Origin of the sequence: Actinomadura sp. 3N407, from assembly GCF_052245875.1 — a bacterium.
Classification (GTDB): Bacteria; Actinomycetota; Actinomycetes; order Streptosporangiales; family Streptosporangiaceae; genus Spirillospora.
Map to the genome: position 1 here is coordinate 112,833 of NZ_JBQQBP010000013.1, position 55,251 is coordinate 168,083.

At 69.3% G+C, this 55,251-nt stretch carries 55 protein-coding genes, 1 tRNA gene and 2 pseudogenes (2 of these 58 running past the window's edge); 36 read left to right on the plus strand and 22 right to left on the minus strand.

What is annotated here, in order from left to right:
• Both ACTWPP_RS29625 and ACTWPP_RS29630 read left to right on the plus strand, forming a co-directional pair.
• Positions 1-35, plus strand: partial view of an OsmC family protein gene (locus tag ACTWPP_RS29625; protein ID WP_443107655.1) — the 3' end only. The gene continues 337 nt to the left of window position 1, outside the view; 35 of the gene's 372 nt are visible here — the last part of the coding sequence; its start codon lies beyond the left edge, outside the window; its stop codon occupies positions 33-35.
• A 126-nt stretch (positions 36-161) separates the two neighbouring features.
• Positions 162-542 carry an EamA family transporter gene (locus tag ACTWPP_RS29630; RefSeq protein ID WP_443107656.1) on the plus strand — a complete coding sequence of 127 codons (381 nt, stop codon included), beginning with the start codon at positions 162-164 and terminating at the stop codon, positions 540-542.
• A gap of 200 nt (positions 543-742) precedes the next feature.
• Here the strand turns inward: ACTWPP_RS29630 and ACTWPP_RS29635 are convergent, their stop codons facing one another.
• Positions 743-1,312, minus strand: coding sequence for a CGNR zinc finger domain-containing protein (locus ACTWPP_RS29635; protein ID WP_443107657.1), 570 nt, complete (start codon positions 1,310-1,312; stop codon positions 743-745).
• A 110-nt stretch (positions 1,313-1,422) separates the two neighbouring features.
• Between ACTWPP_RS29635 and ACTWPP_RS29640 the strand changes: the two genes are divergently transcribed.
• From ACTWPP_RS29640 to ACTWPP_RS29650, 3 genes are all read left to right on the plus strand, one after another.
• Positions 1,423-2,463, plus strand: a complete 1,041-nt coding sequence (locus tag ACTWPP_RS29640; protein ID WP_443107658.1) for an alpha/beta hydrolase — start codon at positions 1,423-1,425, stop codon at positions 2,461-2,463.
• On the plus strand, positions 2,460-3,380 hold the full coding sequence (locus tag ACTWPP_RS29645; protein WP_443107659.1) for an arginase family protein: 921 nt from the start codon (positions 2,460-2,462) through the stop codon (positions 3,378-3,380). Before ACTWPP_RS29640 ends, ACTWPP_RS29645 begins: the two co-directional genes overlap by 4 nt.
• 63 nt (positions 3,381-3,443) lie before the next feature.
• Positions 3,444-3,593 carry a hypothetical protein gene (locus ACTWPP_RS29650; protein ID WP_443107660.1) on the plus strand — a complete coding sequence of 50 codons (150 nt, stop codon included), beginning with the start codon at positions 3,444-3,446 and terminating at the stop codon, positions 3,591-3,593.
• Between the two features lie 180 nt (positions 3,594-3,773).
• Here the strand turns inward: ACTWPP_RS29650 and ACTWPP_RS29655 are convergent, their stop codons facing one another.
• Positions 3,774-4,382, minus strand: a complete 609-nt coding sequence (locus tag ACTWPP_RS29655; RefSeq protein ID WP_443107661.1) for a PH domain-containing protein — start codon at positions 4,380-4,382, stop codon at positions 3,774-3,776.
• Between the two features lie 373 nt (positions 4,383-4,755).
• On the opposite strand from ACTWPP_RS29655, the gene ACTWPP_RS29660 reads away from it, so the two are divergent.
• Complete coding sequence (locus ACTWPP_RS29660; protein ID WP_443107662.1) at positions 4,756-5,340, plus strand: dihydrofolate reductase family protein; 585 nt, start codon at positions 4,756-4,758, stop codon at positions 5,338-5,340.
• Positions 5,341-5,665: 325 nt separating this feature from the next.
• Here the strand turns inward: ACTWPP_RS29660 and ACTWPP_RS29665 are convergent, their stop codons facing one another.
• Positions 5,666-6,673, minus strand: a complete 1,008-nt coding sequence (locus tag ACTWPP_RS29665; protein WP_443107663.1) for an RNA polymerase subunit sigma-70 — start codon at positions 6,671-6,673, stop codon at positions 5,666-5,668.
• 361 nt (positions 6,674-7,034) lie between these two features.
• Here ACTWPP_RS29665 and ACTWPP_RS29670 point away from each other — a divergent pair, with 361 nt between their 5' ends.
• On the plus strand, positions 7,035-7,265 hold the full coding sequence (locus ACTWPP_RS29670) for a hypothetical protein (RefSeq protein ID WP_443107664.1): 231 nt from the start codon (positions 7,035-7,037) through the stop codon (positions 7,263-7,265).
• A 184-nt stretch (positions 7,266-7,449) separates the two neighbouring features.
• Positions 7,450-8,529, plus strand: a pseudogene (locus tag ACTWPP_RS29675) (IS110 family transposase).
• Positions 8,530-8,591: 62 nt separating this feature from the next.
• On the opposite strand, the gene ACTWPP_RS29680 reads toward ACTWPP_RS29675, so the two are convergent.
• Positions 8,592-9,302, minus strand: coding sequence for a hypothetical protein (locus ACTWPP_RS29680; RefSeq protein ID WP_443107665.1), 711 nt, complete (start codon positions 9,300-9,302; stop codon positions 8,592-8,594).
• Between the two features lie 284 nt (positions 9,303-9,586).
• Between ACTWPP_RS29680 and ACTWPP_RS29685 the strand changes: the two genes are divergently transcribed.
• The 3 genes from ACTWPP_RS29685 (at position 9,587) to ACTWPP_RS29695 (ending at position 11,763) form a co-directional block, all read left to right on the plus strand.
• Positions 9,587-10,579: a tyrosine-type recombinase/integrase gene (locus ACTWPP_RS29685; protein ID WP_443107666.1), complete on the plus strand. Its 993-nt coding sequence runs from the start codon at positions 9,587-9,589 to the stop codon at positions 10,577-10,579.
• Positions 10,580-10,581: 2 nt separating this feature from the next.
• Entirely contained in the window at positions 10,582-10,809 is a 228-nt protein-coding gene (locus ACTWPP_RS29690; RefSeq protein ID WP_443107667.1) for a hypothetical protein, read from the plus strand.
• A gap of 363 nt (positions 10,810-11,172) precedes the next feature.
• Positions 11,173-11,763 (plus strand): HD domain-containing protein, encoded by a 591-nt coding sequence (locus ACTWPP_RS29695; protein WP_443107668.1) that lies wholly within the window; start codon positions 11,173-11,175, stop codon positions 11,761-11,763.
• A gap of 218 nt (positions 11,764-11,981) precedes the next feature.
• Here ACTWPP_RS29695 and ACTWPP_RS29700 read toward each other — a convergent pair whose 3' ends face one another.
• Positions 11,982-12,629 (minus strand): hypothetical protein, encoded by a 648-nt coding sequence (locus ACTWPP_RS29700; protein ID WP_443107669.1) that lies wholly within the window; start codon positions 12,627-12,629, stop codon positions 11,982-11,984.
• Positions 12,630-13,088: 459 nt separating this feature from the next.
• Between ACTWPP_RS29700 and ACTWPP_RS29705 the strand changes: the two genes are divergently transcribed.
• The 3 genes from ACTWPP_RS29705 (at position 13,089) to ACTWPP_RS29715 (ending at position 14,496) form a co-directional block, all read left to right on the plus strand.
• Entirely contained in the window at positions 13,089-13,406 is a 318-nt protein-coding gene (locus tag ACTWPP_RS29705; protein ID WP_443107670.1) for a lipopolysaccharide assembly protein LapA domain-containing protein, read from the plus strand.
• 47 nt (positions 13,407-13,453) lie between these two features.
• The gene (locus tag ACTWPP_RS29710; protein ID WP_443107671.1) at positions 13,454-14,026 is read left to right on the plus strand and encodes a DUF5994 family protein; all 573 of its coding nucleotides are present in this window, start codon (positions 13,454-13,456) and stop codon (positions 14,024-14,026) included.
• Positions 14,027-14,103: 77 nt separating this feature from the next.
• Positions 14,104-14,496, plus strand: a complete 393-nt coding sequence (locus ACTWPP_RS29715) for an STAS domain-containing protein (RefSeq protein WP_443107672.1) — start codon at positions 14,104-14,106, stop codon at positions 14,494-14,496.
• A 252-nt stretch (positions 14,497-14,748) separates the two neighbouring features.
• Here the strand turns inward: ACTWPP_RS29715 and ACTWPP_RS29720 are convergent, their stop codons facing one another.
• A complete protein-coding gene (locus tag ACTWPP_RS29720) occupies positions 14,749-15,987 on the minus strand; it encodes a PP2C family protein-serine/threonine phosphatase (RefSeq protein WP_443107674.1) in 1,239 nt (412 codons plus the stop codon).
• A gap of 110 nt (positions 15,988-16,097) precedes the next feature.
• The gene (locus ACTWPP_RS29725) at positions 16,098-16,415 is read right to left on the minus strand and encodes a UBP-type zinc finger domain-containing protein (protein WP_443107675.1); all 318 of its coding nucleotides are present in this window, start codon (positions 16,413-16,415) and stop codon (positions 16,098-16,100) included.
• A 472-nt stretch (positions 16,416-16,887) separates the two neighbouring features.
• On the opposite strand from ACTWPP_RS29725, the gene ACTWPP_RS29730 reads away from it, so the two are divergent.
• Positions 16,888-17,184, plus strand: a complete 297-nt coding sequence (locus ACTWPP_RS29730; RefSeq protein ID WP_443107676.1) for a hypothetical protein — start codon at positions 16,888-16,890, stop codon at positions 17,182-17,184.
• 62 nt (positions 17,185-17,246) lie between these two features.
• Positions 17,247-18,161, plus strand: coding sequence for a LysR family transcriptional regulator (locus ACTWPP_RS29735; protein WP_443107677.1), 915 nt, complete (start codon positions 17,247-17,249; stop codon positions 18,159-18,161).
• A gap of 222 nt (positions 18,162-18,383) precedes the next feature.
• On the opposite strand, the gene ACTWPP_RS29740 is transcribed toward ACTWPP_RS29735, so the two are convergent.
• Complete coding sequence (locus tag ACTWPP_RS29740; RefSeq protein ID WP_443107678.1) at positions 18,384-19,100, minus strand: serine/threonine-protein kinase; 717 nt, start codon at positions 19,098-19,100, stop codon at positions 18,384-18,386.
• 540 nt (positions 19,101-19,640) lie between these two features.
• On the opposite strand from ACTWPP_RS29740, the gene ACTWPP_RS29745 reads away from it, so the two are divergent.
• Positions 19,641-19,820 carry a hypothetical protein gene (locus tag ACTWPP_RS29745; protein ID WP_443107679.1) on the plus strand — a complete coding sequence of 60 codons (180 nt, stop codon included), beginning with the start codon at positions 19,641-19,643 and terminating at the stop codon, positions 19,818-19,820.
• Positions 19,821-19,977: 157 nt separating this feature from the next.
• Here ACTWPP_RS29745 and ACTWPP_RS29750 read toward each other — a convergent pair whose 3' ends face one another.
• Positions 19,978-20,661, minus strand: coding sequence for a LysR family transcriptional regulator substrate-binding protein (locus ACTWPP_RS29750; protein WP_443107680.1), 684 nt, complete (start codon positions 20,659-20,661; stop codon positions 19,978-19,980).
• A gap of 55 nt (positions 20,662-20,716) precedes the next feature.
• On the opposite strand from ACTWPP_RS29750, the gene ACTWPP_RS29755 reads away from it, so the two are divergent.
• Positions 20,717-21,100 (plus strand): DUF5997 family protein, encoded by a 384-nt coding sequence (locus tag ACTWPP_RS29755; protein WP_443107681.1) that lies wholly within the window; start codon positions 20,717-20,719, stop codon positions 21,098-21,100.
• A gap of 323 nt (positions 21,101-21,423) precedes the next feature.
• Here ACTWPP_RS29755 and ACTWPP_RS29760 read toward each other — a convergent pair whose 3' ends face one another.
• Positions 21,424-21,915: a nuclear transport factor 2 family protein gene (locus ACTWPP_RS29760; protein ID WP_443107682.1), complete on the minus strand. Its 492-nt coding sequence runs from the start codon at positions 21,913-21,915 to the stop codon at positions 21,424-21,426.
• Positions 21,916-23,019: 1,104 nt separating this feature from the next.
• On the opposite strand from ACTWPP_RS29760, the gene ACTWPP_RS29765 reads away from it, so the two are divergent.
• Together ACTWPP_RS29765 and ACTWPP_RS29770 are read left to right on the plus strand one after the other, a co-directional pair.
• A complete protein-coding gene (locus tag ACTWPP_RS29765) occupies positions 23,020-23,703 on the plus strand; it encodes a response regulator transcription factor (protein ID WP_443107683.1) in 684 nt (227 codons plus the stop codon).
• Complete coding sequence (locus ACTWPP_RS29770) at positions 23,700-25,127, plus strand: HAMP domain-containing sensor histidine kinase (RefSeq protein WP_443107684.1); 1,428 nt, start codon at positions 23,700-23,702, stop codon at positions 25,125-25,127. The genes ACTWPP_RS29765 and ACTWPP_RS29770 overlap by 4 nt, the downstream gene beginning before the upstream one ends.
• A 220-nt stretch (positions 25,128-25,347) precedes the next feature.
• Here the strand turns inward: ACTWPP_RS29770 and ACTWPP_RS29775 are convergent, their stop codons facing one another.
• Complete coding sequence (locus tag ACTWPP_RS29775) at positions 25,348-27,438, minus strand: MMPL family transporter (protein ID WP_443107685.1); 2,091 nt, start codon at positions 27,436-27,438, stop codon at positions 25,348-25,350.
• Between the two features lie 358 nt (positions 27,439-27,796).
• Between ACTWPP_RS29775 and ACTWPP_RS29780 the strand changes: the two genes are divergently transcribed.
• Positions 27,797-27,997 (plus strand): hypothetical protein, encoded by a 201-nt coding sequence (locus tag ACTWPP_RS29780; RefSeq protein ID WP_443107686.1) that lies wholly within the window; start codon positions 27,797-27,799, stop codon positions 27,995-27,997.
• A gap of 139 nt (positions 27,998-28,136) precedes the next feature.
• On the opposite strand, the gene ACTWPP_RS29785 is transcribed toward ACTWPP_RS29780, so the two are convergent.
• On the minus strand, positions 28,137-28,562 hold the full coding sequence (locus ACTWPP_RS29785; RefSeq protein WP_443107687.1) for a transposase: 426 nt from the start codon (positions 28,560-28,562) through the stop codon (positions 28,137-28,139).
• 153 nt (positions 28,563-28,715) lie between these two features.
• Here ACTWPP_RS29785 and ACTWPP_RS29790 point away from each other — a divergent pair, with 153 nt between their 5' ends.
• Entirely contained in the window at positions 28,716-29,819 is a 1,104-nt protein-coding gene (locus ACTWPP_RS29790) for a site-specific integrase (RefSeq protein ID WP_443107688.1), read from the plus strand.
• Positions 29,820-30,290: 471 nt separating this feature from the next.
• Here the strand turns inward: ACTWPP_RS29790 and ACTWPP_RS29795 are convergent, their stop codons facing one another.
• Both ACTWPP_RS29795 and ACTWPP_RS29800 read right to left on the minus strand, forming a co-directional pair.
• Positions 30,291-30,530 (minus strand): hypothetical protein, encoded by a 240-nt coding sequence (locus tag ACTWPP_RS29795; RefSeq protein ID WP_443107689.1) that lies wholly within the window; start codon positions 30,528-30,530, stop codon positions 30,291-30,293.
• Positions 30,527-32,575 carry an N-6 DNA methylase gene (locus ACTWPP_RS29800; RefSeq protein WP_443107690.1) on the minus strand — a complete coding sequence of 683 codons (2,049 nt, stop codon included), beginning with the start codon at positions 32,573-32,575 and terminating at the stop codon, positions 30,527-30,529. The genes ACTWPP_RS29795 and ACTWPP_RS29800 overlap by 4 nt, the downstream gene beginning before the upstream one ends.
• Positions 32,576-32,726: 151 nt before the next feature.
• Here ACTWPP_RS29800 and ACTWPP_RS29805 point away from each other — a divergent pair, with 151 nt between their 5' ends.
• The gene (locus ACTWPP_RS29805) at positions 32,727-35,108 is read left to right on the plus strand and encodes a helicase C-terminal domain-containing protein (RefSeq protein ID WP_443107691.1); all 2,382 of its coding nucleotides are present in this window, start codon (positions 32,727-32,729) and stop codon (positions 35,106-35,108) included.
• A gap of 202 nt (positions 35,109-35,310) precedes the next feature.
• On the opposite strand, the gene ACTWPP_RS29810 is transcribed toward ACTWPP_RS29805, so the two are convergent.
• Positions 35,311-36,915 carry a restriction endonuclease gene (locus ACTWPP_RS29810; protein ID WP_443107692.1) on the minus strand — a complete coding sequence of 535 codons (1,605 nt, stop codon included), beginning with the start codon at positions 36,913-36,915 and terminating at the stop codon, positions 35,311-35,313.
• Positions 36,916-37,486: 571 nt separating this feature from the next.
• On the opposite strand from ACTWPP_RS29810, the gene ACTWPP_RS29815 reads away from it, so the two are divergent.
• The 3 genes and pseudogenes from ACTWPP_RS29815 to ACTWPP_RS29825 all read left to right on the plus strand — a co-directional run bounded on the left by ACTWPP_RS29815 (position 37,487) and on the right by ACTWPP_RS29825 (position 38,919).
• Positions 37,487-37,792, plus strand: coding sequence for a hypothetical protein (locus ACTWPP_RS29815; RefSeq protein ID WP_443107693.1), 306 nt, complete (start codon positions 37,487-37,489; stop codon positions 37,790-37,792).
• 553 nt (positions 37,793-38,345) lie between these two features.
• Positions 38,346-38,711, plus strand: a pseudogene (locus tag ACTWPP_RS29820) (tyrosine-type recombinase/integrase); the annotation flags it as partial.
• A gap of 19 nt (positions 38,712-38,730) precedes the next feature.
• A complete protein-coding gene (locus tag ACTWPP_RS29825) occupies positions 38,731-38,919 on the plus strand; it encodes a hypothetical protein (RefSeq protein WP_443107694.1) in 189 nt (62 codons plus the stop codon).
• A gap of 56 nt (positions 38,920-38,975) precedes the next feature.
• On the opposite strand, the gene ACTWPP_RS29830 is transcribed toward ACTWPP_RS29825, so the two are convergent.
• Positions 38,976-39,048, minus strand: a tRNA-Lys gene (locus tag ACTWPP_RS29830).
• 43 nt (positions 39,049-39,091) lie between these two features.
• Positions 39,092-40,378 (minus strand): cytochrome P450, encoded by a 1,287-nt coding sequence (locus tag ACTWPP_RS29835; RefSeq protein ID WP_443107695.1) that lies wholly within the window; start codon positions 40,376-40,378, stop codon positions 39,092-39,094.
• Between the two features lie 25 nt (positions 40,379-40,403).
• Between ACTWPP_RS29835 and ACTWPP_RS29840 the strand changes: the two genes are divergently transcribed.
• Together ACTWPP_RS29840 and ACTWPP_RS29845 are read left to right on the plus strand one after the other, a co-directional pair.
• Positions 40,404-40,802 (plus strand): PaaI family thioesterase, encoded by a 399-nt coding sequence (locus ACTWPP_RS29840; protein ID WP_443107696.1) that lies wholly within the window; start codon positions 40,404-40,406, stop codon positions 40,800-40,802.
• A gap of 1 nt (position 40,803) precedes the next feature.
• Complete coding sequence (locus tag ACTWPP_RS29845; RefSeq protein ID WP_443107697.1) at positions 40,804-41,493, plus strand: dienelactone hydrolase family protein; 690 nt, start codon at positions 40,804-40,806, stop codon at positions 41,491-41,493.
• Here ACTWPP_RS29845 and ACTWPP_RS29850 read toward each other — a convergent pair.
• Together ACTWPP_RS29850 and ACTWPP_RS29855 are read right to left on the minus strand one after the other, a co-directional pair.
• Positions 41,488-42,333 carry an ADP-ribosylglycohydrolase family protein gene (locus tag ACTWPP_RS29850; RefSeq protein WP_443107698.1) on the minus strand — a complete coding sequence of 282 codons (846 nt, stop codon included), beginning with the start codon at positions 42,331-42,333 and terminating at the stop codon, positions 41,488-41,490. The genes ACTWPP_RS29845 and ACTWPP_RS29850 overlap by 6 nt on opposite strands.
• Complete coding sequence (locus tag ACTWPP_RS29855; protein WP_443107699.1) at positions 42,330-45,146, minus strand: helix-turn-helix transcriptional regulator; 2,817 nt, start codon at positions 45,144-45,146, stop codon at positions 42,330-42,332. The genes ACTWPP_RS29850 and ACTWPP_RS29855 overlap by 4 nt, the downstream gene beginning before the upstream one ends.
• Positions 45,147-45,246: 100 nt before the next feature.
• On the opposite strand from ACTWPP_RS29855, the gene ACTWPP_RS29860 reads away from it, so the two are divergent.
• Positions 45,247-46,320, plus strand: coding sequence for an alkene reductase (locus tag ACTWPP_RS29860; RefSeq protein WP_443107700.1), 1,074 nt, complete (start codon positions 45,247-45,249; stop codon positions 46,318-46,320).
• Between the two features lie 387 nt (positions 46,321-46,707).
• Here the strand turns inward: ACTWPP_RS29860 and ACTWPP_RS29865 are convergent, their stop codons facing one another.
• Complete coding sequence (locus tag ACTWPP_RS29865; RefSeq protein WP_443107701.1) at positions 46,708-47,052, minus strand: C40 family peptidase; 345 nt, start codon at positions 47,050-47,052, stop codon at positions 46,708-46,710.
• 1,028 nt (positions 47,053-48,080) lie between these two features.
• Between ACTWPP_RS29865 and ACTWPP_RS29870 the strand changes: the two genes are divergently transcribed.
• From ACTWPP_RS29870 to ACTWPP_RS29890, 5 genes are all read left to right on the plus strand, one after another.
• Positions 48,081-49,409 carry a glycoside hydrolase family 1 protein gene (locus ACTWPP_RS29870; protein ID WP_443107702.1) on the plus strand — a complete coding sequence of 443 codons (1,329 nt, stop codon included), beginning with the start codon at positions 48,081-48,083 and terminating at the stop codon, positions 49,407-49,409.
• Between the two features lie 66 nt (positions 49,410-49,475).
• A complete protein-coding gene (locus tag ACTWPP_RS29875) occupies positions 49,476-50,105 on the plus strand; it encodes a nucleotidyltransferase (RefSeq protein ID WP_443107703.1) in 630 nt (209 codons plus the stop codon).
• On the plus strand, positions 50,102-50,404 hold the full coding sequence (locus ACTWPP_RS29880) for a hypothetical protein (protein WP_443107704.1): 303 nt from the start codon (positions 50,102-50,104) through the stop codon (positions 50,402-50,404). The genes ACTWPP_RS29875 and ACTWPP_RS29880 overlap by 4 nt, the downstream gene beginning before the upstream one ends.
• 16 nt (positions 50,405-50,420) lie before the next feature.
• Positions 50,421-50,687 (plus strand): BON domain-containing protein, encoded by a 267-nt coding sequence (locus tag ACTWPP_RS29885; protein WP_443107705.1) that lies wholly within the window; start codon positions 50,421-50,423, stop codon positions 50,685-50,687.
• Positions 50,684-51,445, plus strand: a complete 762-nt coding sequence (locus ACTWPP_RS29890) for a metallophosphoesterase family protein (protein WP_443107706.1) — start codon at positions 50,684-50,686, stop codon at positions 51,443-51,445. Before ACTWPP_RS29885 ends, ACTWPP_RS29890 begins: the two co-directional genes overlap by 4 nt.
• An 83-nt stretch (positions 51,446-51,528) precedes the next feature.
• Here ACTWPP_RS29890 and ACTWPP_RS29895 read toward each other — a convergent pair whose 3' ends face one another.
• Complete coding sequence (locus ACTWPP_RS29895; RefSeq protein WP_443107707.1) at positions 51,529-52,590, minus strand: DNA topoisomerase IB; 1,062 nt, start codon at positions 52,588-52,590, stop codon at positions 51,529-51,531.
• An 11-nt stretch (positions 52,591-52,601) separates the two neighbouring features.
• Positions 52,602-53,450, minus strand: coding sequence for an SDR family oxidoreductase (locus tag ACTWPP_RS29900; RefSeq protein ID WP_443107708.1), 849 nt, complete (start codon positions 53,448-53,450; stop codon positions 52,602-52,604).
• Positions 53,451-53,722: 272 nt separating this feature from the next.
• Here ACTWPP_RS29900 and ACTWPP_RS29905 point away from each other — a divergent pair, with 272 nt between their 5' ends.
• Together ACTWPP_RS29905 and ACTWPP_RS29910 are read left to right on the plus strand one after the other, a co-directional pair.
• A complete protein-coding gene (locus ACTWPP_RS29905; RefSeq protein WP_443107709.1) occupies positions 53,723-54,496 on the plus strand; it encodes an SDR family oxidoreductase in 774 nt (257 codons plus the stop codon).
• Positions 54,497-54,503: 7 nt separating this feature from the next.
• Positions 54,504-55,251, plus strand: partial view of a crotonase/enoyl-CoA hydratase family protein gene (locus tag ACTWPP_RS29910; protein ID WP_443107710.1) — the 5' portion only. Its footprint extends 17 nt past the window's final position; the window shows 748 of its 765 coding nt (coding positions 1-748); it begins with the start codon at positions 54,504-54,506; its stop codon lies off the right edge, out of view.

Consider the following 55,251-nt stretch of genomic DNA (forward strand, 5'->3'; position numbering starts at 1 on the left):
GTATCGATATCACGACCGATCTGGAGTTCATCTGACCGATCGCGGCCGACCTCACCGGCAAATGCCGACGCAGTGGGCGGTCCGGGCTGTCCTGGCGGACTGACAGTGAGCGACTCTGTCGGGAATCTTGGGACTCGTCGGCGCGTCTCGCGGGATGGTCGATGAGTGACCGACAAACTACCGCGGCCTGGCCGCCGATGGCGATCCTGGTCGTCCATCGCCACTGGTCCTGGATCCGGGCTCTGCGGCCTCGGCGGCTCCCGCTGCTCGCGCTGCTCGCGCTGGCCGCGCTGCCCATCACGGTCAACTGGGGCATGTTCATCTACGCCGTTACCAGCGGCAACACGATCGAAGCCGCCCTGGGCTACCTCATGACCCCGCTCGTCAGCGTCGTCTTCGGCATTCTGATCTTCCGCGAACGGCTTCGCCTCTGGCAGTGGACCGCGATCGGAATCAGTGTGGTCGCCGTGCTGAGCCTCGCCCTGGACTATGGGCGGGTGCCTTGGATCGCGCTGTGGTGCCGCTCGCCGTCCTCGGGATGATGCAGTACCTGGCACCGGTGCTGCAGTTCATGATCGGGCTGCTGGTCCATCAGGGGGCGATGCCAGCGAGACGCTGGATCGGCTTCGTCCTCGTCTGGATCGCGTTGGCCGTCCTCAGTGCGGACGGGCTGCGTGCCGCACGCGCGAAGCGGCATACCACTGTGTCGGGCGAGTCGGCAGGAATGGCGGAAGTGGGGGGGCTAACCAGGTTGGGATCCTTGACGCTCGGCGAACGCCCGCACTTTCGTGCGGTTCCCGCACACGCGCATCGAACACCACCGACGGGACGCGTTCTTGGAGGCGTCCCAGAACACCCACGCGCAGTCGTGTGCGGGGCAGCGCCGTACTCGCGACCACTCTCCCCGTACGGAAGCGGCGAGATAGGCGGCGGCGATCTGGCCGAGGGCGCCGGAGACTGATCCGCCGCTGTCCGTGGCCAGAACGGGTCCGGTCCGTGTCGAGTTCGCGTCGGCCGGCAGGCGGATCGTGAAGGGCAGGGAGGCGAGCACAACCTGTGCGGCCCGTACGTCGTCGAGGTCGGGCTGTTCTCCGGTGTTGGCGAGTGCCAGGCCGCGGAGGCCGCGTCTAAGATCGATCGCCGCCTGGAGGTCGGACGCTGTCACGGCGGGCAGGGAGGGGCACAGCCCCTGCTCGACAAGCCAGTCCGCCAGGGCCGCGGAACCCTCGTTGAACACGTCGGTGCCTTCCTCGACATCGACGGTGTTGAGGAAGGCGATGATGGGCCGGATCGACGGCGGAAGTTCTGGCATGCATTGCTCCGCTGACCACTCTACCAACCAACCCATTCGCCGGTTGACGCCCAACTACTAACCGCCTAACGTCTTCACAGGTTAGTCGGATGGAGAGTTGGGGAGGCCGTATGCCGCCATGGTCCGAAGATCTCGAAGGTGACCTGCGCGAGCACGTCATCACGAGCGAGGCATTGCTCGGCAATCCACTGGGCGATCCGCACGAGCGACCGCTGTGGGTCTACACCCCTCCGGGGTACGGGACCCACACCCGTTACCCGACGATCTACGTCATCCAGGGCTACTGCGGGACCATCGCCATGTGGCGCAATAGGACACCGTTCCGCCGGACGCTCCCCGAACTGATCGACGCTCTTTTCGCACGCGATGACGTGGCGCCCGCACTGGTCGTGTACGTGGACGCCTGGACCGGCTACGGCGGCAGCCAATATCTCGACTCGGCGGCGATCGGCGATTACCACACCTACCTGTGTGAGGAGATCGTGACGTGGGTCGACGGGCACTATCCGACCATCGCCCACCGCGACAGCCGTGCGATCACGGGGAAGTCCAGCGGCGGATACGGATCCATGGTGACGGCCATGCTGCGGCCCGACCTGTTCGGCGGCTTCGCGACGCACGCGGGCGACGCACTTTTCGACACCTCGTACGCATCGGTCTTTCCGCAGTTGACCAGGCGGCTGCGGGACGAGTTCGGCGGGTCGTACGAGGCCTTCCTTGAGTACTTCCGAAACTGCGAGGTCCCGCTCCTGCACCGGCTCGACGAGCTGCTCATCGAGGTCTACGGCTATTCGGCGGCGTACTCCTCCGATCCCGACGGCACCGTCCACGTGCCGTTCGATTCGTCGACCGGTCGGCTCATTCCCGAGATCTGGGAGCGCTGGCTGGCGTGGGATCCGGTCCGGATGGCGGCGGAACGTGCCGAGGCGCTGAGATCGATGCGGGCGATCTGGATCGACGCCGGGCGCCATGACGAGTACTACCTGGACCACGCTGCGGCGGCATTTCACCAGGCCGTGACCGACGTCGGCGTTTCACCCCAGCGCGTGTACTTCGAGTTGTTCGACGGCACCCACGGCGGCATCGAGTACCGCTATCCGCAGGCGATCGAGTACCTGACCCATCACCTCGTGACGGAGAACCCGCAATGATCTCTATCCTTGCCGCCCCGACCAACCTCGGTCTGCGTCCACCGCAGGACACCAGCGTCCCCGGATGTGCCAAGGCGCCCGAGGCGTTGCGCGAAGCCGGCCTGTACTCCCGGCTCCTCCGACAAGGCGCCGAGGACGCCGGCGTCGTCATCGCGGGACGGTACGTCGACGACTGGATCGCCGGCTCAGGACGAGTGCGCAACCAGGAAGCTCTCGTCGACCACGCGATCCGGCTGGCCGACCGCATCGACGCGATCATCGACCGTGGCCGTGCTCCACTCGTCCTCGGCGGCGACTGCAGTCTGCTGATCGGCTCGGGAGTCGCACTGTCCCGCAGAGGTCGCTACGGCCTCGTGCACATCGACGGTCACACCGACTTCCGCCACCCCGGCAACTCCGACCGATGCGCGAGTGTCGCCGGTGAGGACCTTGCCGCCGCCGTCGGCCTGCACCTGCCGGCGGTCTCCGACATCCACGGATTGTCGCCCTACTTCGCTCCAGAACATGCCATCCATGTTGGCTGCCGAGATGACGACAAAGGACTCGAAGAGGCGCGAGAGGTACTGGCCGCGGTAGTACCGGCGAGCCAGTGGATCAGTGACCCCGCGGGCACCCTCCGCATGATCAGAGAGACGCTCGCCGCCGAGGAACTCGATGGCTACTGGCTGCACGTCGACGTCGACGTTCTCGACCCGTCGATCATGCCGGCCGTCGACAGCCCCGATCCCGGCGGGCTCGATCGCGGGCAACTGACCGTGCTGCTCAGCGATCTGGCGGATGACGCGATCGGTGCCGACGTCTGCATTTTCGACCCCGACCTCGACCCCGACGGCGGCTACGCCGAGCTCGTGGCCGACACGATCGCCGACGCCCTCGGCGGCCTCGGCGCTCACACCCGGCGGAGCGGGATCACGTGACGTGACGTTGCGCCGAGACGGCCGGGACCACTGCGAGCCGGCGGAGCGGACCTGGAGGTGCAGGTGCACGACGACGGTACGGGAACCGGTGGGCCGGGTCCCGGCGGGCACGGCCTGGTAGGGATGCGGGAGCGGGTCGCGGTGCTCGGTGGTGAGCTGGAGACGGGCCGGGGCCCCGGCGGCGGGTTCCGGGCTGCGGCGCAGCGATCTTGATGGTGGGGTTGATCAGCACCGGGTAGGTGCGCTTGGCGTCGTTCAGCCAGGCGGTGTCGGCTTGGACGGTGATGTGCAACAGCCCGGCTTTGGCGTCCCACCGCACGGGGACCGCACCATCAGCACTGCCCCGCATATGATCGCCGTCACCTAGGCCCGCGGGATCGGCCGGGGGAAGGACTACATCGACAAGCTCCTCGCTCGCGGAAAGACCCGCACCGAAGCCCTCCGCCCGCTCCGGTGCCGCCTGTCCGACGCCGTCTTCACCGCATTGGGTTGCTGTGCGGGTGGCCCGGGTTGGAGTTGCCCTGCTGTCGCTGCTAGTTGTGGGTGGCCTCCGGGCGTCTGCGGAATCTGGCCGGTGTGCTCGTAGCGGTGGGTGCCGAGGTCGCGGGCTTCGTCGATCTGGCGTTGGTGGGCCGCGATGCGGACCTGGTGGACGGTGTGGTTGATCAGGTCGCGTACCTGCGACGGTTCCAGGATCGAGTCGAGGACAGCGGTCTCGCGCTGCCCGCCTGGACGGACGATGTGGACCAGCACGTTTCCGATTCGCTGTCGCTTCTGCAGCAGCGTCTGGGAGACATCGACGTCCTGCACATTGATGAGCGGGACTTGTTCCTGCTTGGTGAGGCCGATCCCGCGGCTTCGAAGTACAGGTAGTGGGTGGTGAGCCGGTAGTGCAAGGTGAACCGGCCGCCGGTGGCGCGGGCGGTGACGTTGCGGGACTCGCCTTCCCAGATGATCTGTTCGTGGCCGGAGTGAACGGTCATCGCCTACCTTGCTCAGCACAGGCCCTGGAGGGCGGAGTGGTCTTTGCGCTGGTTAGACGCGCTTCCAGCGCTTGCGGTTGACGCCTGGCTCCGGCGCTCTCCGCGTTGCCGGCCGTCGTGCACATCCTGCAGCGGCCATCCTCGATGCCGGCCTGTACACGCGCGGCCGCGTCTGGCCGGATCTCCTTGAGGTGGTGTCCCTGTCCTATCTGTGGCCTGCCGCGTCGGTGGTGAAGTTGCGGGTGAAATCCGGTCGGTGGTGATCGAGCCCGCCGAGTATGCCGTGCTGAGTCCCGAACGCGAGGACTACCCGCGGACGCAGCGCGCACCGATTAGGTTTCCGCGCCGCGCCCGTCTGTAGGTGTGAGATCGACTCACGAGAGGCTGGCACGATGCGGAAACTGATCTTCGACATGAACGTGACCCTGGACGGCTACATCGCCGCGACCGGCGACGACATCGGCTGGAGTGGGGGTGAGGGACCGGACTCGTCGCCGAGCGACGAGCTGTTCCAGTGGTGGTCCGACCGGGTGGGGACGACGGGCCTGGCGCTGTACGGGCGCAAGCTGTGGGAGACGATGAGTTCCCACTGGCCGACCGCCGACAAGCAGCCGGGTGCCACACCGGCGGAGATCGAGTTCGCCCGCCGCTGGCGGGACATGCCGAAGGTGGTGTTCTCCTCCACGATCGAGAAGGTCGACTGGAACGCCCGCCTGGTCACCGGCGACGCGGTCACCGAGATCACCCGGCTCAAGGCCGAGGACGACGGGCCGATGGACATCGGCGGCGCCACACTCGCCGCGGCGGCCATGCGGGCCGGGCTGATCGACGAGTACGCGATCGTCACCCACCCAGTCCTGGTGGGCGGCGGGACGCCATTCTTCACCGCGCTGGACAGTTGGGTGAACCTGAACCTGGTCGAGACGCGGACATTCCCCGGCGGCGTGGTGCTGACCCGATACGAGACGAGGCGATGAGCACGGGCCAAATGCTCGGCTGGTGGGGCCAGGTCGAGATCCTTCCTGGCGTGTTCACCGTGACTCTCTGCTGTGAGGGACCCGTCCCCGGGTCTTTCCTTGCGTTCCGAGTGAGCTGTTGACCGCCTCGCTGAAGATGAGGACGACGGCGTCATTGATCATGACGATGTTCTTCGGGCATAGAGATGCCCCGCCGGCAACGCCGGCGGGGCGGTGGTGTTCGCGTTGCCGCGTTGGTGTTCAGCTGGTCGGGGTGCTCATTCCGCGGTGACTTCGGTGACGCCGGCCCGTGCGCTGGACTCGTCGACGACGGGGACTTGCCTGGTCACAGCGTCGCGGGCAGGCTCAGCCATGGTTTGTCGGTGGCGTCGAATCCGGTGAGCTCGGCGATCTTCCCGTCGACGATGTGCAGGACCGCGATGTTCAGCAAACGGTATTCCGGGTCGTCGGGGGTGCGGAGGTACAGCACGGCGGCTGGCATGCGGTTGACCGTCGTGGCGATGCAGCGCCAGTCGTCGTGGCCGCGCTGGAAGAGCCCGCCGGAGACCCAGCCGTCCACCGCGTCCTCGGCCGTGACGATCAGGGCGCCCGGCTCGGGCAGCATCGCGAAGCGCAGGTCGTCGCGCAGCAGGGCCATCAGCCCGTCGAGGTCGTTGTGCTCATGGGCGTCGATGTACGACTTCACCACGCCGCGCTCGTCATTCGACAGCTCGTGCGTGGCGGGGCTCCGCCAGTCGAGGCGGCGGTCGGGCAGCTGCTCACGCATCGTCACGCGCGCCCGCTGCAGTGCGCTGGTCACCGATGCGACGGTCAGTTCGAGGGCGTCGGCGGCCTTCGACGCCGGCCAGCCGAGGACGTCGCGCAGGATGAACACCGCCCGCTGCCGCGGCGGCAGGTGCTGGACGGCGACGATGAACGCCAGCTCGATCGTCTCCCGCGCCACCACCGATTCCTGCGGGTCCTCCGGGAGCATTCGGTCCGGGTAGGGCTGCAGGTAGCGCACTTCCGAGCCCGCGTCCGGCAGCTCGGCGGGCACGGGTGTGCGGTCGTTGCGCTTCTCCAGGAAGTCGAGGCAGGCGTTGGTCGCGATCCGGTACAGCCAAGTGCGCAGCGCAGCGCGGCCCTGGAACGACTCCCGCTTGTTCCACGCCCGCAGGAACGTCTCCTGCGTCATGTCCTGGGCGTCCTCGTAGTTCGCGAGCATCCGGTAGCAGTGCACCTGCAGCTCACGCCGGTAGCGCTCCGTGATGAACGCGAACTGGGCTGCGTCCTTTGAGCGGGCCGCCGCGATGAACGCGGCCCCGTCGTCGCCTAGCAGGCTGGCGTCGGTCATGGTCGTCAATCCTTCCGCAGGTGGCGATGGGCTACCAGAACCGACGACGTGGCGGAGGATTTCTGATCGGTGAAGCCGCTGACACCGGGCCGTTCGGCAGGCCGGATGGGTCGGGGTCGAACCAAGGGACATGTGCGGGTCGGGCACCCTCGATGTCGCGGTGGGGTCCCACAGTACTGGGGAAAGATCGGGCGGATATGGCTGGTCTGGCTGATCGCCCAGTGCAGCGGCCGATCCCGGCTGGCACAGCCTGGTCGTGCCCAGCTCGAGATCGACGGGTAAGACCAGCGAACTGGCGACATTCGCGAACAGCTGACCATGGAGGCCGGACTACAACCGATCCGGCTGCACGACCTCCGGCATGGCGCCGCCCCCTTTCCTGCTGGCGGCCGGGTACGACATGAAGGTTGTCCAGGAGACCCTGCAGCTCTCCTCGATTGCGATCGCCTCCGACATCTACACCAGCGTCCTGCCGCAACTGGGCCGCCAAGCCGCAGAAGACGCCGCCGCCCTCGTCCACAACACTGAGGTTCCCGTTACCGTTTTCACGTCCCCGCCACGGTGGGGAGCCAGGTCACCCGGCCCGGCATGACTCAAGCCCCCTGTCGCACGCATGATCCGGGGGGTGTTGTCACCGGACCCGGGTGGCGTCGGTGGACCGCTCATAGGGACAAGGCAACCTTCCGTGACGAGGTCATCGTCTCGCCGTAACGTGGATGCCGGCAGCCGTCGCCAGAACTCGTGACCGGGCCAAACACCCCCCGATCGAGGTAGACGTGAGCGTCGAGTACGCGGTGTTTCTGGGGTTGGACGTCGGCAAGGGCGAACATCACGCCTGCGCCCTGGACCCGGCCGGCAAGAAGCTGCACGACAAGCCCCTGCCCAACGACGAACAGCGGCTGCGGACCCTGTTCACCCAGCTCGGCCGCCGCGGCCGGGTGCTGGTGGTGGTCGACCAGCCCGCCTCGATCGGGGCGTTGCCCGTCGCCGTCGCCCGCGACCAGGGCCGCCAGGTCGCCTACCTGCCCGGCCTGACCATGCGGCGCCTGGCCGACCTGCACCCCGGCAACGCCAAGACCGACGCCCGCGACGCCTGCATCATCGCCGACGCCGCACGCACCCTCCCGCACTCCCTGCGCCGCGTCGACACCGGCCAGGAGGCCCTGGCCGAGCTGGAGGTCCTGGTCGGGTTCGACGACGACCTGGCGGGCGAATCGACCCGGCTGGTCAACCGGATCCGCGGGCTGCCGGTCACCATCCACCCCGCCCTGGAGAGGGCCCTGGGGCCACGGCTGCACCACCCCGCCGCGCTGGAGTTGCTGATCGCCTACGGCGGCCCGGACGGGCTGCGCGCCGCCACCGCCGACCAGCTGCTGGCCACCACCCGGCCGCTGGCCCCGCGCATTGGCCGGACGCCTGGCCGAGACGGTCAAGACCGCCCTGGACGCCCAGACCGTCGTCGTTCCCGGCACCACCGCGGCCGCGACCGTCCTGCGCCACCTGGCCCGATCCCTGCGATCGGTTCATGACCAGCGCGACCAGGTCGCGGCCCAGGTGGAGGAGATCCTTGATGCGCACCCTCTTGCCAGGGTCCCCGCTCCGGATCCTCCATCAAGGGCGAACACCCGCCCAAGGGCGGCAACAAGGCCCTCAAACGCGCCATGTTCCTGGCCGCATTCGCCTCCCTCTCCGACCCGCTGAGCAGGGCCTACTACGACCGCAAGCGAGCCGAGGGCAAGAAACACAACGCCGCCCTCATCTGCCTGGCCCGCCGCCGCAGCGACGTCATCTACGCCATGCTCCGCGACAAGCAGCCCTACCAGCCCACACGCAAACCCGCCGCCCGAGCAGCTTGACGAATCCCATAGGGACACCCCCCGCCGGAACGCGGTCGCGGTGCGTCCGCGCAGAACCGCGCTCAGCCGTCCGGTAGGTCGGCCGCGACGGTCTCGGCGACCGGCGCGAGGACCCGCTCCCGGACGGCCTCGTCGAGGTCCTCGTCGCCTTCGAGATCGACCTTCCGGAAGCCAGCCCGCTCGATGCTGAACAGCACCGGCCCCTTGCGGCAGACGACGAAACCGATCCGCGGCGCGTTCCCCGGCCCCGTTTCCAGATAGCAGTCGGCGCCGTCGACGCCGATCTCCCCGACCTGGGACGCTCCGAGGCTCGCTTTCCGGTCGGCGTGGACGCGGGCTGTCACGCGCGGGTCGCCGACGCCCTTGAGGGCGATACTGAACTCTCCCGTGCCGGTAATTCTCGCGTTGTTGTAGTAGACCGGAAACTCCATTTTGTAGATGCATCGCCCGTTCCGCACCGGTTGCTCGTTCACCGCTTTCCCGCCGGGAACGGAGGATGAGTAGAACGGATTCTCGGTCACGGGCCAGGTCTCGACGTCCTCCGCGGACGGGAGGACGGCGAGCAGCTCGTCCTCGGTGAGCAGCGAACACGCGTCCGGCCACCGCGTCGGCGGGGTGATCCGGCCGGTGGTGACCGTGATGCGGATTTCGCGGCCGTCCGGGCGAGGCGGACCGGTTTCGGTGTCCACCGCGCCGATGCCGCATCCCGCCGACAACGCGACCGCGGTCGTCGCGGCGCCGATGCGAATTGCCGTGGGCCTCGCTTTGCCCAAGCTCTCCTCCTGCCCGCTTCACAAAGCGTAGATGAGGCGGGCCGGAGCGTCACGCGGGTTGCGGTGGGAGTGTCAAGTTGTTAACGGCTCTGTTGTTGTGCTCGCCTGACTCGAGCCCGTGGCGAGCCGCCGAGCAGACATCGAGCAGCCCTGGGGACGGAATGGAGTCCACCGGGTTTCGTGCAGGACCGCAAGCCAGCGTTCTGCTTCGCCGGCACCCTAGCTTCAGTGTGTTTGATTCGTGGGGAATGGCGGCGGTGCTTCGTCGCGCACACGATGAGCGCATGGCAAGAGTGAGGAGTGCCGGTGGGGTGTACCGGCGATGCGGCTGTGGGAATCCGCGGACCGGCCGGGCGGTCGGTCGCGACTGCCCCCGGCTTCAGGCCGAGCGCGGCCATGGCAGTTGGTATCTGCGGCTGGAGCTCGGTGCCGGGCTGGACGGGCGGCATCGGCGGGTGCGGCGGGGCGGGTACCGGACCCGTAAGGCGGCCGAGGAGGCGTTGGCGCGGCTGCGCGGCCCGACCGGCAACGCGATCACGGTGGCAGAGTGGCTGGCCCGGTGGCTACGCGACCATCCTGGCGCGGCTTCGACCGTGGCCGGGTACGCCAATCACGTCCGCCTCTACCTGACCCCGCGCCTGGGCGGGCTGCTGCTGGGCGAACTCACGGTGCAGCACCTGCGGGAGATGTTCGCCGCGATCGTCCACGAGCACCAGCGGGACGGGCGGCCGATCAAGCAGGCCGCCCGGGTCGAGCAGTGGGAGCGGACGGGGGAGCGGTCGGCGGTGGCGGTGTGGACGGCCGAGCAGGCCGCCGCGTTCCTGCACGCCATCGGCGGCCACCGGCTGTACGCCGCCTACCACCTGATCGCGCTGCGGGGGCTGCGCCGCGGTGAGGCGGCCGGGCTGTGCTGGGTGGATGTGGACCTGGAGCACGGCACCGCGACCATCTGCCAGCAGTTGCAGCGGCGAAACGGTCGGCTGGAGCCCTGCGCGCTTAAGACCGCGCACAGTGCCCGCGCGATCGCGCTGGACCGCACCACGATCGCCGCGCTGCGTGCCCATAGGGATCGGCAGCAGGCCGAGGCCGCCGCGTACTGGGACCGGTACCGCGACAGCGGGCATGTGTTCACCAACCTCAATGGCGATTCCGTCTCGCCGGGGCGGCTCACGCACGTGTTCCAGAAGATGCTGGCCGAGCATCGGCTGCCGCCGGTGCGGCTGCACGACCTGCGGCACGGTGCGGCCACCTGGCGCCGGCGGCCGGGGTGGAGTTGAAGGTGGTGCAGGAGATGCTCGGGCATTCCAGCATCGTGCTGACCGCCGATACCTACACCTCGGTGCTCCCAAAGGTCGCCCATACCGCCGCCGAGCAGACCGCCACCCATGTGCTGCGGGCCGGGGGGCGGGTGCCCGGCACCAAACGCCGCCGACGACCCTCGGTGCTCAAGCGAGGTCCTGCCGCTGCGAGGTCGGGTGAACGGTCGGCCGCGGCGCTGGCTGCGTGATGGAGAGCTGCTTGCTCTGTGATCTGTGTCGTCTCAGCCAACGAAGGGACTAACCGAACATCGCGAGTGCGTCTGTGCCGAGGACGAGGGCCCGACGCGGTGATCGGTGGTGTCCGGTCGTCACGTTGGTGGTGACGGGCATGAGACGAGGCGAAACGTCGGCGGGTGCCCGCTGTTCTGGCCTCAGGTCGGCCTCAGCCCGGCCCCAGGCATGATCCCCGGTGCACCCGGCGGAGGGTGTTTTCCCTGGTCAGGGGTGGTGGCTCGCGTGGGACTCGAACCCACAGCCTACGGATTAAAAGCCGTCTGGGTGAGCGTTTCCTTGACGGACACGAAAGCAGGCATGGTCAGTATTCTGATGTGGTGACGATTGACGCCGCTTTGTCGAGGGCGATGAGAGGCACGATCGACCCGCCCCTGCTCCCTCTGCCAGATCACATTGCGAAGCTTCTGTCCGAGATGGGAAGCCCGCTGCGGCTGGCGGCCCATCTGCGGGCCGTCCACGATGTCGCGCACCAGTTGGTCGACTGGGTGGAGATGCGCTACCCCGCCTTGCTCTTTGACCGCGAGGCGGTGCTGTTCGGGGCCGCGACGCACGACGTAGGGAAGGCCGTCCATGTTTCGGAGCTTTCCGGTCCCGGGGCGGAGCATGAGGAGGCCGGGCGCGCCCTTCTGCTCGACCGCGGCGTCAGCCCTGGGCTCGCCCGCTTCTCCGCGACGCACGCATCGTGGACGCGATCAGATGTCGGTCTGGAGGACCTTCTGGTGAGTCTCGCCGACAAGATCTGGAAGAACAAGCGCGTTCCGGATCTGGAGGATCTCATCGTGGCCCGGCTGTCGGAGGCGACCGGCCGAGCAGTATGGGAGGAGTTCATCGCGCTCGATGAAGTCCTCTCCCGCATCGGCGATCAGGCCGACGAACGCCTGGCGTTCCAGGCGTCTTTCCCGATCTGATGGCGAATCCCGACGTGCCCGGTCAGATGCCGAGCATCCCGCCGAAGCCGCAGCTTCCCGATCTCGCCGCTGCCCGCGCCCTCGGCCCCGCGGCGGCCGTGGAGACGCGCTGGCAGCAACTGCTGCTCGTCTGGCGGTGGCACGACGAGCGGCACGAGGCCTTGTACCCCGGCGTGCCTACCCGGACATCGTTGCTCCTTCCGCTGGGCCCGGTGGGCTCAGCGTCCCCCATCCTCGTCGTCCAACTCGTCCCAGGTCGGCTGATTCCTTGCCCGTCTGCGTAGGCCGGTGGGCGACTGCGCCTCGTGGCGGCGCGGCTGGGGCGGTGGGGATGGTGTGGCGACGGGTTCGTCCAAGCGGGGTTTGAGTCGCCGGTAGCGTTCCTCGGCTTCCTCGACGCTCAGGTCGAGGACGGCGGCGATCTGTTCGAAGCCCATGCCCGAGGTTTGCGCGGTGTTCAGTAGGCGAACCTCGGTCTGGTCCAGGTTCAGGTGGGCGGCGCTCAGTGACACCAGTGCCGCCGCGACCTCCACTGCCTCCGGGCTCTCGCCAGTGCCGCGCTGGGCTTGGTCGCCGGCGGTGATGACCGCATCGATCGCGTCGCGGTCGGGCATCGGCCGTTCTCTGGCCTCCCAGAGGAATTCGTCCACGCCGGTCGCGTGACGGGCAGTCAGGTAGGCCCGCGCCTGCTGGACGCGCTGGGGTGCCGGAGCGGGCAGGTCAACGGACACGACCGCCGGTGAATGGCGGACGGCGTCCGCGCTTGATGGGATGTGCTGCGGGGCGTGGACGGCTCGGTCCGGGGCGGTGGGAGTGTCGCGGCTTGTCGGGGCCTGGATCGCGGAGGCGTGGTTTGTGGTGGTCATGGGGCTCATTTCCGGTTCGCCTGCGTCGATCAGCGATCGTGACGTTCTCGTCCACGACGGGTGGGCTGCAGGTCCAGGGCCGTCCGGCTCGGGGAGGAGTGGACGGCCCTGGTCCAGGCCGGCGCAGCCCCTGAAGTGACCGGCCATTTTCAGCTTGACCCCGGCGGCCCGGTTATGGACACAGGCAATCCGTGCACACGCCATCACTTGTGCTGATGACCGTAGCCGACTGGAAAAGAAACACGTTCCGGGCTCCAGTGTATCCCCCTAGGAAACATTTCTGAATTTTACGGATATCGTCAAATAATCGGGTAGAATCAAATTATCCGGCAATCGACGACATCCCCGCTCTGGGGATTGATTCGCCACACCGGCTCGCCCCCGAGAGGGGGAGTCATGCCGACCTTGCACAGGCCTCATATCAGCGGACGACCCGGGCGCACCGGCCAGACCGGTTCGGTGCCCCAGCCCAGACCGCCTGGCCCCGGATCCCCCGATCAGCACAAGCCCTGGTCCGCGCCGCGGGCGGTGACGGCGACCCGCACCAGCGTGGTGTGGGCCGGCCTGTGGGCCGTCGCGGTCATCTTGATCGTCTTCATGGTGTTCGTGGTGAGCAACACCGGTGATGTGCGCATCTCCTTCGCCGGCATGAGCGGTGTTCTGCCACTGGCGGTCGTGCTCATGGCCGCGATGTCCGCCGGGATCGCGGTCACCCTGATCCTGGGCACCGCCCGCCTCACGCAGTTGCGCCCGCTGACCCGCAGGCGCCCGCGATGAGGGAGCGTCCCGCCGCACCGATCGAGACCCCAAGGAAGGCGCCGGCCATGTGGACCACCACCGAACGCCGCACAACGATCAGCCTGTCACCACCCTCGGCTCCGCGGCTGCGGTTGCGCCCCGAGGCTCCTCCCGGCTCGGTGCGGGCCGCGCTGGACGGCGCCTGGTGGCCCCGCTCGGCCGATCCGGTCGCGGAACTGCCCGGTCTGATCCTGGCCCTGCAGGCCCGCGGCCCCATCGACGATCACCGTCCCATCACCCACGTCCTGCTCCGGGCCGATGAGTGGGACGGCCGTCCCCGCCGGCTGCGCATCGACGGCCCGGCCGATACCCGGGTGGTGCGGCTGAGCTGGTTCGACTCCCTGCCCTGCGGGCTGCTCACGGCGATCCACGCCGACGGCCGGCGCGTCGACCTGTTCACCGTCCCGGTCTCCACGCCCCGCACCGAAGCCGAGGCGTCGATGGAACTGGCGTCCCACCCCCACAACCACCTTCGCGCCCCTGGCCTGCTGGCCGCCCTCACCCCGCCATCGGAGATGGACCGGGCCGATGCCGCGGGCTCGGAGAGCGCCTGGGAGTCTGAGGGCGGGCGAGTTCGAGGAGACCTCGCGGCACGTTGATCCGGCCCACCCGCCCGGCCGGCTCATCAGCTGGCCGCTTGGGCGGCGCTCCCGCCCTCCTGTGATCGGAGATCACCATGACCACCTCCACCGCGCCCGCCGCCGTCGCGGGCCTCGTTCGGGCCCCCGATGAAGTGAAGATGCCCGCCCACCGGCGCCCCGGCCACACCATCGTCGCGTTGACGGGCGCCTTGGACGGCGCCGCAGCGCCGGCGCTGCGCGAGCACCTGATCGGAGTGTTGCGGCGCAGCGGCCGCCTGCTGATCCTCGACCTGAGAGAGGTGGCGTCGGCCGACGCGGCCGGACTGGCCGTGCTGATCGGTGCCCAGCGCCGCGCCGCCGAACTCGGCATCACCCTCCACCTCGCCGCCCCCGGCCCGCAGGTCGCCGGGCTGCTCCGTGCAACCGGGATCGACCGCGCCCTCACCGTCCACCCCACCCAGGACCTCTACGCCGAACTCGCCGCATGACCGCACTCACCGTGCACGACGGAGGCGGGCGGCCGTCCGACCACGCGGGCGGGCCGGCGGCGCCCGGACGTAGGGACGCCGCCCTCCCCGCAAAGCGAGGGCTGCTTCTGGCGGCCGTCCTGCGCGCCGGCCCCGACGTCATCATCTGCACCGTCCCCCTCACCGCCTCACCTCCAGGTGGCCCGGCCCCGCCCCGCGCACTCCCATCGCCCTTGAGTCTTCGGTCAACCCGAACGGCTCGGCGCCTTGCGGTCAGAGATCTGGTCGGGCGAGGTGGTCGGCGGTGCCGCCGCGCCATTCGATGAGGAAGAGGGTGGCGTCGTCGCTGGTGATCCCGCCTCGTTCTCGCATGAGTGTGTGGGAGAGTTCCCGCACCATTTGCTGCACGGTCGTGCTGGCGGGGCCGACGCGTTCGATGGTGGCGATCAGGCGTTCCTCGCCGAACTGTTCTCCGCCGGCGGTGTGCTCTTCGATGAGGCCGTCGGTGTAGGCCAGGACCCGGTCGCCGGGGCGGAGCTGTTCGCTGTTGATCTGGGGTGTTGAACCGCCGACGCCGACGGGCAGGGTGCCGTGGCCTTCCAGTGTGCCGATGACGTGGTGATCGCGGATCAGCATGGGTGACGGGTGGCCGGCATTGACCCATTGCAGGTGGCCGGTCCCGATGTTGAGCCGCATCATCTGCGCGGTGACGAAGTGGTCGGGACCGAACTGGGCGTCGATGGCGGTGTCCATGAACGCGTACAGCTCGGCGAGGCCGGCGTCGGCGCGTCTGGCGTGCCGGTAGGCGCCCACGGCGACGGTGGCCAGTACTGCGGCGTTCAGGCCGTGGCCCATCGCGTCGATTACGGCCAGGTGCAGGATGTCGTCGTTGAGGGCGTAGTCGAGGCTGTCGCCTGCGACGTTATAGGCGGGTTCCAGGATTCCGGCGACGGCGACCTGCGGCGTCGTCATGGTGAGCGGGGGCAGCAGTGACCACTGAATCTCAGCGGGCACGCTCAGCGGTTCACGCCGTCGCGTCCTGAGAAACTGGTCGGTGTAGTGGTTCTTGGTCACCAGCATGTCGGCGACCAGGCCCGCAAGCCGTCGCAGCAGTCGGCGGTCGTCCTCGTTGACGCTGGTCAGGGTCAGCGACATCACCCCGATCTCGTCGCTGCCGTCCAGCAGCGGCAAGAACATGCGCACGCCGTCGGCTTGCTGCTGTTCGACGGTGGTCTCCGACAGGAACGCACGTCCGGCCAGGGAACCTGCCAAGGGCAGCGGTTCCCCGTCGGTGAGGCCGCGGCCCGGCAGGGGCACCAGAGTCAGCTGTGCGTAGTCCTGCAACAGGATCGAGATGTCCCGGCCGCCGATCGCACGCACCTCCTCGGCTACCAGCGGAGCGATGAGCTGGGGCGGCATCTCGTGCGCCCGGTCCAGCAACTGCCCCAGCAGCCGTTCACCGAAGCCTTCACTCCGGTCCACGGTGTCCTTGGGCCCGGTCAGTTCCCCCACGGACGTTTACGTGCCCCCAAGACACATCATCAACTCCATGTGTCCGAGACTGTTCAGCTCGTGAGCGGCTCGCCTGGGTGGGCCGATGACCACCGGAAGCCTGGCCGGAGTCAGACCTGACGTTCGTGGACGTAGCACCATCTCCAGGTGGATCCCGGTTCCATCGTGGCGGCGAGCGGATGATCGGTCTCCTGGTAATGCGCTCGTGCGTGCCGGTGCGGCGAGTCGTCGGAGCACGCTACCCAACCGCAGCTCAAACAGATCCGGAGGGCCGTCCACCTGTCTCCTTGCGCCTCGCACGCTGTGCAGCCGCGCGAGCGTGGAGTGACGGGAGCCAGCCCGTCCACATGCTCACAACGTGGTGCCGAGCCGTTCGGGCTGGTGGGCACACTCAAGGTCATGATGTGGACTCTCATCTCGTGGTTCATCGAGAGCCCCCTTTCCGGGCACCGCGGTGCGCTGCCGTTGGATCAGTACGTCAGTTCTAAACGTGCGGGACCGCCGACGGCGTGCAGGTGATGCGGCACCTGGCGACGCAGGAAGTCGGACTTGCGGTCCTTGGCAAGGATCGGCATGCCGTGTGGGTGTCGCCTCTGGGCACGGTCGTGGTCATGGTCTTCCACTCCAGGGGGAGGCTTTTCGGCGGGTAAGGGACCGGCTTGAACGCGACCGGCCGAGTTCGGGCGCGTGGATGCGCCTACTTTCAGTTGACCTCGGCTTTCAGTGGGCCGTAACGAGCGATACGAGCAAGCTCGATCAGTGGGGGCGATAACCGCCGGTGGAGGTCGTGACCCGCATGGCGCGGGGCCGCGGGTCGTCGTGATGCTGACGGAGGTGATGCCGAACCGTCTATGTTGAGGGGCGGGGGCCTTGGCCGGCGCAACCGAGGAGATGAGGTCCATGAGCGGGACCGTGCCCGAAGTCTGGGTCGAGGCCGGTGGGGGCCATGATCTGATCCGTGCTGATTCCATCGTGATGCTCCGCCTGGACGAGACCGGACGGTTGACCGCGCAGCTCCGTGATGACGCCAAGGTCAGTGTGACCCTTCTGGAAGGCTCGTCCGGCGTCCGCCCGCCAGGTGACTTCCATCGCCAGCTGATCCGGGCGGTCGCCCAGCTCGCCGACTCCAGCACCGCGCACCTCGTCCGCGCACGGCATGAGGGGGGTGTCTCGCGCTGGGTCGGTGAAGCCCTCTAGGGCACGCCGCGATGTAGGCTCGGCAAGCAGGCCTCGCTGTTCCAGCTCAGAAGGTGGGAGATGTGGAACTGCGCCAGCTCCGTTATTTCGTCGCCGTTTCCGAGGAGCTCAACTTCGGCCGGGCGGCGGCCCGCGAGCACATCGTGCAGTCGGCGCTGAGCCAGCAGATCCAGCGGCTGGAGCGGGAGCTGGGCGTTCGTCTGCTGGAGCGCACCACACACTATGTCGCTCTGACCCCGGCGGGAGCGGCGTTCCTGGTCGAGGCCCGGCAGATCCTCGCTCACGTGGAGCGCGCCGCCCAGGTCGCCCGGACCGCCGAAGGCGCCTCGCCGGCGTTGCGGGTGGGCATCATCGACGCCAGCTATGACTCGATGCCGCAGATCCTGCATGAGGCTCAGGCGCTCTACCCGGACCTGGTGATCCACCAGGTGGAGGTCGGTGTCCCCGAGCAGTATCAGCAACTCGTCGACGGGCGTCTCGACGTGGGCATCGGCCGTGCCGCACTGGCACCGAGCGGCGTCGCCTCACACCTGTTCCGCCGGGACCGTCTCGGAGTCCTGGTCCCTCGCGGGCACCGGTTCGCCGAACTGGACGCGGTGCCGGTCGAGGCCCTCGCCCGTGAACCGCTGCTGCTGGCCGAGGAGATGAAGGCTCCGGAGTTCAACCAGTTCACCGTCGAGATGTGCCGGACCGCCGGCTTCACCCCGACGGTGTACGAGGGCACCGTCGACAGCATCCGCGCCGCTTCCGCGCTCGTCGCCCAGGACCGCTGCCTGTCCTGCGTCCCCTCCTCCTGCATCTCCGCGCTCCCGGGAACGATCTGGCGCCCGCTCACCGAACCGGTCTCCTTCTATCCCTGGTCGATCCTGTGGCGCGAGGCCGACGATTCCGATCATGTGCGCGCCGTCGTCGCCTGCGCCCGGAACATGTCCGAACGGCTCGGCTGGCTGGCCGCCGCGGACCAGACGACCGGCTGACCCGGGAACCCCGATCGGGCCGACCGGTCCGCTCGGTGATCGGTCGCAGTGATCGGTTCGGCGCGTATCGCGGTATCTCCCGACGGCCGTACGGGATCGGCCGCCACCGGGGTCTTCCACACGGCCCGTTCAGGCTCGGGCCTCCACAAGAACGGAGCGTCCGATGGGAGCCTTGATCGTCCCCCGCCGGGACGTGCGACGGCAGGGATCGTTAGCGGCTTTTCACCCGGGTGTGAGCGCGTGCCGTGAACCGGCACGCGGCCGAAGCAGGCCGCACATCACCTGGCCGGCATTGGGCCGCCGGGCCGGATCCTTCGCCAGGCACGCGGCCGCCAAGGTGCGCAGCCGTCCCGACAGCCGTCCGAGTTCGGGATCCTCGTGGAGGATCCGTCGCATCACGGCCGGGATCGTGTCATCGCCGAACGCGGGTGATCCGTTCGCCGCGTAGGCCATCGTGGTGGCCCAGGCGAACATGTCGGCCGCCGGTCCGGCGCGTTCGCCGAAGAACTGCTCAGGGGCCATGTAGGAGGGTGTGCCGATCACCTGGCTGGTGGCGCCCGTGCTCGCCTCCAGCGCCCGCGCGATCCCGAAGTCGATCACCCGGGGCCCGTCCGGGCCGATCAGCACGTTGGCCGGCTTGAAGTCGCGGTGCACGATGCCGGCATGATGAATGGCCGCCAGGGCGGTGGCCGCGCCCAGCGCCAGCCGGTCCAGCTCACCACCGCGGCGCGGACCCTGCCGGCGGACCAGGTCCCGCAGCGAGGGCCCGGCGACGTACTCGCACACGATGAAGGGACGCTCCCCATCCACCTCGGCGGCCAGCACGGCGGCGGTGCAGGAACTGGCCACGCGCCGGGCGGTGGCCGCCTCCCGGACGAACCTCGCCCGCGCCCGCTCGTCATCGCCGCGGTGCAACACCTGGAACCCGCCCGTCCTCACCTGGGGGTCAGTTTTCACCCGTTGCCGACACGCCAGAGGCCGGTCGGTGTGGAAGGGGCAGCGGTAGTTGCCCTGGGGGATTGGCCTGCGGTGCGTGCGGCGAGCCAGTTCATCGCTGGGGTGGCGCCGATGACCGCTCCGGCAGCGTGGTTGGCCAGCGGAATGGGCTGGGTGCTGGACGACGTTGCTGCGGGAGCACCGGTCCGGGCACAGCGGTTCGCCGAGGGCGTAGGAGTTGATCTCGTCGACGGTGCCGTCGTGTAGGTGGAACCGGGTAGCCGGGCGCGCGGGTTCCGAGCCCGTCGGCGGCCGCACGCTGCTGCCGGTCGGGGGGATTCGAGCGGGTTGTGCACGGTCGGGTCGTCGAGAGACTTTCCGGTGCGGGGCAGAGCGTCGTCAAGAACACAGAAGCCGCGCGAGACGTTGGTGACATGACACACCCGGCCCGACTTGCTTAACTATGGACGATCTTGTCGCTACTGTCGTACCCCAGGGTCGGCGAAGCGGTCACCGGAGGTAGCGATGAGGTCCGGACGGTGGATGCTCATCGCCTGGCTGATCATAGGAGCGCTCGCCGCGGGACAGCGCCACTACTACACCCAATTTGACGGCAGCTGCGCCAGAATCGCCACGATCGGAATCACCTTGGCCTCCGGTCCGCTCAACTACATCGGTCTCAACCCCACCGCCAACTGCAAGGTTCCCCAGCCGAGCACATGACATGTCGGGCTCTACGACCGCGTCATCGTGAGGCCTTCTGACGACATCTTGAGCTTCCCCGTTGCGCGGACACCCGATCTGAGTTGACCTTGATCAACTTGGACGATGCCTCTCCGCCTGTGGGATGGCGGGGTGTCGTCGGTGAGCGCGACTCTCGTCACCTCCGGCGGCGCTTCTGGTGGCGTTGCTTGGAGGCGGGGCGCTGTGGCGGTGGCTTTTTGCGGGTGGGCTGTTGCCGGGGGTTACGGCCACGGGAGCTGTTGGGGGTGCGGCCGCGGACGATGCCGATCAGTTCCTCCATGAGGTCGGTCGTCACGGCCTCGAGCCAGGCCAGGCCGATCTGGGACTGAGGAGCGTCGGTCACGGTTCGGTAGGTGAGGTCTTTGCGGTGGTGGAGGCGGGCCAGAGACTGCGGGAGCAGCAGGACGCCGGCTCCGGACGCCACCAACTCGATCGCGCCGGCGGTGCTCTCAGGACGTGTGAAGGCAGGTTGCCCGGGGCGGTCGTCCCAGGTCAAGACCTCGTCGAGTGGCTCGAACACGTCCTCGTCGGCGAGATCGGCGAGCTCCACCTCCTCCACTGCGGCCACCGCGTGATCCTTGGGCACCACGACCACGGTCGTCTCCAGGTACAGCGGGATCACATGGAGGGCCTCGCGGTCGACGGGCAGGCGTACGAACGCCGCGTCCACGCCACCGTTCCGCAGCAGGGGGACGACCTCGGTCGCCGGCATCTGCAGCAGGCGAAGCGGCACCTCCCGGACCCGCTCGGCCCACACCCCGGCCCACTTCCCGGGCGTCACGCCCGGCACGTAGGCCAGCCGGAACTCACCATCGGTCACTCCGCCACCCTAGTCACGTCCAGACAGTTCCCTCCCGCTGGCTACCCTTGAGGTCATGGGCACGTCCAAAGCAAAGACCCCGCAGACCATGAAGTCCGCGACCGCGGCCAAGAAGCTGGGGATCCTGCTGTCGGCAGCACCCGCCGAGTTTCAGGAAGGTCCTGTCTCCCGGGACGAATTGAACGCGCTCCAAGCCGACCCGCCCTCATGGCTGGCGAACCTGCGCCGTGAGGGGCCCCACCCCCGCCAGGTCGTCGCTGCCAAGCTCCGCGTCTCCGTCTCAGGTCTGGCCCGCGGCGGCATCACGGGCCCCCTCACCACGGCCGAGATCGAGAACCTGAAGGCCGAAAGGCCCGACTGGCTGGAACGCGAGCAAGCCGTCCAAGCCGAAGTCCGCAAGGAGGAACTCCGCCTCAAGCGGCAGCGCACCAAGGCCTGACTCACGTGATGCCCCCGGCCGCGCGAACCGCCGCCCCGCTGCTCGCGATGTAGGGCGCGTGGGTCAAGTCGCCCTGCATTCTCAGCAAGCGCAGCGCCCGAGGCCGCGTACGCCTCATACAGGCGGTCGCGCTCGGGCGTATGGCCGTGCCGGCGCCGCAGCCGTTCCGCGACCACCTCATCGACTACACCGTCGCGCTGGTCGTGACCACCACCGATCTGGCCATGCCCCTTCACCGCCGACTCCACTGACGGCCACTACCTCGTCCACGGCGCGCTGGCGACGGGCGACGGCACGCATCAAGCCCGACTTTTTGATACAGGTCAGGTTCCCGGCTGCGGGGGCGAGGGCGCCCAGCGGTCTGCCAGCAGCCTGAAGCTGGGCACATCGTCGAGCGATATCGAGTATTCGTAGGTCCGTTCATAGCCGATGCCACTGATGCGCCACCCGCCGTCCGCGCAGCGCCGATACGTCTCCTCGTAGAAGGCGGATCCGCGGATCAGCACCCGGAACGCCTTGGCGATGACGGTGTCCTCCAGGCACCAGGTGCCCTCGGCCTTATCGCCGTCGACCCGGATCTCGGGTTGGCCCGCGAAGTGCACCGTGGTGATCTCGGGACCGAGATTGTCGCGCATGTAGGCGACGATGGCATCGCGGCCTTCCAGGCGCAGCGGCTCACCGACCGCGCGAGTCCCGTAGGCGCCCAGGGCGTCCTCGGTGAGGGTGCCGGCGAACCCGTCCCAGTCCTTCAGGTCCAGGCAGCGCAGGTAGCGGTACTTCACCTGACGGATCTCTTCCAGGGCATTCAAATCCATGCGACGTAGCTTGCTCGACACCGCCGCCATTGACAAGAACGCGTTCTGATTCCCGATGCGTCCCTACCGCTCGGCGTTCGGCACGTCCGCCGGTGAGGTGCCCCGGCTTTCGTGATGGGAGGCAAGCCAGGAGGAGCTCGTGCCGCCCTGGCCCGAGGCTGTGCTGTCGTTTCGGTAGGCCGGTCTGTCGCCGTCTGTGGTGGTCAAGGCTTCGACAGACCGCCCACCCTGAGCTCATAAGCAGCATCACGCCCAACCAGGTGCGCGTCAGGTCGTACAACAGCGACCACGCCATGGCGCTTCAGCCTGCCCGACCGCGGCATGATCACGCCGGGAAACCAGCAGGTCAGGCCCCGAACCGGGATAATGAAGCCCCACACGCTCCCCGACCTCAGTCCGTGCTCTGCGGTAGGCCACCAAGTCCGCCTCGGTCGCCGACAACAGGTCGCAGCCCCGACCGGCCAGGAACTCCCCAAGCCGCCGCACCACATAGGCATAGACCCGCATCGTCTCAGGCTGCTTACGCTCATACGCCAATGCACGCATCCACCCGCACACCGGTTCCACCGGACGCATCGCCCCGTCCAGAGCGACCGGCGTCCCATCCGGCAACGCCAAACGATCAAGGAGGGTCACGGCATCGACGACACCGCATTTCGTCCGGCTCACCGCCGGTCGACTGACGTAGAAGACCTCCCAACCCATTCCCTAGAGATACGACACTCTGACGGAGAGTGGCGCCATTCGACGAAACCGTTAGCGTGGCCACGGCGCCGTCGTCGCCGGTGAGCGCAGCGGCCAGCAGCACGGTCACCAGGGGCACCGGGATCAATGGCGGCAGCCGCAGGATGATGAGGGTTGGGTGCGGGAGCCACCTGGGGACGCCGAGCGCCCGTGACCGGCGCGGAGGATCTACTGTCTGGTTGCCGGGTGCGATGCTGGTCATCTGGTCCTCCCCCTGCTCATGAGCCGACGGCAGGTTCCATTTCTTAGGTATCTGTAAGAGCGCGGTCCCCAGCGACGCGCTAATCCTGCTCTCAGGTTGATCGGGGACAATGAGCGGCAAAAGCATCGACTGGAGGGGGGCGGGCCGGCGTGCGGATCATGATCGCGGATGATGAGAGGGCCATCCGTGAGTCGCTGGAGCGGGTGCTTCAGGTCGAGGGTTACGACACCAGCACCGTCGCCAACGGTCTCGCCGTGCTCGACGGGGTCGGTGGGGCCGGCGGTGACACGCTGGATCTGCTGATCCTCGACGTGATGATGCCCCGCCTCGGCGGGTTGGAGACCTGCCGGCGGTTGCGGGCCGCGGGTCGGGATCTGCCGGTGCTGATGCTGACCGCCCGTGACCAGGTCTCCGACCGGGTCGCGGGGCTGGACGCAGGCGCCGACGACTACCTGCCCAAGCCGTTCGCCACCGAGGAGTTGCTGGCCCGGGTGCGGGCCCTGCTGCGCCGGCGCACGCCGCCCGACGGGGAGTCGCAGGTCCTGTCGTTCGCCGACGTCCGGCTCGATCCCGACAGGTTCGAGGCGTGGCGGGGCGGGCGGCCGCTGCGCCTGACCCGGACCGAGTTCTCCCTCCTGCAGGTCCTCGTGCGCAACGCGACCCGGGTCTTGACCCACGACGCGCTGTTCGAGGCGATCTGGGGCTTCGACATGTGCGCCACCGCCAACAACCTCCAGGTATACGTGAGCTACCTGCGCCGCAAGTTGGAGGCCGAGGGTGAGCCGCGATTGATCTACACGCTGCGCGGCCTGGGATACACGTTGCGGGAGACTCCTCCGTGAGCAGGCCCGCCGGCCGGGAACCGCGCCGGCTGACCCGATGGTGGCGCCGGCGGTCCCTGCGGACCAGGCTGACGGTGATCGCGGCGACGGCCATCGCGGTCAGCGTGTTCGTGGCCTTCCAGGTGGGCATCGAGCTACTGAACTGGGAGCTGGAGGACACCGCCGAGAATCAGCTACGCGCCGACTCCCGCGTCCTGGCGACGAACGCGGAGCGCGCCGGTCTGGCGCAGGTCCAGCTACCGCCGTATCCCGGATCCGGTCAGCTGGTGCGGGTCATCCTGCCCGACGGCTCGACCCGGACGCCGGCCGGCCAACCCGCGCTGCCCCCGGTCAGCGAGCACGCCGGGCGCGTGGCGCAGGGCGCGTCGGCCGACCTGATGGAGTCGAACGACAGCGACGGCTACTTCATCTACACGCTGCGGGCGGGCGACGGCGCGGTCCAGGTGGCCCGCGTCGCCGACGACAGCCCGATCACCCGGTTCGGGTTGGGCATGCTGCTGATCGGGCTGCTCTGCGTGGTCGGCGGCGCCCTTGTCGGGTGGGCCGTGGCGCGGACCGGGCTGGCACCGATCGACCGGCTGACCGCCGCCGCGGTACGTGTCGCGCACACCCGGGATCTCGACGCCGACATCCCGGATGAGGGTGGTGGGGAGATCCGGCGGCTGATTCAGTCGATCAACGACATGCTCGCCGCGCTCCGGGACTCCCGGCGGGCCCAGCGGCTGCTCGCCGAGGACGCCGCCCACGAGCTCAAGACCCCGCTCACCAGCCTGCGCCTCAATGTCGAGTTGCTGATCCGGCTCGATCGGCGCGGCACGCTGGACAGCGCACTGCCGGCGGAGAGCCGGACCCGGCTGCTCAACGATCTCGGCGTCCAGGTGGCCGAGTTGAGCACCCTTGCCGCCGAGCTGACCGACCTGGCGCGCGGTGACGTCAGCGACGAGAGCACCGAGCTGCTCGACCTCGCCGACGTGGTGGTGGCCGCCGCGACCCGGGCGCGTTCCCGCGTGCCCGACATCGAGGTCGCGCTCGACGAGACCTCCGTGTGGGTGAGCGGGCGTCCCGCTGCGCTCCAGCGGGCGGTGCTCAACCTCATCGACAACGCCGGCAAGTGGTCCCCCGCGGACCAGCCGGTCCAGGTCCGGCTCCGTGCCGAGGGCGCGTCGGCGGTGCTCGAGGTCGACGACGCCGGGCCGGGCATCGACGCCGCCGACGTACCGCGGGTGTTCGACCGGTTCTACCGTGCCGACAGTGCCCGGGCGTTGCCGGGATCCGGTCTGGGGCTGTCGATCGTGCAGCGGGTCGTCGACGCCCACGGCGGCCGGGCCACCGTCGCCCGCTCCGCACGCGGTGGCGCGCTGCTTCGTGTCGACCTTCCGGCCGCGGCCCCGCCCGCCCCGACCGCGCGGCTCACCGCCGGGTAGGACACCGCGGTGCGCTGACCCGCCCCGGGGGCGCGGCGCAGGACAAGGGACGACGGCCCTCGGGCATGGCCCCGCGCGGCTCACCGTCGGGGCAGGACACGGTGCGCCGACCCCAGCCCCGGTGCGTGGCGCAGGACCGAAGGGCGGCGGCCGTCGGGCCCCTGAAAAGATCCGGGACGGGCCTGGGTCCCCGTCCCGGATCTCGTCCGTGCCGCCGCGCTCACCGTTGCAGCGTGGGCTCCTCGTCGTCGGCGAGCGACTGTTGACCGTCCGGCAGCTCCGCCGCTGGACGGGACAGCCGGCTCGGCCACCAGATCCGCCGGCCGATCAGCAGGGTGAGGGCGGGCACCAGGACCGACCGCACCAGCAGGGCGTCGAGCAGCACGCCGAAGGCGACCAGGAACCCGACCTCGATCAGCATCACCAGCGGAAGTGTGGTGAGGACCGCGAACGTGGCCGCCAGGACCAGGCCTGCCGAGGTGATGACGCCACCGGTGGCGGAGAGGGCTTTGAGCATGCCCTCTCTGGTGCCGAGACGCACGGTCTCCTCCCGGGCCCGGCTGGTCAGGAAGATGTTGTAGTCGACGCCGAGCGCCACCAGGAACAGGAATGCCAGCAGCGGCACCGAATAGTCGATGCCCTTGAACCCGAGGATCGTGTCGAAGACGAACACGCTGCCGCCGAAGGCTGCGGCGAATGAGACGATCACGGTGGCCATCAGGATCAGCGGGGCCACGATCGCGCGCAGCAGCAGCCCGAGGATGATCAGGACGACGGCGAGCACCAGCGGGATTACCAGCTTCTCGTCGCGGCTGGTGGTCACCTCGGTGTCGAGGTTCTCCGCACTCGGCCCGCCGACGATCGCCTCCGCCCCGCTCACCGCGTGCACGGCGGTGCGCACCCGCTTGATCGTGTCGTACTCTGCGGCGGTTTCCGGCGCGTCCGTCGGGAACGCGGAGATGTTGGCCCAGCCACCGCTGGTCTCCTCCGGGATGGCCAGGGCCACACCGCGAGTGTCCTTGACGATGTCGAGCACCCGCTCCTGGTGCGCCGGCCGCGTCAAGATCGTCATCGGCTGGCCGCCGAGCTCTGGGAAGTGCTGGCTGAGAACGGTGAAGCCGGTGACCGACTCCGGCGCGGACAGGAACTGGTCCTGCTCCCGCAGGGTGCCGGTGTTGCCCGCCAGCCCGATGGCGAGCATGCCGAGGATTCCGAACGAGCCGAGCGTCGCAACCCACCGGCGGCGGTTGATGGCGGTGCCAAGCCGTCCCCACAGCCCCGGCTTCTCCTCCACGGCCGTGCTGAACCGCGGGATGGCCGGCCAGAAGATCCGCCTGCCGAGCACCACGAGCACCGCCGGGAACAGCGTCAGCATGGCCACCAGCGCGCACAGGATGCCGGCCGCACCGATCGGGCCCAACCCGCTGGTGCTGTTCAGGTCCGCGACGAGCAGGCAGAGCAGGCCGGCGACCACGGTTGCCGCGGACGCGACGATGGCCGGCGCCGCGCTGCGTAGCGCGTGGACCATCGCGACCCGGACGTTCTCGTGGTGGTGCAGCGTCTCCCGGTACCGGGAGATGAGCAACAGCGCGTAGTCCGTGCCGACGCCGAATACCAGGATCGTCAGCAGCGCCGAGTTCTGGCTGTTGACCACGATGCCGAAGCCCTTGACGAGCAGGTAGACGGTCGCCATCGCGGTCAGTGCGGCCGCGCCCACGGCCACCAGCGGGATCAACCACAACACCGGGCTGCGGTAGGTGAGGATGAGCAGGAGCGTGACGACGACGACGGTGGTGAGGAGGACCTGCAGGTCGATGCCGTCGAAGACGGCGTCCATGTCACCGTCGATTGCGGCCGGGCCGGTCACGTCGAGTTCCAGGCCGGCGGGGCGGTCCTTCGCGGCGTCACGCAACGGGCCGACGATGGCCTCCGGTTCGCCGTAGGTCGTGCTCACCGGGAGGGTGAACATCATCGCCTTGCCGTCGGTGGAGGATCTCGTCGGTGGGCCCTCGTCCTCGCCGCCGGCCGGGGCCGCCGCCTTCGGCGGGTACCGCTTGGCAAGGGTGTTGTAGTGGCGCTCGACCGTCGCGCGGTCGGCGTCGGTCATGCCGCCGGCGCGGTGGTACACGAAGACGAACGTGTTGTCCTCACCGCCGGGGAGACTGTCCTCCAGCACCGCCACCTTGGTGGACTCGGCACTGGCCGGCAGGGTGTCCGCGGCGCTGTCGGTGGTGACCGAGCTCAACTTTCCGCTCAGCGGCACCATGAACGCCGCCAGCACCATCCACAGGCCGATCACCAACCACGGCACCCACCGACCGGCCAACCGACCGGCCGGCGCTTCCCCGGACGGCGCTGCGTTGACTGCCATCACTGGCCTCCTACATACGGGTTACATCGCTGATCTGATGCCTGCTTCCTACCGAGCGAACCTGAGACGACCGTTAATACGGCGCTCAGGCCGGTTGGCCGAACCAGGTGCCCAGCGCACGCACCAGCGTGGTGGCGTCGAGGTCCTGCCCCGGGCGAATGCGTTCTCAGATCTTGAGATGAGCCGGTAGGCCAGCGGGGGGCACGGCGGGGCGGGTGGCCTGGTTGAGAACGACGAACACGATCCCCGATGATCTTGGATGTCTAAGCCAGTCGATCAAGACAGGGACCGCGTTCGCGTGCCAACTTTCCCGATCGACGCCCTGGTCCGCCACTGCGAGGGCGTCCATCTGCCATGGTCTGCCACCGACCTGCTCGGCCTGCCCGCTTTGGTCGAGGTCCTCGACGGCATTCCCGATCCGCGGCACCGGCGAGGCCGCCGCCACCGGCTCGGCCCCCTGCTGGCGTTATGCCTGCCCACCGTGCTGAGCGGAGATTGAGGTGCCCCGGCTTCTGTGATGGGAGGCAAGCTAGGAGGAGCTCGTGTCGCCATGGCCTGAGGCTGTGCTGTCGTGCTCGGTAGGCCAGTCTGTCGCCCTCCGTGATGGTTGATGCATCCGCTGCAGACCCACCCTGCCCTTATGAGAAGAGCGAGGAGTGCCGGTGGTGTGTACCGGCGATGCGGCTGCGAGGATCCCCCGGGTTGTCGATGGACACCCGGTCCAGCAACTCGATCCCGATCGCGTTGTCGTGCACACTCGCGGCGGTCACCACCACCGCGATCAGCAGGCCCAGCGCATCGGTGGCGATACCGCGCTTGCGGCCCCGGCTCTTCTTCCCGACGTCCAGCCCGGTCGTGGCCGAAGGGACACCGGCCGCGGCGTGCACGGTCTGCGAGTCCATCACCACCGCCGACGGATCCTCGGCCCGTCCCGCGACCTCACGGACCCGGCCGCGCAGCAGATCGTGGATCGTCTGGGTCAGCCCGTCATCGCGCCACCGGGCGAAGTAGTAGTACACCGCCGAACGGGGCGGCAGATCATGCGGCAGGTACTCCCACCCCACAGCAACCCGGCAAAGACCGAGCGTCAACAGGCGGCAACGAAGCCCTCACCAGCCCGCTAACCCACATCGGGGCAATCCCTAACAAACAACCCTCTCAAACCCCACCTGGGCCACATCGAACTGGACCAGCTGCGCGTAGCGCATGTGAATGAGATGTTCGCCGCGATCGAGGCAGACAACGAGCGCATCTTGTGGGCGGCTGGGGAACGTCGGCGGTTGCTTGCTGCGGCCCGGCAGGCATGGCGGTCTGGGGACAAGGCCGCACACCGAGCCGTTCGCGCTGAACTCGCCGGGCTTCCGCCGCACCGCCGGACGGTCGGGGCAGCGACCATGCAGCGCGTTCGCGCGACGCTTCGGTCGGCCTTGGCGGACGCGGTCCGGCAAGGCATGGTCACGGTGAACGTGGCGAAGCTGACCAAACTCAAAACGGGCAAGCGCCCCAAGGCACTGGTGTGGACCAGTGAACGCGTCACCGCGTGGCAGACCGCCTACGAGCGGGAATTGGCGGCAGAGCGGGCCAGCGGCCGTAAGGTCAACGCGTTCAAGGTCTGGGTGTCGCTGCCGCGCCCTTCGCGGGTGATGGTGTGGACACCCGAACAGACCGGGACCTTCCTCGACCATGCCGCAGACCACCCCTTGTACGCGCTGTTGCACCTGATGGCGTTCCGGGGGCTGCGTCGCGGGGAAGCGTGCGGGCTCGCGTGGCCGGACCTGGACTTGGCCGCGGCGTTGCTGACCGTTCGGGAGAACCGTGTGAAGATCACCTACCGGGAGATCGAGGACGGTGAGCCCAAGTCCGACGCGGGCGAAGACACGATCCCGCTTGACTCCGGCACCGTCACCGTGCTCGAAGCCCACCACCGTCGGCAGGACGAGGCCAGGTCCGAGTGGGGCCAGGCGTGGCGGGGCTCGGGAAAGGTGTTCACCCGGGAGGACGGCTCGGCGCTGCATCCCGATCACGTGACCGACGCGTTCGCCCGGCTCGCGCACGGCGCCGGGCTCCCGCCCATTCGCCTGCATGATCTGCGTCATGGCGCCGCGACGCTGATGCTCGCCGGTGGCGCGGACATGAAGCTGGTCCAAGCGCTGCTGCGGCACTCCTCGTTCGCCATCACCGCCGACACCTACACCAGCGTCCTCCCCGAGGTCGCCCGCGAGGCCGCAGAAGCCGCTGCGGCACTGGTGCCAAGGAAGATCCCGGCTCAGGAAGCCCGGCCTTCCGTCCTCCCCGCGTCCTCCCAAGACCAGGGGAAGTAGCCCCTTGTCGCGAGCACGCGACACGTTTCCGCAAGCCACACAGGCGAATGCGTGCGTGGGCCGCCTGGGACTCGGACCCAGAACCTACGGATAAGTCCGAAACTGTCGTATCAGCGCGGTATTCTCGGTGCCATTCGATGCTGACCTGTCCGCATCGAGCCCCATTTCCATGCCGCCCGATGCCGTCGCGTGCCGATTCCTTTCGAAACCGCCGAGCCGACAACGAGCCGACATGGCCGTTGGCAATCTCGTGGCTTCCTTGCGGCGACCTTGCCCGACCTGCGGAGGAATTTTCGCCATGTGCAGCTTCGCGCCGCCGCTGGGACGGTGCTTGCAGGTGACGAGGTGTTCGTTAGCCGTAGTAACGAAGTGCAAGGATCATCTTCTCCAACTCCACGCCGGATCCAGAAGCGGGGTAGGGATCCGCCCAGTGCCGGGAGGCGACGAGCAGCATCCGCGTGCAGCCGTAACTCAGCTCTCGCCGTCGCCCGGCCCGTTGCCGTTGCCGTTGAGGAAGTAGAACAGCGCGAAGAAGAGCAGCACAGTGGCTCCGAACGCTCCGCATCCATACTGGAACGATTGCGGAAGGGAGTTGCCGTCGAGGCGCTGCAGGATGCCGCCGACAAGCGCGGCGATGACACCGAGAAGAACGGCGATCGTCGCGAGCAGGATACGGACGGTACGTGATGCCTGTGACCGAGGCGCGGTCATGATTCTTCCTTCAAGGGGTGGACGGTCGCCAGTAGGCCGTTGACGAGGCCGTCGGCCAGAGCGGCCCGTGCGGTCTCGGCGGCCCTGGCCAAGGCGTGGTGAGCGGTGATCTGCGTGTCGAGGGCGTCGACCGTTAGGCCGATGCGGCGCTGCTCATCGGGTGGCGGCAGCTTCACCGGCAGCATCCCGAGATTCGCGGCGCTGATGGACGGGATGGCGCTGGCCGCCCCGCTGCGCGCCTCGATCCAGTTCTGGACCGTGGGGGAGGAGAGAAGCGCCAGCAGGTAGCCGGGGTCCACGCCGTCGTCAGGGCGCACGCGCATCAGGTTGGTCGATGGCAGCCAACCTTCCTCTGCCGCAGTGACAAGCGCTGTGGGACCGACCGAGCCGGTGCGAACGATGAGAATGTCACCCTGCCGGATCTGGTACTTCTGCAATGTGTGCGCGCTTCTGGCAGAGAGCAGGACGGCATCTTCGGCCGATATGCGGTGGTCTTGCAGATGTGCCGGCATCACCAGAGGGACACCGTTGACCGCGCGTTCGGCCTTTTTGACGAGGCTGTGGGACGGACCTGCCTGGATGCGGCAGAGATCTGCCAATCGCACGTCCCGCCGGTCGCTGACGCGGTCGCGCTTGTCCAGCGTCCGGTGCGCGACGCTGATGTGGGCGACCCGCTCATCGGCTGCCCGGGCCTGTTCCGCCTGGAACTCCAGCGCGGCCGCCGGTCGCGGAACCTGCATCCAGGTCTCACGGACGGGTGAGGGCGGCGTCTCGGGGACGTGGTCCGAGGGGGCGAGTGAATAGCCGTGCTCCGCGATCTCCGCGATCGGGACGGCGGCGGCCCCGCCGCGACCGTCCATCGCGTCGGGGAAGCTCTCGTTCCCGGAACGCCACCGGTGCACGCACTCGACCAGGGCATTGATCTCGTCCCGGGAGAGGACGCGCTGCTTGCCGTCCTTGGTACCGAACCGGCGGGCGTCGATCAGCAGGATGCGCCCGGTGGGTGCCGCCCCCCGGCTGGTGGGGCGCCTGAGAACCCAGATCATCGCCGGAGCGGCGGTTCCGGCGAAGAGTTGGCGGGGCAGGGCGATGACGCACTCCACAGCGCCGTCCTTGATCATCCTGCTCCGGATGTTCAGTTCCCGGGCATCGGTGGACACTGCCGCCCGATTGGGCATCAGCACTCCGGCTCGGCCGCCCGGCGCGAGTGTCACGAGGATGTGCTGGAGCCAGGCGTAGTTGTCGTTGTGCGTTGGCGGAGGTCCATAGGCCCAGTCCTTGTCCGGCTCCTCGTGGCGGCCGTGCCGCCGGCTGTTGAACGGCGGGTTGGACAGGACGAAGTGGGCCTGCGAGGTGGGCGAGGCGCTCGGATGAGGTTGAGGGGCCACACTCAGGTCCGCCTGCGGGATGCCCAGCGCGTGGAGTCTCATCCCCGCGATCTCCAGTAGGTCCCGCGAAGGGCCGGTTCCCGACAACCGCAAGCTTGGGGAGACTTCCATCGCGCCTGCCAGGAACTCCCCACCGCCCAGGAAAGGGTCATGGAAACGCCCGGTGGCATCGCCATCCTTGAGCAGCAGATCGACCATAGTCTCCACGACCGAGCGCGGGGTGAAGAACGCCTCGTCGGTCGGCTTGCTCCAGGTTTGGAAGCGATCGAGCAGCTGGTGGAAGGCGTCCACCCCGAGTTCCTCGCACAGCCGCACGATGTGCGCCACGTCGTCGACGGCCTCGGCGTCGAGGTCGTCCAACCGGACCGCCGGACCCGGTGGCAGGCCTGCCGATTCCAGCGCGCCCGCGACCCGGTGGCCGATCGTCCGCAGCAACTTCTGCGGGGCCCATTGTTCGTCGAGGGCGCGGCGCACATCATCGCGCAGCCGGGACCACGCCGGGCGGTCCCGATGCCGCAACACAATGAGCGAAGAAAGGAGGTGGAGGTAGACGGTCGGGCGCTCGCGTCCTCGGACTCTCACCGAAAGGGGGCCGAAGAGCTCGGTCAGTACCTCTTGGGCGCGTAGGGCGGCTGCGTCGTTCGGGGCGACGGTCATGGCGTAAGTCTCAGCCAAAGACAGTGCAGTGGCAACTGCGCATCATGATGCGCACATTCGCCCTGCTCTCTCAGCACACGATTTCCGGTCGGCTTGGTGTGGACCTGTTGTTCGGTTCGCCGACGGCTGCGCGCGGTGGCATCGTGGGCGGGTGGCGCAGAAAGAACGAGGTGTAACGGGTTCGTTCGGCACGTGGCTGGCGGGGTTGAGCCGGGAAGAGTTGGCTGGCCTGCTGACCGAGCGGCCGGACGCGACGGCCGACCCGGAGCCGTCGACGTTGGGTGAGCTCGCGGAACGGCTGTCCGGCCCGCACGGGGTCATGGCGGCGTTCGCCGCCTGCGATCTGCCGTTGGTGCAGTTCGCGGAGGCGCTCGCGGCCCTCGGCGGCACTGCGCCGAGGTCGGACGCCGAGGCGTTGCTGGGCGCCGCGCCGGACGACTTCGCGAGGGTGCTGGACGCACTCGTCCGGCGCGGCCTCGTATGGCCGGCGGATGGTCTGCTGCATCTCGCGGAGACGTTGGGGGAATGGCCGATCGGGGACGGACCGCTCGGTCTGGGGCCCTCGGCCGCCGTTCTGCTGCCGCACCTGAGAGCCGAGGATCTCCGCCGGATCGTCCGCGGCCTGGGAGTCGAGCCACCGGGCAAGCGCAAGGCCGAGCTGCTGGAGGCGGCTCTCGCGGGCCTGAGTGACGCGGAACGGGTGCGGCGGGTCGTGGCCGCCGCGCCGCAACAGGAGCGGCGCCTGATCGAGAAGGTTGCGCGCGCCGGCCGCGTGGACGACTACCAGGGCATTTACCTGTTCGGCCAGAAAGGCCCGTATGCCTGGGCGCTGGCGCGGGGACTGCTCGTCCAGCCCGACTGGCTGGAGCCGCTCATGCCCGCGGAGGTGGCGCTGGCGCTGCGCGGCCCGTCCTATCAGGCGCCTTTCACACCGGCCGCGCCGTCCGTCGGCACGGCCGCGGCGCCGGAGGCTACGGTGACGGCGGAGTTCGGCGCGGCGTCGGCCCGCGCCGTGGAGCAGATGGAAGCGGTTCTGCGGTCCTGCGCCTCGGAGCCGCCGACCCGCTTGAAGTCCGGTGGCCTCGGCGTCCGGGAGCTGCGGCGGACGGCCAAGCGGACAGGAGGTTCCGAGGACGCCGTCCGGCTCTGGCTGGAGCTGGCCGCGGCCGAGGGGCTGCTGGACTGGCGCGACGGCGCGCTCGTTCCGACGGCCAAAGGCGGTGATCCGCTGCCGGCCGCCGAGCGCTTGGCGTCCATGGTGCGTACCTGGGCGCACATGCCGCGCCTCCCATTGCTGGACGACCCGGAGGAGGGTCGTGGCGCTTCGCTGGACACTCGGGCGTACGATCCGGCGGCGCCCCGGTTGCGCGCCGCGGTGCTCGGAAGCCTCGCGAGCCTGCCCGGAGGACGCGGCGCGACCGGACCCGAGCAACTGGTCGCGGCCGTGACATGGCGGTCCCCGCTCCTGTTCGAGGACGCCGAGCTGGCACCGCCTTACATCGCGGCCGTCTGGCAGGAGGCGGAACTGCTCGGTGTGCTCGCCCATGGCGCGCTCACTGCGACCGGACGCGTACTGGCGGGCGCCGAGGCTCAGACAACGCTGGACGAGGCCGCCGTGGACGCGCTGGAAGCGGCGTGCGGACGGGTACTCCTGCAAGGCGACCTCACGGCCGTGGTCCCCGGGCCGCCCGCGCCGTGGCTGGCCGTGCTCCTGGATCTGGTCGCCGACCGCGAGTCCCGGGGCACCGCCTCGGTCTGGAGGTTCGGCCTGGCCAGCGTGCGGCGCGCCCTGGACGCGGGCCGCTCCGCCGAAGGGATCCGCTCCGACCTGGAGGCGGCGGCGGGCACCGATCTGCCGCAGCCGCTGGCGTACCTGATCGACGATGTCGCCCGCAGGCACGGCGAGGTCACCGTCACCGCGCTCGCCTGCGCGATCTGCTGCTCCCGTCCCGCGCTGCTCGCCGAGATCCTGGCCCATCGAGGGCTGCGCCGGCTGAAGCTCCGGGAACTGGCGCCCACGGTGCTCGCCAGCGCCGAGCCGGTGGACCAGACCCTCATGGCTCTCCGGGCGGCCGGTTACGTACCGGTCGGCGCGGGCGACACTGGCGCACTCTTGATCGAACGCGCACCGGCACGCCCCTCACACCGACCGGCACGCCCCTCACGCCGCGGGAGGCGTCCGGCCGGGAAGCACGAGGCTTCCCGGCCGCGCACGCCGATCGACCTGGCCGACCGGCTGCACGGAACGTCACCGGACCTGCCCGCCGAAACCGACGGCGTCGGGGCCGGCATGGCGGACCTTGCTCCGCACCTGTCGGTTTCCGAACGGCGCATGCTGGTCCACGCAGTGCGGACGGGCACTGCCGTCGGCATCGATTACGTCAACGCCGAGGGCAATCCCACCACCCGTGTGATCGAGAAGATCCGGCTCGACGCCCCCTTCCTCACCGCCTGGTGCCGGCTGCGTGACGACGAGAGGGTCTTCCGCATCGGCCGCGTCCAGGCCGTGACGCCGGCCGTTCTCATGACCTGAGGACCGGTCATCGGCGCATCGCCGCCGAGGCCCGCGATGCGGGGCCGCTTCCGGGGGCCGCGACGCGGGGAGGCTTGCGTGTGATCGAGAAGATCCGGCCCGACGTTCCCTCCTCACCCGCCTGGTGTCGACTGTGCGACCACGAACGGGACTTCCACGCCGGCCGCGTCCGGGCCGTGACCTGAGGATGGTCCGCACATGTTCAGGGGCCGGGACGGCCGGTCTGAGTGTTGTTGGAGGCGCGGACCCGGCGGGGCGGGGTGACGCCCGGAATGACATCAGCACCCAGGTGCTTCTTGAGCAGGTGCTTGAGTTCGGCGCCGTTGATGAGGGTGATGCGGTTGCGCTGTGCGAACTGTTCGCTGGCGCGGCCGAACCATGATGTCGTCACCAGGACCCCGGTGGTCGCGTTGTGGTCTGCCATGACGCCGGTGAGTGCGTGCACGGCTTCTAGACCGACCAGACCGGACCACCTTTTGGCCTGGATCAGGCATACGCCGCCGAAGAACATGTTCTTGCTGGTGGCGACCGCGTCGACGCCGCCGTCTTTGGACGGGATGGTGGTCCATGCCTCGGCGCCCATCGCGACGAACAGTTGGCGGATGAGGTGCTCGAACTCCGTCGGTGACAGTTTGATGAGGTTGGGCCGGGAATCCAGGCCCGAGACCACGTCCATATCCTCGGTGAACCGGAAGCGCTTGAGGTCAAAGGTGATGAACGGCTCGATGGCCTCCAAATCGTAGGGGTTGGGTGAGACCAGTGCGTTGAGCCGTTTCAGGCATGCCGCCGGGTCGACCTTGGCGAGGACCAGGTCTTCGAAGGTGGCGCGTTCGGCCTCCACGCTGAGCAGGTGGAGCCGTACCGTCTTGCCGGTGGCGGCGTCGATGGTGGTGAGTCGCCCGTTGAAGACGACCGCCTCCACCACCGCGGGCGGTGTCGCGCTGAAAATCTCGTGCAGGGTTCGTAGCGTGATCTGGGCGATGAGCTGCGCGTACCGCTTCTTCGTCTCGGTGATGGGTCGAGGAAGTGGATCGATGGCATCCCGTGTCTTGACGTACTTGTAGCGGCGGATGTCCGGGATCGTGGTGTTGGGAGGAAATTCGAAGTCCACCACGACGTCGCGGTTCTCCGGCCGGTAGGCGACCTGGACACGTCGAGGGAAGTCATCCGGGTATCGGGAGGCTTGTAGCACCTGATCGACGAACCACTCGACCGCCTCAGGCTCTCCAGCGTCCAGACCGGCCCGGCGCCGGCTCAACTTGGCGTTCGCGGCCTCTGCTTGCGCTTTCAGTGCCCGCAGATGGCTGGTGTACTCGGCTCGGGCCCGATCGAGGGCGCTGAGTCGCTGCGACTCGCGTTGCTCGTGGGCGGCGAGATCTTCCTCGTATTGCCGCCGCGCTTCGGTGAGTGCTCGCTCGTGGCGGGCGCCACCACCGAAGAGCCGTCCCACTGGACCTGGCGGTACGGGCGGATAGTCGCCCCATTCGGGAGCCTGCTCCGCCGTTGCGAGGCGACCGGAGTCGAAGGGCGGGATGCGCGGCGTGACCGACAGGTCCTCAATGCGCAACGGCTTCTTCGAGAGAGCATCGGTCAGGATCGAGTCGAACAGCCCGAGGCGGTGATCGATCTCGGATGTCTTGCGTTCGGCCAGTTCTTGCTGGGCCGCGATATGCTGCTCCTTGCGGCGTTTTTCGGCTTCCTTCTCCTGCCGGGCTCGTTCTCGCTCCGCGCGCTCGGCCTCGCGCCGCATCGCCACCTGCCGTCGTTCCCACTCCGAACGGCCGCCCCCACGCTGCGCCACGGTCACGACCTCCTGTCAGATCCTGACGAACGCCCCTTGTCCACTGTAAGTTGCCGACTTCCGCAATGGAAGGGATGAACTGCGCCCCGCCCACGCGGAGAACCCCAGGCCCCGGTGTAGGGGCCTTCCGGGTTCGGGGGAAAGCCGAGCACGGTCGTCGGCCGCAAGCACGTCAGTGCAGACCGTGAGCTCGCGCGCGCACTCGGCCCTGAAACGCCGGCAGGTAACGGGCGCGGGCCCGCGGACCAGGGCTGACCGTTCTGAGCAGGCGCACGCAGACCTCCTCGCCCCGGCCTCGCACCCGGCAGGGCGCAATCATGTGGCGTCGTATCCCTGCTTTCAGCTACCAAACGACGGAAACGGCGCCGAGGTTCAAGCGGCAGAACAAGGGAAATGGGTTCGTTCCCGGCGTTATGGGCGGACGCTGAAGAAATCTTCGGTGCTGGTTCAGGCCGCGTCCCGGTATGTAGCCTCAGGTTTCGATGAAGGGGTCGACGTACAAGAGGTGTAAATGCCGTGGCGCGGGTGGAAAGGAACTTGCGTCCCGCTGTCCGCAGCTGCGTCACGAGGACGGCACGTGGAATCCGCGGCACGTACCTGGTATTTCTATCTGGAGCTCGATCCTGGCCCGGGTGGCAAGCGCCGTCGGCTCCGCCGGGGCGGGCTCACCTCACAAGAGGACGCCGAGAACGCTCTGGAGGATCCGCGGTGCCGGGCATTGCGCGGCTTAAATCCGGGTGTGCGGTACACGGTCGGGCAATACCTGGATCAGTGGCTCGCCGACCACCGCGGCCTGCGCAGGAGTACCCGCAAATCCTACGGCGAGCACATCGAGTACTACCTCAAACCCCATCTGGGCCACATCGACCTGGATCAGCTATGAATTGCGCATCTGACGGAGATGTTCGCCGCGATCGAGGCCGACAACGAGCACATCTCCTGCGTGGCCGGGGAACGCCGACGATTGCATGCGGCTGCCCGGCAGGCATGGCGGTCTGGGGACAAGGCTGCCCACAGAGCCGCTCGCGCTGAACTCGCCGGGCTTCCGCCGCACCGCCGGACGGTCGGGGCAGCGACCCTGCAGCGGATCCGCGCGACGCTCCGGTCGGCTCTGGCGGATGCGGTACGGCAAGGCCTGACCGCAGTGAACGTGGCGAAGCTGACCAAGCTCCAAACGGGCAAGCGGCCCAAAGCACTGGTGTGGACCACCGAACGCGTCACCGCATGGCAGACCGCCTACGAGCGGGAACTGGCGGCAGAGCAGGAACGAGCCGGCGGCCGTGCAGTCAATGCGTTCAAGGTCTGGGTGTCGCTGCCGCGCCCTTCGCGGGTGATGGTGTGGACGCCCGAACAGATCGGGATCTTCCTCGATCATGCCGCAGACCACCCTCTGTATCCGCTGTTCCACCTGATGGCTTTCCGGGGGCTGCGACGCGGTGAGGCGTGGGCTCGCGTGGCCGGACCTGGACTTGGCCGCGGCATCGCTGACCGTCCGGGAGAACCGAGTGAGGATCACCCACCAGGAGATCGAGGACGGCCACCCAAAGACCGACGCCGGCGACGACACGATCCCACTCGACTCCGGCACCGTCACCGTGCTCCAAGCACACCGCCAGCGGCAGCAACAGGCCAGGGCCGAGTGGGGCCAGGCGCGGCAGGACTCGGGAAAGGTCTTCACCCGACAGGACGGCTCGGCACTGCATCCCGACCACGTGACCGACGCGTTCGCCCGGCTCGCCTACGGCGCCGGACTACCACCCATCCGCCTGCACGACCTTCGCCACGGCGCCGCGACGCTGATGCTCGCCGGTGGCCGCAGACATGAAGCTGGTCCAGGCGCTGCTGCGGCACTCCTCGCTCGCCATCACCGCCGACACCTACACCGGCGTCCTCCCAGAGGTCGCCCGCCAAGCCGCCGAAGCCGCTGCAGCACTGGTGCCAAGGAAGACCCCGACTCCGGAAGCCCGGCCTCCTGTCCTCCCGGCGTCCTCCCAAGACGAGGAGGAGTAGCCCCCCGCCGCGTGCACGCGAGGCGTATCCGCAAGCCACATAGGCGAATGCGTGCGTGGGTCGCGTGGGACTCGAACCCACAGCCTACGGATTAAAAGTCCGGAGCTCTGCCAATTGAGCTAGCGACCCGTCGTGCAAGGGTACCGAGATCGCTGGGGGGTTTGCGACGTGGTTATGGGGTGGGGGTCAGGTGGACGGGGAGGTGCTTCAGGCCGTTCTGGAAGTTGGAGGCCAGGCGGACGGGGGTGCCGGTGCGGGTGACGTGGTGGGGGAGGAGTTCGCGGAAGACGGCGCGCATCTGGGTGCGGGCGAGGTGGGCGCCCAGGCAGAAGTGGGGGCCGAAGCCGAAGCTGACGTGGTCGTTGGGGGTGCGGGTGATGTCGAAGCGGTCGGGGGAGGGGAAGACGGTCTCGTCGCGGTTGGCTGAGGCGTGGTAGACGACCACCTTGTCGCCGGCGTCGATGTCGTGGCCGGAGAGTTGCAGGGACGTTGTGGCGGTGCGGCGGAAGTCCATGACCGGGGGCCAGTAGCGGAGCATCTCCTCGACGGCGGACGGGAGGAGGGACGGGTCGGCGCGGAGGCGGGCCAGTTCGGACGGGTGGTCGAGGAGGGTGAGGAGGCCGCCGGGGATGCCGTTGCGGAGCGTCTCGTTTCCGGCGACGGCGAAGAGGAAGAACATGTTCTCGAACTCTTGGGTGGTGAGGCCGCCTTCGAGCATGCGGGACATGATGTCGCCGGACGGGTTGGCGCGCTTCTCGGCGGCCAGTGCGTGGGCGTAGGCGAACATGTCGGCCAGGGCCGTGTAGGAGCGGGGGTTGATGGGACGGCCGTCGGGGTGGGTGGAGGCGGTGGGGCGGTACTTCATGGCCTCTCGGGCCATGGGGCTCATTGAGGCGGCGTCGGCGGTGGAGAGGCCGGCGTACTCGTCGTCCTGGTAGCCGATGACGCGGGACGCCCAGTCGTAGAGGAGGCGGCGGTCGGAGTCGGGGACGCCCATGATGTGAGCGAGTGTCCAGACGGGGAGGTCGGCCGCGAGTTCGACGAAGTCGGTCTCCTCGTTGAGGGCCGAGGTTATGAGGGTGCGGGCCCGGGCGTTGATCGTCTCTTCCAGGGCGCGGACGGCGCGGGGGGTGAACGCGGCGGCGACGATGCGGCGTAGGCGGGAGTGGTCGGGCGGGTCCTGGTTGAGCATCATGGCGCGGACGAACGCGAGATCTTCGGGCGTGTCGGGGTCGCGGATCTGGGTGGCGCCGAGGTTCGAGGAGAACAGGTCCGGGGAGCGCAGGACGTGTTTGACGTCGGCGTGCCGGAAGACCGCCCAGTAGCCGGGGCCGGCGGGCCAGGGGCCGACGGCGGGTTCGGGTACCCAGGTGACGGGGGATTCGGCGCGCAGCTTCCGGAAGGTCTCGTAGGGGACCCCGGTCGTGTAGGTGGACGGTAGGAAGATCTCCTCGTGCATCCCCTCAGCGTGCATCATGTCGGGTGTGACGGTGAAGCCTGAAGAAATCCTGCGTGACAACTTTGCGCCCTGGGTGCTGGATCTGGGGCTGGTCGTTGAGGAGGTGGGGGACGGTACGGCGGTGTTGCGGCTGCCGTGGTCCGATCGGCTGGCCCGGGAGGGTGGGGCGTTGTCCGGGCAGGCGTTGATGGCGGCGGCGGATACGGCGGTGGTGATCGCTGTTTCGGGGGCGAAGGGCGCTTTCGTTCCGATGACGACGGTGCAGCTCAGCACTTCTTTCCAGCGGCCGGTGGTGGGACGCGATGTCCTGGTGCGGGTCGAGGTGACGAAGCTGGGGCGGACGCTGGCGTTCGCGGAGATCGACATGACGGCGGATTCGAAGACCGTCGCGCATGCGAGTGCCGTTTACGCGATCATCGGGTGATATGACGCGCGTTGAGAAGGTCGTTGTTCCGGACGGTGAGTTCAACCTGCACGTGTGGGCTCCGGAGGGCGGGGGGCCGGGGATCCTGCTCGTCCAGGAGATCTTCGGGGTCGGTGAGTACCTGGAGGCGGTCGCCGAGGATCTGGTGGCGCTCGGGTATGTCGTGGCGGCGCCCGACATGTTCTGGCGGATCGAGCCGGACTGGGCTGTCGTGCACAACGAGGAGGCGGTCCCGGCGGGGATGTCGATGGCGTCCCGGTTCGACTGGGAGAAGGGCGTGGAGGACGCGGCGGCGGCGCTGGCGGTCCTGAAGGGGCTGCCGGGCGTCGGGAAGGTCGGGGTCCTCGGCTTCTGCTTCGGTGGGACCGTCGCGTATCTGCTGGCCGCCAACGCCGAGGTCGATGCCCTGGTGTCGTTCTACGGGTCGGGTGTTCCGGGTGCCTTGGAGCAGATCGACGCCATTGGGGGGCCGGTGCAGTTCCACTTCGGTGGGGATGACCCGTACATCCCTCGGGAGGACGTCGCCAAGGTGGAGCGTGCGGTGGACGGACGGGACGGCATGGAGATCCACGTCCAGGAGGACGGCGGGCACGCGTTCCACAACCGGAAGGCGCCGATGTTCTACCAGCCGGAACCCGCGGAGCGGGCGTGGCGGCTCACCGTGGCCTTCCTCGCCCGAACCCTGTCATAGCGCCCAGGACGGAAGCGGTTCGCAGTCGGGCAGCCAGGCTGCGGGGGCGGTGCCGAGGATGCCGCCGACGATGGCGCAGGTGGTGTCGACGTCCCCGCCGGCGGCGGCCGTCGTCCAGAACGCCCGTTCGTAGTCGCGGAGGTGCCTTGCGGCGGCCCAGAGTGCGAACGGGACGGTGTCGTGCGCGGCCACCTGGCGTCCGTTGCCGAGCACGGCGGACGCCGTGGACGGGTCGCTGATGGTCAGAAGGTGGCGGGCCTCGGTGATGCCGGTGCGGACGGTGCCCGACGGGACGTGGCGGAGGATTTCGTCGATGAACTTGCCGGGCGGTGGTGTGGTGGGTGCCAGGGCTGCGGCGACGGCCACGGCGATCGCGCCCGCTACTGCCTCGGGGTGAGGGTGCGTTACCTCGGCGGAGAGCGCGGCTTGGCGGGCTGCTTCACCGGGGTCGTCCGCGAACCAGGCGCCGATGGGGGCGACGCGCATCGCGGCGCCGTTTCCCCATGAGCCGGTGCCGTCGAACGGTTCCCTGGCGAGAGTGCGCCAGTCGCCTCCTTCGCGGATGAGCCGCAGAAGACGTCCCGTGGACGGGCCGTAGCCGCGGTCGAAGTCGTGCCGTTCGGCGAAGCTCTCAGCAAGAGCGTCCTGGTCGATGGTGCCGTGCCGGGACAGGATGAGGTAGATGGACGCGGCCATCTCGGTGTCGTCCGTCCACTGCCACGGCCCAGGGGGAAGTGTCTGCGCTTCGAAGGCGGGACGGTTGGCAGGGACGAAGAACTGGGAGCCCAGAGCGTCCCCTAGGGCGAGACCCTGGAGTGAGGCGTACGCGGGGGTCGTCATGTGGTGGCGGGTTCCAAGGTGAGGCGGGACAGTTCCTTGCGGGACGAGATGCCGAGCTTCGGGTACGCCTTGTAGAGGTGGTATTCGACCGTCCGCGGGCTGAGGAAGAGCTGTGAGGCTATCTCGCGGCTGCTGGTGCCCTCGGCCGCCATGCGGACGACCTGAAGCTCCTGGGGCGTGAGGCGGTTGAGGAGGTCCGGGGCCGTGGGCACGGAGGGACCCGCCTCGCCGGTGGCCCGTAGTTCGGCGCGCGCGCGGTCCAGCCAGGGGTTCGCACGTAGGTGCTCAAAGATTTCGACTGCGGAACGAAGCAGGACACGTGCGTCGGAACGGCGGCGGGCCCGCCGCAGCCATTCGCCGTAGAGGAGCTCTGTGCGGGCCCGCTCGAAGGGCCGTGTCGACCGCTCGTGTAGCCGGACGGCCCGTGCGTACGGTTCCTCGCTATCGGTCAGCAGGGCTTCGCAGTGCAGGGCCACGGCGAGGGCCCACGTCTGCCTTCCCGCCTCGGCCCAGGCACGGAACCGTTCGAAGGGCGCGTGAGCGAGTTCGGGCTGCCCGGAACGCACGGCGGCCTCGACCTGGTCGGCGGCGGAGACCATGCTGCCCGTGCTGTGGCGGCGGGGACCGTGGGCGATCTCGTGGAGGCGGCGCAGCGCGTCGTCGTAGCGGCCGAGGCCGAGGTCGAGCAGCGCGAGGGCACTGTCGGCGAGCCCGCCGTGCGGCGGCGGGGCCCCGGTGACGACGAGCGGGGCGATCAGCTCGCGCAGCCTGGCCTCGTCGCCCTCGATCGCCGCGATCCGCGACAGGACGGCGCCGAGCCGTCCCTCCCGGTGGGGGCGGCCGGTGTCGCGGGCCAGCGCGATCGCCTCCGCGACGGTGGCCTCAGCGTCCGCGTGCCGGCCGGCCGCGATCTGCGTCTGCGCCAGCGTCTGCAGGATGTTCGGCAGCGCGCCGATCAGGCCGTGCCGCCGGGAATGCGCGACCTCGGCGGTCGCCAGCTCCAGCGCGGCCTCGTCCGCACCGATGATCAGCGCGAGCTGCGCGCCGCGCACACGGTCCCCCGCGCCGAGGACGTGACGTCCCGCACCGGTGGCGGAGTCTCCAAGGCCGCCATGGCCGGAGCCTTCCCCGTCGAGGACATGTCCGTCGGCGTTCAGGGCGTGCGTTCCGGCGCCGTGGACCTGCTGTCCTGTGCCGTTGCGGTGGCCGGCGGCGTCGCGGATCTCGGCGACCAGCCGGGTGAGGAGCGGGAGGCCCCGAGCGTGATCGCCGCCGGAGAGGAGGGCGAGACCGCGGATCATGCGGTCGTCCGGAAGCAGCTCGGCCGCCCGCAGCACGGCGGGCAGCTCCCCGGACGTCCACCCGTACACGGCGCCGGTCCGCAGCATCGCGGCGCGCTCGTCCGGCGCCGCGCCGGCGGCGTTGTCGACCATCATGCGGGACGCGGCGCGCGGGTCACCGCGCTCGTACTCGACGGCGGCGTGGACGCGGGCGAGCCGCGCCGGCGCGGCCGGGTCGGTGCTGAGCTTCTCCGCCTGGACGGCGAGGTCCTCGGCCTCGTCGAGCCGTCCCGCCTGAAGGATCAGGGACGCGGCGGCACCGAGCCGCTCGGCGCGCATGCCCGGGGCGGGCGTCAGGTCCGCCGCGTGGCGGTACAGCGCCGCGGCCGTCGCGTACGCGATGCGGCGGTGGGCGCGCTCCGCCGCCTCCTGCAGGTCGGCGGCGACGTCCTCGTCCGGCGCCATCGCCGCGGATGCGCGGTGGCGGGCGCGGCAGTCCGGGTCGTCGGCGGTGTCGGCGAGCGCCTGGTGGACGGCGATGCGCCGCGCGGCGACCGCGCCGTGGTACGAGGCCGCCCTGATCAGCGGGTGGCGGAACGAGATACTGCGCCCGGTGACCTTCACCAGCCGGGCGCGTTCGGCCTCCTCCAGGTCGGCGAGACCCACGCCCATGCTGTGTGCCGCGTTCAGCTGCGTCGGCATGTGCCCGCGCCCCTCCGCCGCCGCGATCAGCAGCACCAGCCGGGTGCTCTCCGGCAGGCGGCCGATCTGGGCGCGGAACGAGGCGAGCACCCGGTCGGCGACGGGCAGCGGGTCGGGGCCGTCCATGAGGCGGGTCCCGGCGGCGCCCAGCTCCTGCAGGGCGAGGGGGTTGCCGGCCGCCTCCCTGACCACCCGGGCGCGGCCGGTGGGCGTCAGATCGCGCGCCGCGAGGAGCCGTTCCGCGTCGCCGTCCGCCAGCCTTTCGAGGCGCAGCTCGGGCAGGCCGGTACCGGCGAACGTGTCGTCCCGCGAGGCGAAGAGCATCACCACCCCTTCGGCCGCGAGCCGCCGCGCCGCGAACAGCAGCGCCTCGACGGTCGCCGTGTCGAGCCACTGCGCGTCGTCCACCAGGACCAGCACGGGGCCGTTCTCGCCGGCGAGGTCGGCAAGGTCGGCGAGCAGCGTCAGGACGGCGAGGCCGGTCGTGAAGCGGTCCTGCCCCGGCTCCGCGGACACGGCGTCCCGTCCGCCGAGGGCGGTGCGCAGCGCGGCGGCCTGCGGGGGCGGGAGGGCGTCCAGCCGGTCCCGGACAGGCCACAGCAGCTGGTTGAGGCCCGCGTAGGCGATGTCGGACTCCGCCTCGATGCCGGTGACCCGCAGGACATGCGGAGGCCCGTCCACCGGGAGCAGCCTGGCCGCCTCGGTGAGCAGCGCCGATTTGCCGATGCCGGCCTCCCCGCGAAGGAGGAGCACGCCGCTGCGGCCGTGCTCGCGTGCCTCCGTGAGCACCGAGGAGATTCGCGCCTGTTCGTCGTTCCGCCCGTAAAGCACGAGTCCAAACTACGGGCCGAACTACCGAAGTCATACGGATTCGCCCCGTAGCGGACGGCCCGTACGTTCTTGACCAGCGAGAACGTACTAGGAGGACGTCATGCAGGAACTTTTCGAGCCACTGTCCGCAGGGAAGCTGGAGCTGCCCAACCGCCTCGTGATGGCGCCGATGACCCGCAGCCGGGCCACCGAGGACGGCACCGTTACCGAGCTGACCGCCGAGTACTACCGGCAGCGCGCCGGCGCCGGGCTGATCATCACCGAGGGCACGCAGCCGAGCGTCCGGGGCCAGGGGTACATCCTCACGCCGGGGCTGCACTCCGGCGACCAGGTGGCGGCATGGCGGACGGTGACCGACGCCGTCCACGCCGAGGGCGGACGGATCTTCGCCCAGCTGATGCACGCGGGCCGCGTCGGCCATCCCGTCCTGTACCCGGACGGCGGGCTGCCGCTCGGGCCTTCGCCGATCCCGTCCGGCGAGCAGCTGTTCACCCCGGACGGGATGCTCGACCATCCCGAGCCCCGTGAGATGACGCTGGACGACATCGCACAGGCCGTCGACGAGTTCACCGCGGCGGCGCGCAACGCCGTCGACGCCGGGTTCGACGGGGTGGAACTGCACGGCGCGAACGGCTACCTGATCCAGCAGTTCCTCGCCGACGGCTCCAACACGCGGACCGACGCGTACGGCGGGACGGTCGAGAACCGCATCAGGTTCGCCGTCGAGGTCGCGCGGGCGGTGTCCGACGCGATCGGACCCGACCGGGTGGGTTTCCGCGTGTCGCCGGGCGGCACCGCGAACGGCGTCCACGAGACCGACACCCCCGAGCTGTACTCGGCGCTGGTCGAGGCCCTCGCGCCGTACGGCCTCGCCTACCTGCACGTCATGGAGCTGGGCGACCGGGCCACGACCCGGCGGATCCGTGCCGAGTGGCCGGGGGCACTGATCCTCAACCCGCACCCGACGCCGCAGTCGTTCCCGTCGAAGCCGGAACACGGCGCGGAGGCGCTGCGGGACGGCGTGGCCGACGCGATCGCGCTCGCCGAGATGTGGCTGGCCAACCCGGACCTGCCCGCCCGCATCAAGGCCGGCGGCCCCTACAACGAGGCCGACCAAGCGACCTTCTACGGCGGCGACCACCGCGGCTACACCGACTACCCGACCCTCACGTAACACCAAGCCGCTCCTCACCCTCCTTTGGCGACCCGGACACCATCACCCCGCCACCACAACGCACCCTCCCCCCGGCCCCCAGCCCAGACCCCAACCCGAAACCAGCCCAGCCCAGACCCCAAGCCGACCCCCAAGCCAGGCCCACGTCAGCAGACCGAGGGCCACCCCGGCAGGTCACCCCAGACCAGGCCCCCAGACCGGCCCCAGACCAGGGGCCGGGCAGTGGCGAGGCCAGGGGCGAGGGCCGGGGGTTCGGCCCCGGGCCGGGTCAGTGGCCGGGGTGGGATCTGGGCTAAGGGCCAGATCAGGGGATCGGGCCGGGGGCCGGGTCAGTGGCCGGGCCGGAACCCGTGCGGGACCTGGGGCGGGGCCAGGGTGGGGGCCGGGTCAGAGGCCGGGGCGGACGCCGCCGTTGAAGTTTCGCTTGTAGTAGCCGTTCAGCTTGATCTTCTTGACCCGCGAGCGCGAGTTGGGCGCGTGGATCATGTAGCCGTGCCCGGCGTAGATGCCCACGTGGGACCGGCCGCTGTAAAAGAACAGCAGGTCGCCCTTGACGGCTCCCTTCCAGGAGACCTTCTTCTTGACGGCGCGGTAGATCTGCTGGCTGGTGCGGGGGAGCTTTACTCCGGCCTTGCGCCAGGCGCCTCCGACGAGGCCCGAGCAGTCCCATGAGCCCGGACCCGTCCCGCCGTAGCGGTACGGATCGCCGATCTGCTTCGAGGCGTACTTCACGGCGTAGGCCGCGCGCTTCTTCTGCTTGGCGGCCCGGGATGTGGAGGCCTTGGTGACCGGCGTGGCCGTCAGGGTGGCGGTCTGAGGTGGTGTCGCCCTGTTGGTGGTCGTGAGGGTGGCGTTGTGTGGGGGTGCTGCCTCTGCGGGGGTTGCCGTGAGGAGTGACGCTCCCAGTGCCGCGGCCGTGGTGAGGGCGAGGCCGCCAGTGGTGAATCCGGTCTTCGGGGTGAATCGGGGGGTATGCAGAATGACTCCAGACCTCGCGGTTGATGCCTACCGGGCAGCCGTCATCCACGGGGTGTTCACCATGGATTCGGGGTGCTGCGGCCGTGCGGCTCCAGAGCGTCATCGAGGGGGACGCAGGAGAATCACGGCCACTTCCGGTTCCGTGCCTCTCGACTGCACGGATTCGGCGACCGACGGCGGCTTTCCGGGTGGGGTCCAGGGGACGGCCCCGGAGGGCTCGTGCTGGCCGTGCACAGGTGGCCAGGCACGTCGCGGCCGCTCGTCGGAGTGCGTGTTCTGTTATCTGGGCGGCCTTTTGTGCCGCATGAACCGAGCAGGAACGTAGGCGGACTCGGGCGAACAAGGCAAATCTCCCTCGGCATTTCCGTGTCGGCAGGCACTGGCAAGGGGGACGGGGTCCCCGCGATGGCCTGCGCCGATTCCAACCCCATTCCGGGATGTGTGAGACGCGTCACTAATCCCGAATGAAGATCGACGTCCATGCTCGCGCTCTAGGCGAAGACGGGTAAGTGGAACGGCGTTCTGTGGAAAACCCGGCCGCCGGGGGTGTGCATTTGTGGGGTCGATCACAGATCGCTAAATACCGCCAATGCCCGGCTATTTCAGGCGCATCCCGGCCGTCCTCCGGCGTGGGACGCCTGGTGGAGCGGTTGGGCTGGATAGCCGGATTCGGTCAGGTCGGGGGTTGACGGGGAGGCCTGAGAGACCTGTAGTCCGAAGGAGGTTCATGTCCGGTCTCCGGAGGGAGCCCCGTGTTCGGCAGGCCCGGCAGAGCGCGTAGCGTGCGTCTCCTATCAGCCCTCACCCTGTCGGTGGCGCTTGCGATGGTCACCGCATCCCCCGCGACCGCCCAGGATGAGCCGACGACCGCCAAGTTCCCGCCCGGCTTCCTCTGGGGTGTGTCCACATCCGGGTTCCAGAGCGAGGGGTCCTTTCCAGACAGCAACTGGACGAGGTATGCGGAACAGGGGGCGTACGGGGTCGAGCACCCGTACGGCGACTCCGTCGACTTCCGGCATCGCTACCCCAGTGACCTGAAGCTCGCCAAGGGCCTCGGCATGGACGTCTTCCGCACGTCCATCGAGTGGTCGCGGATCGAGCCGCGCCGGGGGCACCGTGACCCGGACGCGATCACCTACTACGACGACCTCATCCGCCAGATCAAGGCGAACGGGATGCGGCCGATGCTCACGCTCGACCACTGGGTGTACCCGGGATGGGTGGCCGACCAGGGCGCCTGGGACAACCCGCGCACCCGAGATGACTGGCTGCGCAACGCCGAGTTCGTCGTCAACCGCTACAAGAACCAGGGCGTCATCTGGATCACGTTCAACGAGGCCAGCGCCTACATCTACAAGGAACTGACGACCCGTCCGATGAACATCGGGCAGATGCTGATGATGCGCGACGCCCTCATCAAGACGCACCGCGCCGCCTACGACATGATTCACAGAATCGATCCGGCCGCCATGGTGTCGAGCAACGTCGCGTACGGGACGCTCATCAACGGCATCTTCGACGCGGCCCTGTTCAACGACGTCACCGACAAGCTCGACTTCATCGGTATCGACTACTACTACGGCGCGAACCTGGAGAACTTCAGCGCCGTGTACGCCCTCACCGGCGAGTTCTGGAAGATCGACCCGGAGCCGGAGGGGCTGTACTACGTCCTCAAGAACTACCAGCGCCGGCTACCGCACCTGCCCGTCTACATCGTCGAACACGGCATGCCGACCGACAACGGCAAGCCGCGCCCGGACGGCTATACGCGCACCGACCATCTGCGTGACCACCTCTACTGGGTCCAGCGGGCCATGGCCGAGGGCGTGAAGATGATGGGCTACAACTACTGGAGCCTCACGGACAACTACGAGTGGGGCAGCTACCGGTCACGGTTCGGCCTGTACACGGTGGACGTGCTGACCGACCCGTCCCTGAAGCGCCGCCCGACCGACGCCGTCCCGACCTACCGGTCGATCATCGCGAACCGGGGGGTTCCGTCCGGGTATGTGCCGGTACGCGAGCCGGGCTGGTGCTCGATCGAAGACCCCATCGCCACCTGTTTCGGCACGACACCGACACCGCCCGCCGAATACCGCGTCCCGGGATGACGGACGACGCATGACCTGCGCGTCCCCGGGTACCGCCACCGCGACCGTTATTGACCAGGGGATCGCGTGGGAGATGTGCGGACGGAACCCAAGCTCATGGGCCGCGGGTCCGGCAGCGCGGGCCCGGGCCCCGGCTCGGGCGGCGCGGCGGACGGCCTGCTGCTGAGCCTGAAGCGCGCCGCCGCCGCGCTCCGGGACGCCGGGATCGGGTACGCGCTCGCGGGCGGGTTCGCCGCGTACGCGCACGGCGCGGCCGTGTCGACGCACGACGTCGACTTCGTGGTGCGCGAGCGGGACGTCCAGCCGGCGCTGGACGCGCTCGCCGCCGCGGGCATGACGCATCTGGAGAGCCCGGAGAACTGGCTGGAGAAGGCCTGCGACGGTGAGTACCTCATCGACCTGATCCACAACCCGTCGGGGCGTCCCGTGGACGGGGAACTGCTCGGGCGGGCCGAGGAGATGACGGTCGGGGCGGTGTTCATGCCGGTCCTGCCAGCGACCGACCTGATGATCATGAGGCTGCTGGCGTTCACCGAGACCGCCTGCGACTTCAGCGGGTTCCTGCACGTGAGCCGGGCGCTGCGGGAGCAGGTGGACTGGCGGCTGGTCGCCGCAGAGACGGCGCGATCCCCGTACGCCTACGCCTTCCTGACACTGCTCGCCCGGCTCGGCGTCATCGAGGAGGACGTCCTGTGACCGATCCGACTTCCGAGCCGACCGGCTCGACCGATCCGACCGATCCGACGGACCCGATCGGCGCGTCCGGTTCGATCGGCGCGTCCGGTTCGATCGGCCCGATCGGCCCGATCGGCCCGATCGGCCCGACCGGCCCGACCGGCCCGACCGGCCCGACCGGCCCGACCGGCCCGACCGGTTCGACCGGCCTGATCGGTCGTGTCGTTACTGGTCGTCCTATGACTGAGCGTGTTGGGAACGGGCGTGCTGCGGTCGGGTGTGTTGTGACTGAGCGTGCCGTGGGTTGGGGCTTGCTGTGACCGAGAGGAGGCGGCGGTGACCGGAAGGGACCGTGGCGTGGGTGATCTGCCCGGATATCTGTCCGCGCACATTCAGGAGAGGCTCGCGAACGAGGCGTATGAGCTGGGCATCCGTGTCGACATTCGCGGCGACGTGGTGCATCTGCGCGGTGAGGTGGTGAGCGAGGAGCGGCGGCGGGACGTGGAGGAGGCCGCCCGCGCCGTCGCGGAAGGCCGCGAGATCTGCAACGAGGTGCATGTCGTCGCGGTCGCCGCGCCGGAGGGGGAGGAGAGGCTTTCATGATCCGTGTGGCTGCGGCGGGGGACCTGCACGTCGGGCCCGAGGTCGCCGGGACGTATCGGCGGCACCTGTCCGCGCTGGCCGACCAGGCGGACGTGTTCCTGGTGGCCGGCGACCTGACCAGGCACGGGACGGTCGAGGAGGGCCGGGCCGCGGCGGGTGAGCTGCGCGACGCGGGGGTCCCGGTGGTCGCGGTCCTCGGCAACCACGACTACCACTCCGACGCCGAGGAGGAGATCACGGACATCCTGCGCGACGCCGGCGTGACCGTGCTGGAGGGAGACGGGACGGTCCTGGACTGCGGCGGGACGAGGCTCGGCATCGCGGGCGGCAAGGGGTTCGGCGGCGGGTTCGAGGGCAAGTGCGCCAGCGACTTCGGCGAACCGGAGATGAAGGCGTTCGTCGCGCACACGAAGGACTTCGCCGGACGGCTGAGCACGGCGCTCCTGGGCCTGGACGCGGACGTGGTCATCAGCCTGACGCACTACTCGCCCGCCGAGGACACCCTTCAGGGGGAGCCGCCGGAGATCTACCCCTTCCTCGGCAGCTACCTGCTGGGCGAGGCGATCGACTCGGCCGGTGCCGACCTCGCCGTGCACGGCCACGCGCACAAGGGCACGGAGAAGGGCCTCACTCAGGGCGGGGTGCGGGTGCGGAACGTCGCCCTGCCCGTACTGCAGCACGCGTACGCGCTGTACCGCCTGGACACAGCGGAAGTGGCCGGACGGCACCGCGTCGAGGAGAGCGTCTCCGCGTGGTGAGGGCGCATGCTTCCTCTGGGGGAGGGACGGTGGGCGATCGTGAGATCTCGTGGAGGGGAGAGATCTCGCGGTCGCCCATCTCGTCAGCCGGTGGAGCGGAGCAGGTCGAGGACGGCCTGTTCGACGGGCCCTTGTGTGGCCAGTTCGCCCTCCGCGGTGTCCACGCCGAGTTTGCCGAGGGCGGGCGCGATGGTCCGGCCATCCTCGTACAGGTCGATGATGCGGGGGTCGATGTAGGAGGCCCGCGCCACGGCCGGGGTGTTGCCGAGGTAGGCGGCGACCTCTTTGACGACGCGGACGACGGCGCGCTTGCGTGCGTTGTCGTTGCGCTTCTGGGCGTTGTCGTTGTGCTCGCTCGTGGTGGAGCCGTCGCCGGCGCGGACGGAAACGGCGAGCCCGACCGCCGCGAGGACGGTTGCGTGCCAGGTGCGGAAGTCCTTGGCGGTGAAGTCGCCGCCGGTGACCTCCCTGACGAAGTCGTTGATGTCGGTGGTGGTGACGTCGTGCCAGCCGTCGCGGGTGCGGTGGGCGAGTAGTTCGGGGGAGTCGTCGCGGCGGCGCTTGAGGCCGCTCACGACCTTGCAGACGTCTTCCTCCGCGACCGACTGGTACCGCTCCTTCGATCCCTTCGCCGGGTATTCGAAGGCCACTTCGTTGCGCCGGCAGGTGACGTGCTCGCGCAGGACGGTGGCGAGCCCGAATGTGCCGTTCTCCGCCGCGTACGCTTCCCCGCCGATCCGGAAGAACCCGAGGTCGATGAGGCGGACGGCGGCGGCGAGCACCCGTTCCCGTCCGTAGCCGCCCCCGGACAGATGTTCGGCGAGGGTGTCGCGGACCTTGGGCAGTCGGTCGGCCAGTTCTAGGACGTGCTCGTATTTCTCTTGGTCGCGCTGTTCCCGCCATGCCTCGTGGTAGAGGTACTGACGCCGTCCGGCCGCGTCCGTGCCGATCGCCTGAATGTGGCCGTCGGGGTCGGGGCAGATCCACACGTCCTTCCATGCGGGTGGGATGACCAGCGACCTGATCCGATCCCTCTCGGACGGGTCGTCCAGGGGACGGCCGTCGAGACCGAGGTACACGAAGCCCTTGCCATGCTTTCGCCGCCCGAAGCCGGGTTCGGCGGGGTCGCTTCGTTGCAGGGCCATAGGTCCGTCCATCAGCCCGGATGGATCTCTCCGCCGGCGGGCACCAGCGTCTGCCCGGTGTAGTACGACGACTGGCGGTTGGACGCGAAGAACACGTAGGACGGCGCGATCTCGTCGGGGTCGGCGGCGCGTCCCATCGGCGCCTGCTGCCCGAAGCTCTCCACGCGGCCTTCCTCGAGCGTTGCGGGGATCAGCGGCGTCCAGACCGGGCCGGGGGCGACGCAGTTGACGCGGATCTCGCGGTCCATGAGGTTCTGGGCGAGGGACTCCATCAGCGTCATCGCGGCCGCCTTGCTGGCGGAGTAGTCGATGAGCGTCTTGTTGCCGCGCAACCCGTTGATGGAACCGGTGATGATGATGGACGATCCCGGTCCCATGTGGTCGAGGGCCTGCTGGACGGTCCAGAACAGCGCGAAGACGTTCACGTCGAACGTCCGGCGGAGTTGCGCGCCGTCGATCTCGCGGACGTCCTTCACCGGCGCCTGCGTGCCGTGGTGCAGGACGAGCAGGTCGAGCCCGCCGAGGTCGCGGACGGTGTGCTCGACGACCTCGCGGCAGTGCCGTTCCTCGGCCAGGTCGCCGCCGAACGTGAAGCAGCGTCGTCCGGCCGCCTCGACCAGGTGCGCGGTGTGCCGGGCGTCGGCGTCCTCTTCCAGGTACGTGATCGCGACGTCGGCGCCCTCCTTGGCGAACGCGACGGCGGTGGCGCGCCCGATGCCGGAGTCGCCGCCGGTGATGAGGGCGCGGCGCCCGTCCAGCAGGCCGCTCCCGGTGTAGTCGCGCATCTCGTCGCGGGGTTCGGGTGACATGTCCCCGGTGCGGCCGGGGTATGGCTGGCTCTGTGCCGGTCGCTCGCTCATGGCTCCGTCCCCTGTGGGGGGACGGCCCCCCACGCTCCCCGGTTCGCCTTGCTCATCGCTCTGTCCCCCGTGGGGGGACGATCCCCCGCGTCCCCCGGTTCGCTTGTCCATGGGGCGGGTGCCCGGGGCGGCGTGGAGCAAACGTTCCCCCTATTGTGACTATTGAGTAACATCGCGCTCCGCGATCCGCCGGGGTGTGAGCAGAGCGCGCGGTGACCTCTGGGTAACATCACCCCCGAACCACATTCGGTCCCTGACGTAAGGTGCTGCTTATGGACCTGAACGGAGTTTCCGCCGTCGTATCCGGTGGGGCGAGCGGCCTCGGTGAGGCCACCGTCCGCGCGCTGGCCGCCGACGGCGCCAAGGTGGTCATCGCCGACCTGAACGAGGACAAGGGCAAGGCCCTCGCCGACGAGGTCGGCGGTGTCTTCGTCAAGACGGACGTGTCGAACGAGGAGCAGGTGCGGGCCGCCGTCCAGGCGGCCGTCGACACCGGCGCCCCGCTGCGCGTCATCGTCAACAGCGCCGGCATCGGCTGGGCGTCGCGGACCGTGAACCGCGACGGCACCCCGCACGACCTCGGCCAGTACGAGACCGTGATCCGGGTCAACCTGATCGGCACCTTCAACCTGATGCGGATCGGTGCCGCCGCCATCTCCAAGACCGAGCCCGCCGACGCCGACGGCGCCCGCGGCGTCGTGATCAACACCGCGTCCATCGCGGGCATCGAGGGCCAGACCGGGCAGATCGCCTACTCCGCGTCCAAGGGCGGCATCATCGGCATGACGCTGCCGGCGGCGCGCGACCTCGCCGCGATCGGCGTCCGGGTCAACACCATCTGCCCGGGCATCATCGACACCCCGATCTACGGCGAGGGCGAGGCCGCGGACGAGTTCAAGGCCAAGCTCGCCGCGCCCGTCCCGTTCCCGAAGCGGATGGGCAAGGCGTCGGAGTTCGCGCACCTCGTCAAGTCCCTGGTCGAGAACGACTACATGAACGGCGAGACCATCCGCTTCGACGGCGGTATCCGCTTCCAGCCGAAGTGAGGCCCGAATGACCGACGCTGTTCTGACCGAAGAGGACGGCGCCGTCCTCGTCATCACCATCAACCGTCCCGAAGCCCGCAACGCGGTCAACGGCGAGGTGGCGCGGGGCATCGCGGCGGCCGTCGACGAACTCGACTCCCGCAAGGACCTGTCCATCGGCATCCTCACCGGCGCGGGCGGGACGTTCTGCGCCGGCATGGACCTGAAGGGCTTCCTGACGGGCGACAACCCGACCGTCGAGGGACGCGGGTTCGCCGGCATCACCGAGCGTCCGGCGGCCAAGCCGCTGATCGCCGCCGTCGAGGGCTACGCGCTCGCCGGCGGCTGCGAGGTCGCGCTGTCCTGCGACATGGTCGTGGCGGCGAAGGACGCCCTGTTCGGGCTCCCCGAGCCGAAGCGCGGCCTGGTCGCGGCGGGCGGCGGACTGCTGCGGCTGCCGCAGCGCATCCCGTTCCACATCGCGATGGAGATCGCCCTCACCGGCGACAAGTATCCGGCGGAGCGGATGGCCGAACTCGGGTTCGTCAACCGGCTCGCCGAGCCGGGCGGCGCGCTCGCGGCGGCCAAGGAGCTGGCCATGAAGGTCGCCGAGAACGCCCCGCTGGCGCTCGCGGCGACCAAGAAGATCATCGTCGAGTCCGCGGACTGGCCGTCCGACGAGGCGTGGAAGAAGCAGCAGGACATCGTGCTGCCGGTCTTCACCTCCAAGGACGCCCAGGAGGGCCCGGCGGCGTTCGCCGAGAAGCGCAAGCCGA

What these genes read in the sequence shown, in the direction of transcription:
- ACTWPP_RS29635 (WP_443107657.1), bottom strand. Translation starts at nt 1,312, where the DNA reads ATGCCAGAACTTCCGCCGTCGATCCGGCCCATCATCGCCTTCCTCAAC.
- ACTWPP_RS29755 (WP_443107681.1), top strand. Translation starts at nt 20,717, where the DNA reads ATGGGCACGTCCAAAGCAAAGACCCCGCAGACCATGAAGTCCGCGACC.
- ACTWPP_RS29825 (WP_443107694.1), top strand. Translation starts at nt 38,731, where the DNA reads ATGAAGCTGGTCCAGGCGCTGCTGCGGCACTCCTCGCTCGCCATCACC.
- ACTWPP_RS29725 (WP_443107675.1), bottom strand. Translation starts at nt 16,415, where the DNA reads ATGAACCACGAGATGAGAGTCCACATCATGACCTTGAGTGTGCCCACC.
- ACTWPP_RS29760 (WP_443107682.1), bottom strand. Translation starts at nt 21,915, where the DNA reads ATGGATTTGAATGCCCTGGAAGAGATCCGTCAGGTGAAGTACCGCTAC.
- ACTWPP_RS29665 (WP_443107663.1), bottom strand. Translation starts at nt 6,673, where the DNA reads ATGACCGACGCCAGCCTGCTAGGCGACGACGGGGCCGCGTTCATCGCG.
- ACTWPP_RS29630 (WP_443107656.1), top strand. Translation starts at nt 162, where the DNA reads ATGAGTGACCGACAAACTACCGCGGCCTGGCCGCCGATGGCGATCCTG.
- ACTWPP_RS29800 (WP_443107690.1), bottom strand. Translation starts at nt 32,575, where the DNA reads ATGACCGTCGCCCCGAACGACGCAGCCGCCCTACGCGCCCAAGAGGTA.
- ACTWPP_RS29850 (WP_443107698.1), bottom strand. Translation starts at nt 42,333, where the DNA reads ATGACGACCCCCGCGTACGCCTCACTCCAGGGTCTCGCCCTAGGGGAC.
- ACTWPP_RS29645 (WP_443107659.1), top strand. Translation starts at nt 2,460, where the DNA reads ATGATCTCTATCCTTGCCGCCCCGACCAACCTCGGTCTGCGTCCACCG.
- ACTWPP_RS29845 (WP_443107697.1), top strand. Translation starts at nt 40,804, where the DNA reads ATGACGCGCGTTGAGAAGGTCGTTGTTCCGGACGGTGAGTTCAACCTG.
- ACTWPP_RS29660 (WP_443107662.1), top strand. Translation starts at nt 4,756, where the DNA reads ATGCGGAAACTGATCTTCGACATGAACGTGACCCTGGACGGCTACATC.
- ACTWPP_RS29730 (WP_443107676.1), top strand. Translation starts at nt 16,888, where the DNA reads ATGAGCGGGACCGTGCCCGAAGTCTGGGTCGAGGCCGGTGGGGGCCAT.
- ACTWPP_RS29890 (WP_443107706.1), top strand. Translation starts at nt 50,684, where the DNA reads ATGATCCGTGTGGCTGCGGCGGGGGACCTGCACGTCGGGCCCGAGGTC.
- ACTWPP_RS29640 (WP_443107658.1), top strand. Translation starts at nt 1,423, where the DNA reads ATGCCGCCATGGTCCGAAGATCTCGAAGGTGACCTGCGCGAGCACGTC.
- ACTWPP_RS29895 (WP_443107707.1), bottom strand. Translation starts at nt 52,590, where the DNA reads ATGGCCCTGCAACGAAGCGACCCCGCCGAACCCGGCTTCGGGCGGCGA.
- ACTWPP_RS29765 (WP_443107683.1), top strand. Translation starts at nt 23,020, where the DNA reads ATGATCGCGGATGATGAGAGGGCCATCCGTGAGTCGCTGGAGCGGGTG.
- ACTWPP_RS29900 (WP_443107708.1), bottom strand. Translation starts at nt 53,450, where the DNA reads ATGAGCGAGCGACCGGCACAGAGCCAGCCATACCCCGGCCGCACCGGG.
- ACTWPP_RS29685 (WP_443107666.1), top strand. Translation starts at nt 9,587, where the DNA reads ATGGCAAGAGTGAGGAGTGCCGGTGGGGTGTACCGGCGATGCGGCTGT.
- ACTWPP_RS29670 (WP_443107664.1), top strand. Translation starts at nt 7,035, where the DNA reads ATGGCGCCGCCCCCTTTCCTGCTGGCGGCCGGGTACGACATGAAGGTT.
- ACTWPP_RS29700 (WP_443107669.1), bottom strand. Translation starts at nt 12,629, where the DNA reads ATGACCACCACAAACCACGCCTCCGCGATCCAGGCCCCGACAAGCCGC.
- ACTWPP_RS29790 (WP_443107688.1), top strand. Translation starts at nt 28,716, where the DNA reads ATGTTCGCCGCGATCGAGGCAGACAACGAGCGCATCTTGTGGGCGGCT.
- ACTWPP_RS29835 (WP_443107695.1), bottom strand. Translation starts at nt 40,378, where the DNA reads ATGCACGAGGAGATCTTCCTACCGTCCACCTACACGACCGGGGTCCCC.
- ACTWPP_RS29710 (WP_443107671.1), top strand. Translation starts at nt 13,454, where the DNA reads ATGTGGACCACCACCGAACGCCGCACAACGATCAGCCTGTCACCACCC.
- ACTWPP_RS29795 (WP_443107689.1), bottom strand. Translation starts at nt 30,530, where the DNA reads ATGACCGCGCCTCGGTCACAGGCATCACGTACCGTCCGTATCCTGCTC.
- ACTWPP_RS29745 (WP_443107679.1), top strand. Translation starts at nt 19,641, where the DNA reads ATGCTCATCGCCTGGCTGATCATAGGAGCGCTCGCCGCGGGACAGCGC.
- ACTWPP_RS29860 (WP_443107700.1), top strand. Translation starts at nt 45,247, where the DNA reads ATGCAGGAACTTTTCGAGCCACTGTCCGCAGGGAAGCTGGAGCTGCCC.
- ACTWPP_RS29905 (WP_443107709.1), top strand. Translation starts at nt 53,723, where the DNA reads ATGGACCTGAACGGAGTTTCCGCCGTCGTATCCGGTGGGGCGAGCGGC.
- ACTWPP_RS29715 (WP_443107672.1), top strand. Translation starts at nt 14,104, where the DNA reads ATGACCACCTCCACCGCGCCCGCCGCCGTCGCGGGCCTCGTTCGGGCC.